Here is a 57,671-nt window from a genome sequence, read left to right as displayed (position 1 = left end):
TCCCACCGTCGCGATCACGAGCAGCAGGGCGAGCAGCGCCAGAGACGGCAGCAGACGGTGTTCGAGCGTGGTCCGCCAGAAGGCCCACGCCGCCAGCCCGCAGACGAGGACCCCCAAAACGCCCGCCGCGATCGTCCAGGCGCCCAGATGGCCGCTCGTGAAGGTCGTCCACAGGAGCAGGCCGAGGGCGAAGAGGCGCGCCGCCCAGGCAAGCGCGCGCCTGGGCTTGGCCACTCCGGCTCGGGACAGCGCCTCGCGGGAGGGCCAGCGCTTCAAAGCGTTCTCCGTCACACGCGCTCCTTCCACGAGCCCTGGGGCACGTCGTCACCGTACGCCGTCGCCTGCACGACGCTCGGGTGCAGAGACTGAGAGCGCCAGGCCAGGATCCCGGAGCGGACCAGCAGAGTGGCCGCGAGGGCGAGCAGCAGGGCGGAGCTGCCCTGATGGACGCCCAACAAGGTGCCGATGCCGAACAGTCCCAGCCGCAGGGCTATGCCCACACCCCAGACGGCCGCACTGGCCTTGGTGCTCTTGCTCCACACCGAGCCGTCCGGCTCCGCCCATGTCCGTGTCGTCCATCCCCACGCGGCTCCGGTGGCCAGCCCGATGAACAGCTCTGCCCCCAGCAGCAGAATCGCCTCGGTCCGGTGGTGGATGTCGATCAGGCCCGGCTCCCGCAGAGCGATCACGGCCAGGACCGCGGGCACGATCCACCACCGCCTGTCCGTGCTGATCCTGCGCGTACGGAACTGGCGCGCGACGACCAGCACAACAACGGCGAGGATCACCAAGGCATTGACGAGCCCGGACATCACGACCTCCGTGGGCGAGGAAGAGCGGGTGCAGACAGCAAGCGCTGTCGACGCCTTCGACGCTACGGAAATCGGCGGCTCAGCAGATCGGAGCCGAGGTGGATCGTGGGTGGATCCGCACCCACCTCACCCCTCCACCCACGGGTGGAGCCCCCCACGACTCGCACCCACCAACCGCGGTTCTCGCCTCCGCCGCCCCTGCCCTCCCCCAAGCTCTCGGCTTCGCTCGACCAGGGGGATCCCCATCATCCCCACTCGAGGGCTCCGCCCCCCAACCTCCGATCGGCCTGAACGGCCTCGTCCTCAAACGCCGGACAGGCTGAAAGATACGCGCCGGCGCCCCTCGAGGGGCGCGGGGAACCGCGCGCCCAGCCCCCGACCCACCCGCAGCCGGCCCTCCCACGGAAAGGGCCGTGATGCTGCGTGCAAGCCCGTCGCTTACGCCCGGATCGAGCAGTGGCTCCCATACCCGGCCCACGCCCGAACCAGCGGCGACGGGCTCGACGCACCGCCACGGCCCCGACCCACCACAAACGCCCGGCACCGGCCCCCCGGCCCCCGGCAGCGCAGCGCCTACGCGTCGATACGCGACCTATCCAGCGTCGCCGCAGAGCTGGAGATGAACTCCTTACGAGGAGCGACATCGTTCCCCATCAGCAGGTCAAACACCTGCTCGGACGCCTCCAGGTCGGAGATGTTGATCCGCCGCAGCGTCCGGTGGCGCGGGTCCATCGTCGTCTCCGCCAGCTGATCGGCGTCCATCTCGCCAAGACCCTTGTAACGCTGGATCGAGTCCTTGTAGCGCACGTTCTTGCGCTGCAGTTCCAGCAGCGTCTCGCGCAGCTCACGGTCCGAGTACGTGTAGACGTACTTGTCCTGGCCCTTCTTGGGCTGGCTCAGCTCGATGCGGTGCAGCGGCGGCACCGCCGCGAACACCCGCCCCGCCTCGACCATCGGCCGCATGTACCGCTGGAACAGCGTCAGCAGCAGAATCCGGATGTGCGCCCCGTCGACATCGGCGTCGACGAGCAGGATGATCTTCCCGTACCGCGCCGCGTCGATGTCGAACGTCCGCCCGGACCCGGCCCCTATGACCTGGATGATCGCGCCGCACTCGGCGTTCTTGAGCATGTCCGTGACAGACGCCTTCTGGACGTTGAGGATCTTGCCGCGAATCGGCAGCAGCGCCTGGAACTCGGAGTTCCTGGCCAGCTTGGCGGTGCCGAGCGCGGAGTCTCCCTCGACGATGAACAGCTCGCTGCGCTCGACGTCGTCGCTGCGGCAGTCAGCGAGCTTGGCGGGCAGCGAGGAGGACTCGAGGGCGGTCTTCCGACGCTGCGCGTCCTTGTGCTGGCGGGCCGCGATCCGCGTACGCGCGGCGGCGACGGCCTTCTCCATCACGACCCGGGCCTGCGCGGCCGCGTCCCGCTTCGTGGTGGTCAGGAAGGCCTTGAGTTCGTTGGAGACCACGTTCGTCACGATCCGGCGGGCCGCCGAGGTGCCGAGGACCTCCTTGGTCTGGCCCTCGAACTGCGGCTCCGCGAGGCGCACGGTGACGACGGCGGTCAGGCCCTCCAGGGCGTCGTCCTTGACGATGTCGTCCTCGGCGACCCGCAGCAGCTTCTTGGCCCGCAGCACCTCGTTCATCGTCTTGGCGACGGCCTGTTCGAAGCCGGCGACGTGGGTGCCGCCCTTGGGCGTGGCGATGATGTTCACGAACGACTTGAGGTTCGTGTCGTAGCCGGTGCCCCAGCGCAGCGCCACATCGACGCCGAGCTCACGGGTGACCTCGGTGGGCGTCATCTGCCCGTGGTCGTCGAGGACCGGGACGGTCTCCTTGAAGGTGCCCTGCCCGGAGAAGCGGAGAACGTCGCAGACGGGCTTGTCGGTGGCCAGGTACTCGCAGAACTCGCTGATGCCGCCGTCGAAGCGGAAGGACTCCTCGCCCTTGCTGCCGCCCTCGCCGAGCCCGTATTCGTCACGGACGACGATGGTCAGGCCGGGCACCAGGAACGCGGTCTGGCGGGCGCGCTGGTGCAGGTTCTCCAGGGAGAGCTTGGCGTCCTTGAGGAAGATCTGGCGGTCGGCCCAGTAGCGCACGCGCGTGCCGGTGCGTGTCTTGGGGATCCGCTTCAGCTTGCGCAGCCCGCTGGTCGCGTCGAACGCGGCCTCGGGACCGTCCGCCTTGAACGCTCCCGGAGTGCCGCGACGGAAACTCACCGCATGGGTGTGGCCACTGCGGTCCACCTCGACGTCCAGACGGGCGGAGAGCGCGTTCACCACGGAGGCGCCCACGCCGTGCAGACCGCCGGAAGCCGCGTACGAGCCGCCTCCGAACTTGCCGCCCGCGTGCAGCTTGGTCATCACGACCTCGACGCCCGACATGCCGGTCTTGGGCTCCACGTCGACCGGGATGCCGCGGCCGTTGTCCCGCACCTCCACCGAGGCGTCGTCGTGCAGGATCACCTCGATGTGGTCACAGTAGCCCCCGAGGGCCTCGTCCACGGAGTTGTCGATGATCTCCCACAGGCAGTGCATAAGACCGCGGCTGTCGGTCGAGCCGATGTACATGCCGGGGCGCTTGCGTACGGCCTCGAGCCCCTCGAGGACGAGCAGGTGCCGCGCGGTGTAGTTGGAACCGTCCCGGTCTGCTCCGGTCAGCAACGCTGTGGACGGCACGGACGTGTCGGCGGTCACGCGGTTCGCTCCTCGCTGAATTTCAGATGGGACCCTTTTGGGTAAGGGGCCGGCTTCGGTCTCCGCTCAGAGGGTACCGAGGCCTGGTAGAGCCGTTGTAACGCCACCCTCGCATGAACTCAGACTAGTCCAGGCTCGCATGAGTGTTCGATCCCTCGATGGAGTGAAGTACATATCACGTTCCCTTCCAGGCATGAACCATTTAGGCTCCGGGCACGTCCTCATGAACAACCGGCAAGCCAGCCGGGGAGGACTGACCCTGACAGACAGCGCGAACCCGTAAGACACAAAGACACGTAATACGGCTCATTCGCCGCCACCCGGCAGCAGACAGCCGCCCCGGAAGAATTTTTCGAGGAAAAGCCACGAGCGGGAACGTTTTCGGCCTGGTTGGATGTTGACCCTGGTACGACAGCTCGTCGAGCTAGAGAAGAGGCGACGTGACTACTGTTCTGACCCCCGCGAGCCCGCTGACGGCCGCTGACCGCTGCGACCGTTGCGGCGCCCAGGCATATCTGCGCGTCGTCCTCCTCAGCGGCGGTGAACTGCTCTTCTGCGCCCACCACGGACGCAAGTTTGAGCCGGAACTCAAGAAGATCGCCGCTGAGATACAGGACGAGACGGAGCGACTGACGTCGGTCCCGGCAACGTCCAACGACGAAGAGCGCTGACACTTCGCGTCAACGACGACGAGCCAGCTCTGGCAATAGGCCGGTGTACGGGCGGTCACCCCTGCTACTCGGGGTGACCGCCCGTATGCGTACCGCCTCCCGGTGGCGCAGTGCGCCACCGCCCGGAGCGGCAGCACGGTCCCGTGCGGCCGCGACGCGGACCGCGCTCACGCACTTCGATGCGCCACTGGTGCGCGCCCTTGCCGGGCACCTCTACGCGCCACCGGCCCGTATCGCTCCGGCGCGCCTCCACACGCCACTGGCCCGAATCGCGCCCGCGCACCTCCACGCGCCAGCGATTCACCCCGCCCCGGCGCCCCGCGCCCCGCGATCGGCTGCGTTCCGTACCGCTTCCGCCCGTGCGGCCTCAGTGGCTCATGTCGAGCGCCCTGACGACGTCTGAGACCCGCGTGTAGACCCCGGGGCTTCCCGCCTGCCCGCAGCCGCTACCCCAGGACACGAGGCCGATCAGCCGCCCCTGGGCGACGAGCGGGCCACCGCTGTCCCCCTGACAGGCATCCCGCCCACCCGCGTCCTTCCCGGCACACACCATGGAAGCGGCTTGATAGGCCCCTTCATCACTTCCCGGATACGCCCGCTCACAGACCGAGTCGGACAGTACGTTCACGCTCGCGGACCGCAGACTGAGCGGGTAATTGCCGATGCCTGTCGTATCGCCCCAGCCGTAGACCGCGGCGACCGTGCCGGGCGCGTACGCGGGATCCCCCGAGGGGGCCATACGGATGACCGAGCTCTGGGGCAGCGGGGAGGCGAGGGTGATCACGGCGAAGTCCCCGGCGTTCGTGGCGGCGTCGTACTGCGGATTGACCCAGGTTTCGCGCACCGGGATCTCCTTGCCCTTGCCGGACAGCAGGTCGGTACGGTCCGCGATGATCTTCAAGTCGTGGATCTGCTGCGGTGGCGCCCCCAGCACGAGCGGACTCAGACAGTGGGCCGCGGTCAGCACGAGCGACGGGCCGATCACCACGCCGCCGCAGAACTGCCCGGCCCGCGTACCCCCGAACCGGTCACGGCTGGACAGTGCCACCGTCCACGGACTCTGAGCGATGTCGACCGGATGGCCCCCGATGACGATGTCGTCGGTCGCGGCCGGGGCGGGGGATGCCAGCGGTATGAGAGCGGCGGCGGCCGCAAGGGCCAGTACTGGGGCGAAAGGACGGCGCATGCGCGTTCCTCACTCTGGGATGGTCATGGAACACCCAGAGTGAGCCAGCGGGCGGCGGCGCGCACTCCATGCATGCGCCGAGGGCCCGGCTCCCCATCGGGAGTCGGGCCCTCGGCGACAGTACGGTCGAGACCTAGTCGAGGTAGTCGCGCAGCACCTGCGAACGCGACGGGTGACGCAGCTTCGACATCGTCTTGGACTCGATCTGACGGATCCGCTCACGCGTGACGCCGTACACCTTGCCGATCTCGTCGAGGGTCTTCGGCTGACCGTCGGTGAGACCGAAACGCATGGAGACGACGCCCGCCTCGCGCTCGGACAGGGTGTCGAGGACGGAGTGCAGCTGCTCCTGCAGGAGCGTGAAGCTGACCGCGTCGGCCGGGACGACAGCCTCGGAGTCCTCGATGAGGTCACCGAACTCGCTGTCGCCGTCCTCGCCCAGCGGGGTGTGCAGCGAGATGGGCTCGCGGCCGTACTTCTGGACCTCGATGACCTTCTCAGGGGTCATGTCGAGTTCCTTCGCCAGCTCCTCCGGGGTGGGCTCGCGTCCCAGGTCCTGGAGCATCTGACGCTGCACGCGCGCGAGCTTGTTGATGACCTCGACCATGTGCACCGGGATACGGATGGTGCGGGCCTGGTCGGCCATGGCACGGGTGATCGCCTGACGGATCCACCAGGTGGCGTACGTGGAGAACTTGTAGCCCTTGGTGTAGTCGAACTTCTCGACCGCGCGGATCAGACCGAGGTTGCCCTCCTGGATGAGGTCCAGGAAGAGCATGCCCCGGCCGGTGTAGCGCTTGGCCAGGGACACCACCAGACGGAGGTTGGCCTCCAGGAGGTGGTTCTTGGCGCGACGGCCGTCCTCGGCGATGATCTCCAGCTCGCGCTTGAGCTTCGGGGCGAGCTTGTCCGCGTTGGCCAGCTTGTCCTCTGCGAACAGGCCCGCCTCGATGCGCTTGGCGAGCTCGACCTCCTGCTCGGCGTTGAGCAGGGGGACCTTGCCGATCTGCTTGAGGTAGTCCTTGACCGGGTCGGCGGTGGCGCCGGCCGCGGCGACCTGCTGCGCGGGCGCGTCGTCCTCGTCCTCGTCGGACAGGACGAAGCCCTGGGCGCCGTCCTCGGCGGGCTCCTCGGCACCGGGCTTGCCCGGGGTCTCCTCGACCGCCTCGTCGTCGATGAGCTCGGCGTCGTCCTTCTTGGCGGTGGTCTTCTTCGCGACGGCCTTCTTGGCGACCGTCTTCTTCGCGACGGCCTTCTTGGCGACCGTCTTCTTGGCGGCGACCTTCTTGGCGGACGCGTCCTCAGCCGGATCGTCGGCCACGGGCACTGCCGGGGCGGCGGTGGCGGCGACCTTCTTGGTGGTCACCGTCTTCGCCGCGACCGTCTTGGTGGCGGTGCGCTTGGCCGGACTCTTCGCTGCGACGCTCTTTCGGGTGCGCTTGGGCTCCGCGGCACTGACCATCAGCGTCACACCCTCTTCCTCGAGGATCTGGTTGAGGCTGCGCAGTACGTTCTTCCACTGAGTGGCCGGAATCTGGTCAGCTTCGAAGGCCCGACGCACGTCATCGCCGGCGATCTGCCCCTCAGCCTTTCCCCGCTCAATGAGCGCCATGACAGAGACGGACTCGGCGATCTCCGGCGGGAGCGTACGGGATGTGCTGGCCGACACGAACAACCTCTCGGAACGTTGGAAAACGGCTTCCGGCCCCGTCCACTGCGGACAGGAGCCGACGACCGCCGACTTGGGGATGGGTCGACGGCGCGGGCGGGAGCCGGGAGGATGCACAGCGCCGTGAACGGCGTCCGTATTCCCTCCTCGGCTGTCACCTCTTAGGTCATCGCGCAGTTCCGAAGAGCGTTACGCCCAATCTGCGTGGCCCGAGTCACACCCCATAAGTGCCCAAAAGTGGCCAGATACGGTCAGAGGAGGTCAGCCGATGGACTCATCACCTCAAACCGATGGGTTCATCACCTCAACCGATGGCTTGATCACCTTCATCACATCGTCGGATCCCGCCGGATCCCGGAAGGATCCGACGGGGTCCGGCGGGGGATGTTCCGCCGACCAAGCGATGCCACGAGAGGGCACACGCCCCCCGACCGCGCCGCTCTCGGGGCGCGATCAGTGCTCGCGCGGCGCGGGCACCACGCGCTCCACCTCGGGGTGAACGGCGAGCAACTGCCGCATGGCCGCCTCGGCCGCCGCACCGTCGGCCTCGGCCAGGGCGTCGACGATCCGGCCGTGGTGCGTCAAGGAGGTCTCGTTCGGTCGGTCGCAGCCGGTGACGGGGCCGCCGGAGACCTGGAGCGCGGCCGAGACGATCCCGGAAAGGTGCTCCAGCATGCGATTGCCCGATACCTGGATGAGCAGCGAATGGAACTCCGCGTCGGCCCGCGAGAAGGTGAGCGAGTCACCCTGCGCCATGGCATGGCCCATGATCTCGACCATGTCTCCGAGACGCTGCTGGACCTCCTCGCGCCCGTGCCCGGCGGCCAGACGCGCGGCGAGCGGCTCGATCGTCCAGCGCAGCTCGCTCAGCTCGCGCCGCTGGTCGTCGCGCTGCGGCCCGAAGGCCCGCCATTCGATGATGTCCGGGTCGAGAAGATTCCAGTCACTGACGGGGCGCACGCGCGTACCGACGTTGGGGCGGGCGCTGACCAGTCCCTTCGCCTCCAGGACGCGAAGCGACTCACGGACGACGGTACGGGAGACCTCGAACCGCTGTCCGATCTCCTCGGGGACGAGCGGGCGGTCCGCGCCCAGGTCGCCGGAGACGATCATCTGACCCAGCTGCTGGACGAGTTGGCCGTGCAGTCCGCGTCCGCGGCTGCCCGCGGCGCGCCGGCCGACGCGGCCCAGTTCCGGGTCCGCGCCCTCCCACGCGGAGGCGCCGACGCGTTCGGCACCAGGGCCCTCGGCGTAGGGGTAGCGGTCTAGCCCGCCCGGGCCGGCCAGGCCGGAGTCCGAGGAGCGGGCGGCGGTCATCATGGTGTGCGCAAGGGTACTCACGGATCATTTGTCGGCGCTGTCTCCAACTCCCTTGAGGTCTTTGGTGAAAAGCACACGAAAGGGTGATCGCTCACCGCGTCGCAATTGACGCCTTATCGGAAAGAAATGGGCGTTCTCCGGGGAGTTGTGCACACGGCGGGAACGGAAGGGTAAGGACGGTCGTCATCGCACCCTGCTTCGCAGGGTCGTGAGCAGATACGCGCAGAGCAGAGCGGTCAGCGACAACATCAGGGCACCGCCCACGGGTTGGGCGACAAGGCGCGCCCCGGCCGCGATATAGCGCTCCCCCCCGAACGGCCATTGCATCAGCAGGAGCTCGCGCAGTCGCTCGGAAAACCCGGCCGCCTTCCGCACGGACGGTCCCGCCAAGGTCTTTTGTACGAGTGGTACGACCACGACCGGGACCGCGAGCACCGCCGCGAGCCCGGCGGTGGTGGACCGGAAGATGCCCGCCGCCAGCACTCCCGCCCAGGCGCAGCCCACCGTCAGGCCGATCCAACTCGCGCTCAGCGAAAGCCAGTCCGCTGGAACTCCGACGAGCTCTCGTCCGTAGACGAGATAGAGCATCTCGAGGTCGCAGCCCACCGTGAGGACAGCCAGCGCCAGCGCGGTGACCGAGGCGACGAGGAGTTTGGCGGCGAGCAGTCCCAGACGGCGGGGGACGGTGCCGCGGTCCGCGGCCAGGGCGGGGTGGCGGAACTCCTCGCCGAAGGCGAGCGCCCCGAGCAGTCCCGCGCCGAGCGCCGCGGGCGGCAGAGGGCATTCCCGCGGCCAGGCGGCCAGGAGCCGTGGTTGGGGTGTGTGACCGATTCTGGCCAGGATTACGGACAGCAGGGCGGAGGTGACCAGCACGGTGATCGCGGTGAGGTAGCCGGTGCCCACTCCGGTGGCGCGCCGCAGTTCGTAGCGCAACGGACGCAATGGGTTCGGGGCCTGGCGTACGGCGATGAGGGGCGGGAGCTGGGGCAGGTCCCGCGCGCCGAGCGAAGCAGCCGGAGGGGTCCGCGACTCGACCGGCCCCGGCTCGTCGGCCGTGGCCGCACCGGTCGCGGCTACGGCGGTGGCGGATTCGTCGGTCGCGGGGGCATCGTCCGTGGAGGTGGAGGCCTCGGAGGCAGAGGTCATGAGGGCAGAGGTCATGGTGCCGACGGTCGCGGGGGCGAGGCCCTCGGCAGGGAGTGTGGCATGTGGCCCCATGTCGCCAATCTCGTCGGCGAGTTGGTGTACGAGGATGCCGTGCCGGAAGGCGGTCTCGCCGATGTCGGCGCAGGTGCTGCCGTACACCGAGAGCCGGTTGCCGTCCTCGCGCACGACCTCGACTGAACGCTGCGCGGCGCGGGCCTCCTTGGTGAGCAGGGCGCCGAGGCGGACGGCGTGCGGACTGCGGACGGCGACCCGGGGGCGGAGCCGGGTGCGGGCGAAGTCCGCGGCTTCCTGGTCGGCGACGAGCCGGCCTCCCTCCAGCGTGATGACCTGGTCGGCCGTCCGAGCGGCTTCCTTGGGGTCGTCCGTGCTGAACAGAACGGTGCCTCCGTGGGCCGCGTGCGCCCGAAGAATCCCGTGCAGCCAGCGGCCTTCGGTGATGGAGAGACCGCCGGCGGGGTCGTCGAGGACGAGGGTGTGCGGATCGGACAGCAGCGCACAGGCCAGGCCCAGGCGGCGGTCCATGCCGTGCGACAAGGTGCCCAGGCGCTCGTCGCGCAGGCTCACGAGCCCGACGGCTTCGATCACTTCGTCGACGCGCCGAATCGGGACACCGACGGCCGCACACACCATGCCGAGCTGCCCGCGGACCGTACGCGCGGGATGGCCCGGCACCTCGCCCAGGAGCACACCGACCTCACGCGAGGGATGGGCGATCCGGTGCAGTGGACGGCCTCTGAAGTAGGTGGTTCCGCGGCCCCGCTGGAGTTCGAGCATGAGCCTCAGCGCCGTCGTCTTGCCCGCGCCCGGGGCTCCGAGGAGCGCTGTGACGCGGCCCGAGCGCGCCTCGAAGGACACGTCGTCGACGGCGGGGGGAAGCTCCTTGCGGGGGTTGCTGGTCAATCCGATGGCCTGGATCACTCACAGCAAGATAGCGTGACATTTCTGGTTTTTCGGGCACCTTGCGGTTCATTCGAGGCAGCTCTCCCCACTATTTCGGGGCGACACGCCCCTGTGAGTCGATCCGCCCTCGTCAGACCTCGGGGCGCAGCATCGGCGGATTGAGCAACGTGGCGCCGCCGGCGCGGAACAGCTGCGCGGGTCGGCCGCCCTGGCGCGTGGTCGTACCGCCCGTGGGCACGAGGAACCCCGGAGTGCCCGTCACCTTGCGGTGGAAATTGCGCGGGTCGAGTGCCACCCCCCACACAGCCTCGTACACGCGGCGCAGCTCTCCGACGGTGAACTCGGACGGGCAGAAGGCGGTGGCCAACGACGAGTACTCGATCTTGGACCGGGCGCGTTCCACCCCGTCCGAGAGGATCTGGGCGTGGTCGAAGGCGAGGGGTGCCGCCTGCTCTCCGTCACGGCCGTAACCGCCCTGCTGCAGCAACTCCTCCACGGGCGCCCAGCGCGCGCTGTTGGCGTCGCCTCCGGCCCTGGGCGCGGGCAGATCGGGGGCCAGCGCGAGATGGGCGACGCTGACCACCCTCATCCGCGGGTCGCGTTTGGGGTCACCGTAGGTCGCCAGCTGTTCCAGGTGCGCGCCGTTGTCCTGTGCCGGGGCTGACGGGTCGTGGGCGCGCAGCCCGGTCTCCTCGACCAGCTCTCGCGCGGCAGCCTGTGCCAGATCCTCGTCGGGCCGTACGAAGCCGCCCGGAAGCGCCCATCGTCCCTGGAAAGGCTGCTCGCCCCTCCGTACCGCCAGCGCACACAGGGCATGGCGACGCACGGTCAGCACGACCAGGTCCACGGTCACGGCAAAGGGCGGAAAGGCCGACGGGTCGTAGGGCATGCCGCGATCATAGTCGTCTGCCTGACGATAAACACGCCCTTCGCCAGTCGCTTCCGCTGATGATCCACTTCCGTCCTGTACGGGTCCCACCGGTCGCTGCCGGTTGCCGTTCGAGGACGCGTGGCGCAAGGTCACACTCCCAACTGCAGTCCACCGGCCGCCTCCTCCACCATCGCGAGACCGAGTCTGCTGACACGCACGGAGAACGGGGCGCCCGCGATCCGCAGTCCCGTCAGTCCGATCTCGCCCAGCGGCGCACTACTGACCGGGCGCAGCGTCACCGTCCTGGCCGGGGCGTCGGGGCGGATGCCCGCGAGGGAGGTGAGGAGCAGCACCCCGGCGGCCGCCGCCGTGGCCGCGGGACGACAGGCGGCGGGGTGCGGGAGCGGGGCGCCGCCTTCCGTGCGTTGCTCTCCCGCGTACATCTCGGGCAGCCGGTGTCCGAAGGTCTCGGCCGCCGCCAGCAGGCCCCGGAACAGAGCGCTCGCCTCCTTCTCGTAGCCCGCGGTGACCAGACCGGTGACGGCGGTCGCGGTCTCCTGGACGCGCACGGCGCCGCCGCGGTGTCCGAAGGGGTTGTACGCCGCCTCCTTGGCGCCCAGGCTGCGCAGACCCCAGCCCGAGTCCATGGCCGGGCCGCCGAGCAGCCGTGCGAGCTGCTCGGTCTGCACCTTGTCGAGCAGGCCCGGGGCGAACATGCCGGAGCCGAGCAGTCCCGTGTCGAGGAGGTGGGCGGTGCTCGCGCCGAGGTGGGGTACGAGCCGCCCGTTCGGGGCCCGGGCGGCCGCCGGTCTGCCGCCTCCGCGGTCCTCGGCCCAGAAGTCCCCGCGGAACGCGGTCCGCATCTCCTGGGCCCACTGCACCAGTCCCTCGCCACCCGGCCGTCCGTGCGCGTCGAGCAGATCGGCCCCCAGCAGCGCCGCGCGGTGGGCATGCGCCTGCGTCTCGCAGCGGAACGGCCCGCCGGGGTGCGGGTCGGGCAGATAGGTGCCGTCACCGACGGTGGTCCGCAGCCAGGCGAGGCACCGCTCGGCCGCGGGCAGCAGTTCCTCGGTCTCCTGCTCCGGAAGTCCCCAGCGCCGGGCCTCCGCAAGCAGTACGGGGAACAGCAGGGTCGCCTCGGTGGCCGTGCAGCTCGGAGGCAGGTGCGGGCCCGCGTCCCGGCGCGGGCCGGGGATCAGGCCGGACTGCGCTCCCGGGCCCGCGATTTGGGTGCGGGCGAGGGTCCGCAGCGTGCCCACGGCGAGCCGGGTGCCGAGTGGCAGTGTCATCCGGGCCGCGACCAGTGCCTCGGCCGGCGCCAGGCCGCATCGCCACGGCGCCCCCGCCGCGAGGTACGTGTCCGACGGGTGGGCGGCATCGCGCAGCAGTAGCGCCTGGAGGTCCTCGACGCAGGCGTCCATAAACGCCTGGACCCTAGGGTCGTCACCGGTGGCCCGGGCGGCGGTGAGCGGGCTCGTGGTGCCGCGGCCGACGGCTCTGGCCGGCCCCGCACCGCCCGGTCGCACCCGCAACTCCACGCTCCGGGTGCCACCGGGTGGCAGTTCGAGCTCCCAGCGGAGCAGTCCCGCGGAGGCCAGGGCGTCGGCGGGCGGTGGGTCGGCGGTGACGATCGAGCTCCCTGTGGCACAGGACCATCGCAGGCCCGAGTCATGGACGCTGGCGGGCAGTTCGAGCCCGGCTCGGCCCGAGGCGACGGAGCCGAGCTCCGCGAGATCCGTACCGAGGGCGACCTCGAGGGGCACGCGCAGGGCGCGGGGGGAGGCGCTGCGCAGGGTGATCCGCTCCGTGCCGTCCGCGTCGCGCGTCCGCTCCACGACCACGTCGGGATCCGGGCCGCCGTCGGCGGAGGCGCGCACCGTCCCGACGAAGCGGGCTCGGTCCGCGGCGACCATCCGGGCCTGTACGGCGAGTGGTTCGCGCCCTGCCACTCGAACCTGGCAGCGGGACAGCGTCCGGCGGCCCGCGCGGTAGAACCCCTCCAGCCCGCGGCCGGTCAGCTGCCCCTGGTCCGTGGAGATCGCCAGTCCCGGCAGGGCGACGCAGATCAGGGCGTTGTGCACGGGCGGCAGGTCCGTGGCCCGGCGCGGCCCAGGAAGCGGGGTGTGACGAGCCGTCGGACCGCCTGGTCCCGCGAAAGGGCTCAAAGCGCTCTCGACTCCCGCGAAGGGCACCTGCGAACCGGCGCGACGTGGGAAGGGCTGAGCGGGCCCGCGCAACGGCGGGAGGGCGCCGCCGGGATCGGAGGGTGGAATGGGCAGGGGCATGCGGCTTCCTCGGTCAGTGCGCCTGGGGCGCGCTCGGCGCCGGGTGGGGGGATCCGGAGGGGCGAGGGCGTTCGGCGGCGCGGCCCGGCCACGGGTACCGCCACACAGGCGAACGGAACGTCCCTGTCCGGGGTCACGCCCTGGGCGGGGCAAGCCGACCGAATGGCGGTGGGCTGGCCGGTGGGGCGTGCCGCGGACGGCGTGCACGGGGACGGCTGGTACGGGGACGGCTGGTACACGGCTGGTACGGGGACGGCTGGTACACGGCAGGTACGGGGACGGTGGGGGCCAGGCCAGAGGTTCGGGCTTGGAGATCGCGGGCGCGCGCCGCCCGCCCCTGCCGCGCGGGCTGGGGCGTGCCGCCGCGTCGAGTGGAGTGTCATCCGGTGCCGGGGGCACCTCATATGTCACCCGAACCGGTAATCGGCGATCCGCCCCGCTCCACACGCTCACGTCTCCTCCCCCACAGCCCGCCGGCCGCCCTTGCGGCGGGCACGTGCCCTTTCGCTCGTCGACTCAGGCGCGCGCCCCGGCCCCTCCCCGCCGGGCACGGCCTCATCAGCGGGCCGACGCCGGCTACCCACCCCGGGGTGACGCCCCCTTCCGCGCGGTGCCCCGATCCCCGTCGCGCGTGCCCTGCGCCGGGGTCGGTTCGGGGCGCCCGGCGGCTCGGCGACGTCGCGCGGTGCCGAGCGATCGGGACCCGCCGGCTGTTGCGCTTCCGCCCCTGTCCGGCCGGTGTGCTCCGCGCGCAGGCAGCGGCGGATCGACTCCGGGTTGAGGCCCTCGTTGCACGCCTGGTGCAGGAGACGGGCGAAGAGATAGTCGGGATCGGCGCCGAGTGCCATGGCCAGGGCCTCACGAGCCTCCAGTTCGTCACCGGTCGACCAGGCGACCCACCCGGCGAGGGTGAGGGGTGCCGCCGCATGCTCGCCGTAGGGGCCGACGCAGCGGCGGGCCAGCGCCCGCCAGAGGCGCAAGGCCGGGCCGGCCTCGTCACCCTCCATCCACTCGGCGGCACGGTCGCGGGTTGCTCGGTCCTGAAGTCCGAGGATCAGGGTGGCGGCCTCGTCGTGCTCCAGGAGGCCGTCGTCGCGGAGGTCCGCCGGGCGCGTGCCGGATGCGGTTGGGGCGTCGGCGAACCGCTTCATGATGTGCCGGGCCAGTCCGAGGGTCTCCTCGGCCACCTCCGCACGGCCCTCGCCGTCGAGGATCCTGGGAACCAGGGCCATGCTCGCCGTGTCGAGCGCGGCCCGCTGCTCACGTGCGGCCGCGCCTTCCCACGGAATGAACCGGACAATGAATTCCCTCAGCGATCCGCGCACTTGGAGGCCGGCGTAGGTCGCGGCGGCGGCAAGGACTGAGGTGCCGGGCAGTCCCATCGGATGCCCCTCGGACGAACAGCACCCCTGGCCTGGGCAGCAGTACGACCAGAAGCGGCCGCCGGAGATGCACAGGGCCTCGACGACGGGGACGTCGAGGCGGCCGCAGGCCGTGCGCAGGAACTGCGCGAGCGGCCGCAGACGTTCCATGACGTCCCGTCCCGACTCTCCGGTCTCCGGCTCCTGACAGAGGTAGGCGACCATGCTCTCGGGCCGGGCCCCTCTGCGCTCGCTTCCCATCACCAGTCCTTGTGCGAGCTGATCGGCGACGGACGGCCAGTCGTCCGCGTGGGCCGGGATGCCGAGCCGTGCCCGCCCGCCGAAGCGGCCGCGCCTCTCTGCGTCGTGCAGGGCGACCAGCACGATGCTGTCCTCGGGCCGGTATCCGAGCAGGTAGGGCAGGGCATCGGCCAGTTCGGCCGGTGTGCGCAGGGTCACCTGGTGCTGCCCGGGCAGGTCGTGCCCATCGTGCTCGCCCCGCCCGCTGCGGCCGCCCGGCACGTGACCCGCGCTGTCTCCCCCGTGCCGACCGCGCCCGCTGATGTCATTGTCACCGGACGTGCCGGCGGCTTCGCTGTGATTCGTCATGCCGTGACCATCCCGCGGATCTTGAAATTCCGCTTTGCCCTGTGGATAACCCTGGCCATGACCACGACATGACTTGTCCACAACCCGGCGGCCTCGTTCGCGCGATGTCCGACCCATCGGGTTGCATGGGGCCATGAGCAACGACGACCCACGCCCTCCGACCAACACGGACCCACCCAACGCCGACCTGCGCGGCGCGGCCGATGCCGTACTCGCCCGCCTCGTCGGCGCCCCGGCGGGCGAGGCCCGGCTGCGCGAGGACCAGTGGCGCGCCATCGAGGCCCTGGTGGCCGACAAGCGCAGAGCCCTCGTCGTGCAGCGCACGGGCTGGGGCAAATCCGCCGTGTACTTCGTCGCCACCGCGCTGCTGCGCGAGCGGGGCGCCGGGCCCACGGTCATCGTCTCGCCGCTCCTCGCCCTCATGCGCAACCAGGTGGAGGCGGCCGCCCGCGCCGGTATCCACGCTCGGAGCATCAACTCGTCGAACACGGAGGAGTGGGAGACGATCCAGGCCGAAGTGGCCGCTAGCGAGGTCGACGTGCTCCTGGTGAGCCCTGAGCGGCTCAACAATCCCGACTTCCGCGATCAGGTACTGCCCAAGCTCGCCGCTGCGACCGGCCTGCTCGTGGTCGACGAGGCACACTGCATCTCCGACTGGGGGCACGACTTCCGGCCGGACTACCGCAGGCTGCGCACGATGCTCGCCGATCTCCCGCCGGGCGTCCCCGTCCTGGCCACCACCGCGACCGCCAACGCCCGCGTGACGGCCGATGTGGCCGAGCAGCTGGGCACCGGCGCCAGCACCGACGCACTCGTCCTGCGCGGTCCGCTGGACCGGGAGAGCCTGAGTCTCGGCGTGCTGCGGCTGCCGGACGCCGCCCACCGCATGGCCTGGCTCGCCGAGCACCTGAGCGACCTGCCGGGCTCGGGCATCATCTACACGCTCACCGTGGCAGCAGCCGAGGAGGTCACCGCGTTCCTGCGCCAGAGCGGGCACACCGTCGTCTCGTACACCGGTAAGACGGAGAACGCGGACCGCCAGCAGGCCGAGGAGGACCTCCTCGCCAACCGCGTCAAGGCCCTGGTCGCCACATCCGCGCTGGGCATGGGCTTCGACAAGCCCGACCTCGGATTCGTGGTGCACCTGGGCTCCCCCTCCTCCCCCATCGCGTACTACCAGCAGGTGGGACGAGCGGGCCGCGGGGTGAAGCATGCCGAGGTGCTTCTCCTGCCGGGCAAGGAGGACCAGGCGATCTGGGAGTACTTCGCGTCGATCGCCTTCCCTCCGGAGGAGCAGGTGCGCCGGACCCTGGATGTCCTGGCCCGCGCCGAAAGGCCGCTCTCGCTGCCCGCCCTCGAACCCCTGGTGGAGCTGCGCAGGTCCCGTCTGGAGACGATGCTGAAGGTGCTCGACGTGGACGGCGCGGTGCGGCGCGTCCAGGGCGGCTGGATCTCCACGGGCGTGCCCTGGACGTACGACACCGAGCGCTACGCCTGGGTCGCCAAGCAGCGGGCCGCCGAGCAGCAGGCGATGCGCGACTACGTGTCGACCACCGGCTGCCGGATGGAGTTTCTGCGGCGCCAGCTCGACGACGAGCTGGCGAAGCCGTGCGGGCGCTGCGACACCTGCGCGGGAGCCCGGTTCGAGGCGTCCGTGTCCCCCACCGCACTCGACGCGGCCAACGGCGAGCTGGGCCGCGCCGGTGTCGACGTCGATCCCCGCAAGATGTGGCCGACGGGCCTGCCGGCCGTCGGCGTCGACCTGAAGGGGCGAATCCCGGCAGGCGAACAGGCCGCACCGGGGCGCGCCTTGGGGCGGCTCTCGGACATCGGCTGGGGCAACCGGCTGCGGCCGATGCTCACCCCCCAGGCACCGGACGGACCCGTGCCGGATGATGTGGCGAAGGCCGTGGTCGGCGTCCTGGCCGACTGGGCGAAGGGGCCCGGCGGCTGGGCCTCCGGGCGGCCCGACGCGCAGCCGCGCCCGGTCGGCGTCGTCACCATGGCCTCGCGCAGGCGTCCACAGTTGATCCAGTCGTTGGGCGCGCGGATCGCGGAGGTCGGCCGACTGCCGCTGCTGGGGTCCGTGGAGTACGTGGGCGAGGCCGTCTCACAGGTCCACCGGAGCAACAGCGCCCAGCGGCTCAAGGCACTCGACGGGGCGCTGGCCGTGCCGCCCGCGCTGGCGGCCGCCCTCAAGGAAGCAGGCGGTCCCGTGCTGCTCGTGGACGACGCCACCGAGACGGGCTGGACGCTCGCGGTCGCCGCGCGCATGCTGCGACGATCCGGGGCGCAGGGGGTGTTGCCGCTGGTCCTGGCCGTACAGGCGTGACCCATGTGTCGCTATCAAGAACAGTGGGCAGGGATATACACGACGTATAGCCGGAAAACGGTCGGTGGCCCCAATTGCTCGTTGCCGCAACCAAGTTCGACAGGAAGAATTGAGGTCCGCTCCCCGTACGGCTCGCCCGTGATCCGGTAGGGCTCTGCTGCGGCGTGCGCTCCCCCAAGTCCGACCCCGCCCGCTGTGTGGGCGCGTAGCCGAAGGGAGGACCGTGACCTTCGGATTCGCTCCGTCCTCGGCGGCATCCATGTCGACGTCTGCCGATCTGTCTGCCGCTTCCGCCAACCCACTGACCCGTATGCTCGAACCCGCCGAATGGGCCGCTGCGGGGATTCCGCTGCTGCGCAATCCCCGGGAGGTCGTCAGCGGATTGCACGCACGGCACCGGCCGAGACCCACGACCGCCATCGTGGCCGTCCTCGACGCGGACGAGCGGCTGCGGGCGAGCGCCTCGTTCACCCGGCGGTCGGCTCCGGCCGACGGCTGGATGTTCCGCAACTCCCTGCTGGCGCAGCTGCGCCGGGTGATCCCGCACGACCTGCGGCGCCGCACCCCGGTACGCACGGCGGTGCTGCTCTACTGCCGCGAGGGCGACGCACGTTGGACCGAGGAGGACGGGGCGTGGATGTGGGGGCTGCGGGACGCCTGTACCCTCCACGGGCTGCGCTGCGGGGCGTACATCACACTGACGCACGACGGCTGGCAGGTACTCGGCGAGGGCCGTGGCGGACGCCGTCCGAGCGCGGACTCCCCGCCTGAGTCCTTCGCCCTGACCGAGGCACCACCGCCCCTCCCACGTACCGGGGGCGTCGCGTCGGAGGTGCTGCGCCGGGCGGCCGCCCGCTGAGTCTGCCGCGGCCGTGCGGCGTCGGCGCCCGCCCAGCCGACCCGCCTTGAGGGCCACTGTGGGGCACTCGTCCCCGCCCGGGCGCGTCCGCCGGCGCCCCGGTGGCCCCCGCGGCGCAGGGACGGAGCGGGGGCAGTGCCGTAGCGCTCGCGCCCGATCCAGCGGTGTACGCGCCCCTCCGGAACGCCCGTAGTGACTGCTTGCTTGCCGAGGCCACGGTGACGGCGGTGGGCGTCTCCGTGGGCGGGGTGTCTCTTCGGTGTACGCCATCGCCGGACGGCCTGGTGGCCGTCCGCAGGACTGCAGGCACACGGACTCCGTGCACACGCACTACATGCGCGCGCGGTCCTCGGGCACACAAGCTCCAGGCACGGCGAAACGACCGCCGTACAGGTGGTGCCGTGGTGGCACCACCATCACGCCCGAGACATCACCCCGACCGTTGCCCGAGCGAATCCCGGACGGTGTCCGGGATTCGTTCAGACTCCGGCGCCCAGCACCGAGTTGATCTGCTGCGGGTCGCCGCAGACGATCAGCAGGGCGCCGGCCCGGCCGAGGGCCAGGGGCAGGGCGGTGGCGGCGGCAGCGTCGGGACCGCCGTTGACGGCGACCACGACCACGGGACGGGACGCGGCCCGGCCCACGACGGAGGCGTCGGCGTAGAAGACGTCGTCGCCCGCGTCGTGCTGCGCCCAGTAGGCGGCTTCGCCGAAGGAGAGTTCGTGCGCGGCCCACGGGTGCGGTTCACCGGTGGTGATCACCAGCACCTCACCGGGGGCTCGGCCCGACTCCAACAGCAGGTCGACCGCTTCTTCGGCGGCGTCCAGCGCGCCCTCGGCCGAGGCCGGGATCAGCTGGATCTGTGGGGTGGCGGCAGCGGGCGCGGCCGCCGGGGCGGATGACCCCGGCGTGGCCACGACCGGCTCACGCGGGGTGCGTTGGGCCGGCATCGGCCGGACAGGTCCCGGACGTCCGGGACGCGGCGGAGCCGCGGGACGGGGACCGGGTACGGGACGGGGGGTCGGCGCGGTGCGGCCACTGGCCGGAGTCGCGCGGGGACCCTGGGCACTCTCGTGAATCTGAGGCTCCTCGGGAATGAGAGGCATGAGCTGATATTTATCAAACGCCGGTGCGACTCGCGTCGGCGGGTGGCACATGAGTGCGAGCGGAACCGTCAGAAATCGAAGCCGAGCTGACCTTCGATCTCCGGACCGCTTCCGTCCGCCCAGCTGCGGACCTTCTTGAGGTGCCGCCACTGGGGCAGCGCATCAAGATACGCCCATGACAGCCGGTGGTACGGAGTGGGGCCCCGTTCCTCCAGTGCGGCCTTGTGCACCGGAGACGGATACCCGGCGTTGGCCGCAAAACCGAAGTCTGCATGGTCGACACCCAGTTCGGCCATCATTTTGTCGCGCTGAACCTTGGCGATCACCGAGGCCGCCGCGACGGCCACGCAGGACTGGTCACCCTTGATCACCGTGCGAACCCGCCACGGCGACCCGAGGTAGTCGTGCTTCCCATCGAGGATGACCGCGTCGGGGCGGACGGGCAAGGCCTCCAGGGCCCGCACTGCGGCCAGGCGCAGCGCGGCCGTCATCCCCAGGTCGTCGATCTCCTCGGGGGAGGCATGCCCCAGGGCGTACGACGTCACCCATTTCTCCAGCTCCGCGGCCATCACGGTACGGCGCTTGACGGTGAGGAGTTTGGAGTCGGTGAGGCCCTCGGGCGGACGGCGCAGTCCCGTGACGGCGGCGCAGACGGTGACCGGGCCGGCCCACGCACCACGGCCCACCTCGTCGACACCGGCAATGATCTTCGCTCCGGTCGTGGCGCGGAGGGAGCGCTCGACGGTGTGAGTAGGTGGTTCGTACGGCATGGCGCCCTCAGCCTACGCCGCCCCGAACCCCTCGCGACACCCAGGTTTCCCTGAGCGACCACAGCCCCGGTACCGACACGAACCAGTCACCCGGCGATCCACGGATTCAGGCCCCGGCCGCCCGCGGATCAGCCCCCGCCCGTCGCAGCAGCGGGACCATCAGCTGATCGATCATCTCCTCCAGATCCCGTTCACTCCATTCGCTCGCGCACACCTTTGAGCGATACATCATCATCGCCGGAATGACGTCGAAGACGTAGGAGTTCGCGGCGTCCGGTCGGACCTCTTCCCGCTCGATTCCTCGGTGAACGATGTCTCGCAGCAGATGCTTGGTCGGCTCGACGACCCCTCCGGTGATCAGACTCTGAAAGCGTTCCGCCTGCGCCACATCACATTCGTGAAGCACTGAGCGCAGTGCGAATCCGGGCTGCGAGTACATCGCCTCACGTACCTGTCGGCACAGTTCCAGCAGATCGTCCCGGACGCTTCCGAGGTCGGGGGCCTCCGTCAGGCTCGGCAGTCCGGCCTTCAGCGCGTCCGCGACGAGGTCCTCCTTGGACGGCCAGCGGCGGTAGACCGCGGCCTTGCCGGTCTGGGCCCGGGCGGCGACGCCCTCCATCGTGAGGCCGTTCCAGCCGACCGTGCTGAGCTGCTCGAGCGCGGCGTCGAGGATCGCGCGTTCGAGCACGGCACCGCGTCGGCGCAGGGAGGCCGCCTGAGCGGGAGCGGCCGTCCAACGCGAAGTAACCATCTGAGTCTCTCCGTTGTGCATGGGGGAGCGGGGAGTTCGGGGAGGGCGAGCGGTCAAGTGGCGACACGCGGCGGCGACTTCAGTGAACGCTTGCGTTCACTGTCGGGGACTCACTACCGTTGACGCAACAGTGAACGCGAGCGTTCACTAACGCACTTATGGGGGACCCATAGTGACAACCTCTCAAACCTCTCAGTTGATCCGGGAATCAAGGCCAGGAGCGGCTCGCCGGGAGGGGCATCCCGGCATCGCACTCGCCGTCATCGCGGCCTGCCAACTCATGGTGGTACTCGACTCGACGATTGTGAACATCGCCCTCCCGCACATTCAAGACGCGCTCAAATTCAGCACGACGGACCTGACCTGGGTGATCAGCGCGTACACCCTCACCTTCGGTGGCCTGCTCCTGCTCGGCGGCCGCGCGGGTGACATCCTCGGCCGCCGCCGGGTCTTCATGACCGGCATCATGCTGTTCACGCTCGCCTCGCTGCTCGGTGGACTCGCCCAGGAACCCTGGCAGTTGCTGGCCGCGCGGGCCCTCCAGGGCGTGGGTGGCGCGATAGCGTCGCCCACCGCGCTGGCACTCATCACCACCACCTTTCCCGAGGGCCCGGCACGGAACCGGGCCTTCGCCGTCTTCGCCGCGGTCTCCGCGGGTGGCGGCGCCATCGGGCTCCTTGCGGGCGGCATGCTCACCGAGTGGCTCGACTGGCGCTGGGTGCTCTTCGTGAACGTGCCCATCGGTGTGCTGATCACCGTGCTCGCCCCGATGTACATCAACGAGTCCGAGCGCCATCCGGGGCGCTTCGACGTCGCGGGCGCGCTCACCTCGACGGCCGGTATGGCCTCCCTGGTGTACGGGTTCATCCGCGCCTCGGAGGAGGGCTGGCGCGACAGCCTCACGATCGGGTCCTTCGCCACGGCGCTCGTCCTGTTGCTGGGCTTCGCGTTCATCGAGACCCGGGCGAAGGAACCGATCACCCCGCTGAAGATGTTCGGCGACCGCAACCGCTCCGGCACATACGTGATCATGCTCAGTCTGGCCGCGGCGATGTTCGGGATGTTCTTCTTCATCGTCCTGTTCGTGCAGAACGTACTGGGCTACAGCCCGATCCAGGCCGGTCTGGCGTTCCTGCCCGTGACGGCGGCGATCGGCATCGGAGCGGGGCTGTCGCAGCGGTTCCTGCCGGTCCTCGGGCCCAAGCCGTTCATGGTCGTCGGCTCCGCCCTCGTCGCGCTCGGGCTCGGCTGGCTGACCTTCATGAGCCCCGACAGCACGTACGTCGGCGGGGTGCTCGGCCCGATGCTGCTCTTCGCCTTCGGTATGGGCCTGAACTTCGTGACACTGACCCTGACCGCGGTCTCCGGCGTCGCCCAGCACGAAGCGGGCGCCGCGTCCGGACTCCTCAACGTCACCCAGCAGGTGGGCGGTTCACTCGGTCTGTCCATCCTGACCACGGTCTTCGGCTCGGCCAGCCGGGACGAGGCGGAGAAGCAGCTGCCGAAGTTCCTGGCGAACGCCTCGCCCGAGCAGAAGGCGGAGTTCGCCAAGACCCACCAGCTGCCCGCTCCCTGGGGCCACGACGTGCTCGCCCAGGGCATCTCGACCGCCTTCGTCCCGGCCGTCGCGATGGCGGTACTGGCCCTGGCCACGGCCGCACTCGTGATCCGGGTCCGCAAGAGCGACCTGGAGGCCCTCGCGGGCACGGCGGGGCCCGCCGGAGGCTGAGGCGGGGGCTGCGGAGGCGCCGGGCCCCGGTCCGGGCAACAGACAGCTCGGACCGCGGTCCGGTCGTGCGCAGCGGGACGGCACGCCTGGGCCAGCCTTGCAGGCAGCTGTACGGCACCGGGGCGGGCCTTGAGGACGTACGGCACCCGGTGTCCGGGCCTCGCGGCCAGCCGTACGGCGGCGAGGAAGGGCCGTCAGGCCGGGGTACGGCATCGCGGGCGGCCCGGCAGGCCACTGCTGTACAGCGCCGACGTCCAACCCTGTGCGGCGCGCTACCCCACGAGCCGCCGGACGCCCGGAGCCGCGTACCCGTGCCGCGCGAGGCCCACCCGGCCCCTGCCGGAGCACCGCGTTCCGCGGGGACTCCCCGGCGTCGCCGAACCGTCCCGGCGGCCTAAGCCCCCGCCCGCACCCAACCCGGCAGGCTCTCCGTCCGCTCCACCCACTCCCCCGGCGGCGCCCCCGCCTTGCCCGCGGCGATCACACCGCCGACGATGGCGCAGGTCGTGTCCATGTCGCCGCCCACCTGGGCGGTCGACCAGAAGCCCTCTTCGTAGTCACCCAGGGCCCGGGCCGCGGACCAGAGTGCGAACGGCACCGTGTCGTGCGCCGTCGTACGCCGCCCACAGCCCAGTACGGCGGCGACCGTCGCGGTGTCCCCGTAGTCGAGCATGTCGCGAGCGCGCCGCAGTCCGGCTCCGACAGCGCTGCGCGGGACGAGCGCGACGACGCCGTCGAGCAGCGCCTCGGCACTCGGCGGGCTCGCCGGGTCGGCCGCCAGGGCGGCGGCCGCGGCGACGGCCATGGCGCCCACGACGGCCTCGCGGTGCTGGTGGGTGGTGTATGCCGAGATCTCCGCCTGGTGGACCGCCTGCTCCGGGTCGTCCGCGTACCAGGCCCCCAGGGGGGCGATCCGCATCGCGGCGCCGTTGCCCCACGAGCCCTGTCCCTTGAAGAGGGCGGATGCCAGCTCCCGCCAGTCGCCCCCCTCCTGGATCTGCCGCAGCAGCCGGTTGACCGCGGGGCCATAACCCCGGTCGACGTCGTGGTGCTCGGCGAAGGAGCCGGCCAGCGCGTCCTGGTCGATGCGGCGGTGCCGGGCCAGAACGGCCACTACGGAGGAGGCCATTTCGGTGTCGTCCGTCCACTGCCAGGGGCCGGACGGCAGCTCGCGTCGCTTGAGCAGCGGATAGTTCACAGGCACGAAGAACCGCGAGCCCAGCGCGTCCCCCACCGCGAGTCCACGCAGGCTGGCCAGGGCGCGGTCCAGGCGTCCGCCGGGAGAGGAATCAGAGGTCATCGCCCTGCCACTCTATCCCTGCGTCCCCGTACGACTCGGGTTCACACCAGCGTTCGAACGGACGGTCAAGCGTGTACCTCCCGTCGTCACCGAGGACGAGCATCCGCATCTCGGCGTTCCCCGGATTCGACAGCGATTCGAACTCCGCGACCGTCCAGTGGAACCAGCGCATGCAGAACAGGCGCATGGCAAGACCGTGGGTCACCAGGAGCACGTTCGTCGGGTGGTCGGGGGCCTCGAAGCTCCGGTAGAGACTCTCCAGGAAGCCGCCGACCCGGTCGTAGACGTCAGCGCCGGACTCGCCCTGCGCGAAGCGGTAGAAGAAGTGCCCGTACGCGTCCCGGTAGGCCTTCTGGAGGCGTACGTCGTCGCGGTCCTGCCAGTTGCCCCAGTCCTGCTCGCGCAGCCGCGGCTCCTCGCGCACCCGTATGAGCCCGGGATCCAGGTGGAAGGCGCGGAGCGTCTCGTGGGTACGGCGATAGGGAGAGACGTAAACGCTTACGCGCTCTCGCCCGAAGACCTCCCGCAACCGTTTTCCCGTCTCCTCCGCCTGCTGCCACCCCTTCTCGGTGAGCGCCAGAGCGTGGTCGGGCTCGCGTTCATAAACGGTGTCATCGGCGTTGCCCGCTGACTCGCCGTGCCGGACAAGGACGATACGCCGTGGTCGAACCATGCCAAGACCCTAAAACGGCTGACGGCCGATCGAGCACTCCTACGGGCTCCATACGGCGTAGGTCACATGTTCTCCGCGCAGATCACACCCGCGGACGGCACTCCGGTCAGACCGTCCACGAGGGCTCCAGCGCCACTATGTCGCCGGTCAGGGCCGCGACATCGGCCTCCGTCTGGGCACGCAGCGCGAGCCGTTCCACGCGCTCGGCCCGGTATTTACCGTGTTCGGCGGCCGACTGCCACATGGACAGGATCAGGAACTCATGGCCCGGGGCCTCACCGAACAGGCCCCGCACCATGCCGGGCGAGCCCGCCATCGCGGGATTCCAGACCTTCTCCTGCATCAGCGCGAAGTGTTCGGCCCGTTCCTCGTGGATGCGGCAGTGGGCCACCCGCAACAGGTCGGTGTCCGTGAAGCGCGGCTCGAAGCCGGTCTTCACATCGAACCGGTGATCGAAGAGTTTGGCCTGCGACTCCTTGAAGGTCCCCGACTGGGCAGCCGCGAGCCGGTCGTGCGATCGGGCCATGAAGGAGTCGTAGAAGGCACGGCTCTCCCAGAAGGCGAAGATGTGCGCCACTCCGGGCCGCCCCCGGCTCCAGCCCCCGCCCTGCCCCCGGAATCCCGGCTCACCCAGCAGCCCCGCCCACTTTCGCTGCCCCCGCTCGAAACCGCGGCGGTCCACCACGGTGCAGCGAATCCACTTGACCAGCACCGCGCCATCGTAAGGCCACGGAGCGTGGCGCCGGTCACGCTCCGGCAGAGTGCACCCGCGCGAGCGCCCCCGCGCGCGTGGCACGATGGACAACAGGCCTTGACAACAGAGCAGTTGGGGGCTGAAGAAGATGGGGACGGGGAGGGGGAGATCCGATGACCGGTCTCAACAAGGGCATCCGCAAGGTCGAGCTCGCTGTGAAATGGGACCCGAGTCCCGTAGGTGAGCCCGCGACCGACCTCGACATCATCGCGGCGACGTACGTGGCCGCCGATCCGTACGGAAGTCCCGCCTATGTGGTGCACTTCGACAGCCGCTCCCCGGACGGCACCATCTACCTGAACCGGGACAGCAAGGACGGCAAGGGCTTCGGCTGGGACGAGGTCATGACGCTGGAACTCGACCGCCTCAACAGCGGCTACACGCGTGTGGTGGTGGGCGTACTCATCCAGCAGCGTTCCGGCCACAAGTCGTTCGTGGGCGTCCTCAACCCGGGCCTGCGCATGCGGGAGGGCTACACCGTGCTGGCGGAGGACAACTTCGGCGGCGTCCTGGGGGCGACTGCCGCGACCGTCGGCGAGTTCGTACGCGACGCCTCCGGAGAGTGGACCTTCCTACCGGGGATCCACGGCTACGACACCGACCCGGCGGAGTTCCCGCGCGTCATGGGCACGCGCCACGACGCCTGAAACAGCCCTCTCCGTAGGACACGTCTGAAACAGCCTTCCCCGTAGGAGCGAGAAAACGCCGAAGGGCGGCACGACCGGTGGTCGTGCCGCCCTTCAGGGCTTCAGGTCAGCTGCAACCGCTGGTCGAGCCGCAGCCCTCGCAGATGTAGCAGGAACCGGCCCGCTGCATCTTCGTACCGCAGGAGAAGCACAGGGGGGCGTCCGCCTGGATGCCCAGTTGCATCTCCACCAGTTCGGCACTGGTGTGGGCCTGCTTCGGGGCGGGCTTCGCCACCTCGACCTCGGCCTTCGGGGTGGCGACGGCCTTCAGCTCCTGCGCGCGGGGCGCGGACTGGGCCAGACCCTCGACGTCGACCTCGTCGTCGGACGGCTCGTACGAACCGGTCTCCAGGTGACGCTGACGCTCCTCGGCGGAGTGGATGCCGAGCGCGGAGCGCGTCTCGAAGGGCAGGAAGTCCAGCGCCAGGCGACGGAAGATGTAGTCGACGATCGACTGCGCCATCCGCACGTCCGGGTCGTCCGTCATGCCGGCCGGCTCGAAGCGCATGTTCGTGAACTTCGAGACGTACGTCTCCAGGGGCACGCCGTACTGCAGACCCACGGAGACCGCGATCGAGAAGGCGTCCATCATGCCCGCGAGGGTGGAGCCCTGCTTCGACATCTTCAGGAAGACCTCGCCGAGACCGTCGTCCGGGTAGGAGTTGGCGGTCATATAGCCCTCGGCGCCGCCCACCGTGAAGGAGGTGGTGATGCCGGGACGGCCCTTGGGAAGGCGCTTGCGGACCGGGCGGTACTCGACGACCTTCTGGACCGTCTCGCGGATGGTCGCCTCGGCCTTGGCGGTGACCTCGGCCTTCTCCTTCTCCTTGGTCTTGGCGGAGAGGGGCTGGCCGACCTTGCAGTTGTCGCGGTAGATCGCGAGCGCCTTGACGCCCATCTTCCACGCCTCGAAGTAGACCTCTTCGACGTCCTCGACGGTCGCCGTCTCCGGCAGGTTGACCGTCTTGGAAAGCGCGCCGGAGATCCAGGGCTGGATCGCGGCCATCATGCGGACGTGGCCCATCGCGGAGATGGAGCGCTCGCCCATGGCGCAGTCGAAGACCTCGTAGTGCTCGTGCTTGAGGCTCGGGGCGTCGACGACATTGCCGTTCTCGGCGATGTGGGCGACGATCGCCTCGATCTGCTCCTCCTGGTAGCCCAGGCGGCGCAGGGCCTGCGGAACGGTGCCGTTGACGATCTGCATCGAGCCGCCGCCGACCAGCTTCTTGAACTTGACCAGCGCGAGGTCGGGCTCGAGGCCGGTGGTGTCGCAGGACATCGCGAGACCGATGGTGCCGGTCGGGGCGATGACCGAGGCCTGCGCGTTTCGGAAGCCGTTCTTCTCACCGAGGTGCAGCACGTCCTGCCAGGCCTCCGTGGCGGCGGCCCAGATCGGCGTGTCGAGGTCGTCCACACGGACGGCCACGGCGTTGGCGTCGGAGTGCTGCTTCATGACGCGCTGGTGCGGCTGCGCGTTGCGGGCGTAGCCGTCGTACGGGCCGACGACCGCGGCGAGCTCGGCGGAACGCCGGTACGAGGTGCCGGTCATCAGCGAGGTGATGGCACCGGCGAGGGCGCGACCGCCGTCGGAGTCGTACGCGTGACCGGTCGCCATCAGGAGGGCGCCCAGGTTGGCGTAGCCGATGCCCAGCTGACGGAAGGCGCGGGTGTTCTCGCCGATCTTCTGGGTCGGGAAGTCCGCGAAGCAGATGGAGATGTCCATCGCGGTGATGACCAGCTCGACGACCTTGGCGAAGCGCTCGACCTCGAAGGACTGGTGGCCCTTGCCGTCGTCCTTGAGGAACTTCATCAGGTTCAGCGAGGCGAGGTTGCAGGACGTGTTGTCCAGGTGCATGTACTCGCTGCACGGGTTCGAGCCGTTGATACGACCGGACTCCGGGCACGTGTGCCAGTGGTTGATCGTGTCGTCGTACTGGATGCCCGGGTCGGCGCAGGCCCAGGCGGCCTCGGCCATCTTGCGGAAGAGCGTCTTGGCGTCGACCTCCTCGATGACCTCGCCGGTCATCCGGGAGGTGAGACCGAACTTGCCGCCCTCCTCGACCGCCTTCATGAACGTGTCGTTCACACGGACCGAGTTGTTGGCGTTCTGGTACTGGACGGACGTGATGTCGTCGCCGCCCAGGTCCATGTCGAAGCCCGCGTCACGGAGGGCGCGGATCTTCTCCTCCTCCTTGACCTTGGTCTCGATGAAGTCCTCGATGTCGGGGTGGTCGACGTCGAGGATGACCATCTTGGCCGCGCGGCGCGTGGCGCCACCCGACTTGATCGTTCCTGCGGAGGCGTCGGCACCACGCATGAAGGAGACGGGACCCGAGGCGTTGCCACCCGAGGAGAGGAGCTCCTTGGAGGAGCGGATACGGGAGAGGTTCAGGCCGGCGCCGGAGCCGCCCTTGAAGATCATGCCCTCTTCCTTGTACCAGTCGAGGATCGACTCCATGGAGTCGTCGACGGAAAGGATGAAGCAGGCCGAGACCTGCTGGGGCTGAGGCGTCCCGACGTTGAACCAGACCGGGCTGTTGAAGCTGAAGATCTGGTGCAGGAGGGCGTACGCCAGTTCGTGCTCGAAGATCTCTGCGTCGGCGGGCGAGGCGAAGTACTTGTAGTCCTCGCCGGCCTTCCGGTACGTCTTCACGATGCGGTCGATGAGCTGCCTGAGGCTCACCTCGCGCTGCGGGGTGCCCACGGCACCCCGGAAGTACTTGCTGGTGACGATGTTGACCGCGTTCACCGACCAGAAGCCGGGGAACTCGACGCCACGCTGCTCGAAATTGATCGAGCCGTCGCGCCAGTTGGTCATGACGACGTCACGGCGCTCCCACTCCACCTCGTCGTACGGGTGCACGCCGGGGGTGGTGTGGATGCGCTCGATGCGCAGTCCCTTGCTGGCCTTGGTGCCCTTGGCGCGGGAACCTCGTGCCGGACCGCTCGCCGTCTCTGTCATGCCGCCTCCCTGTATCGGGCTAAAACGCCCTGAAGTGCCACGTTCTTCCCATGGCACGGTGTGTGTCTGGTGCTGCGCGCGCCGCTACGCGGCTGCCCGCAACAGGTCTTTGGTCGCCACCGATGGGGGCCGATCCGAGTCGGCCCTTCCGTCAGTCGGCGGCGTTGGCGGGCACGGGGACCTGGACGGTCCCTCCGGACCCACGGTCGCTTTCCGGACGCTCCGCGTCCGCGGCTGCCACGTCCGCATCCGCCTCGCCCGCGTCTTCCTCGTCCGCGGCGGGGCGTCGCCTCGTCTCTTCCCTGAGTTCCACGATGGCGGCCTCGAAGTCCTCGAGCGAGTCGAACGCCCGGTACACGGACGCGAATCGCAGATAGGCGACGAGGTCGAGTTCCTGCAACGGGCCGAGTATGGCCAGACCCACGTCATGGGTGGTCAGCTCGGCGCTCCCGGTGGCCCGCACCGCCTCCTCGACCCGCTGGCCGAGCTGGGCGAGCGCGTCCTCGGTGACCGGCCGCCCCTGGCACGCCTTGCGCACGCCGTTGATGACCTTGGTACGACTGAAGGGTTCGGTGACGCCGGACCGCTTGACCACCATCAGCGAGCACGTCTCCACCGTCGTGAAACGACGGGAGCAGTCGGGGCACTGGCGGCGCCTGCGGATCGACGTGCCGTCATCCGTCGTACGACTGTCGACGACACGGCTGTCGGGGTGCCTGCAGAAGGGGCAGTGCATGGCTCCAACCCTCCTTCACAGCACGACTCATAGACCTCGCGAGACCTCTCGGGCCCCTCGAAGCAGCCCCAAGCATAGGCGATGACCGGAGGCTCGAAGACCCGGGGGACCACAACTTCTGGGCTGCTACAGCAATCCAACCACTAGATGTGGGGATCGACCCCTAAATTCACCCAGGACACGCGTGTCGCACACGTAATGGCATGTGCCGCGCGGTCATACCGATCCCGGGCACGCGGGGATACCGTGGTCAGCGCGCGGAAGGGGGCCGGTACCCGACTTACGGGGTGCCGGATGGCAGACTGGGCCGCGGCCCACATCTGTCGGCACGGTCATCGCCCCGGCGGTGAAGAGTACAGCAATGAGCCCTTATGTCCGCCGAATGAAGCGTTGGCTATACACCGAGACACGTGATCACGGTAGGTAATCCGCGATTTTTCACTCGAACGTGTGTTTGGCGCAACCTTTCGAAAGCAACTACCGTTGTCCAGCAGGGAGACCATCGAGAGGGGCCGACGTGACCACCACCGCAGACAGTGCCACCATCACTGCCCAGGACCGCTCCCAGGGCCGACTCGAGCCGGTGCATGCGATGAACGAAGCCACGAATCATGAGGGGCCCAAGCGCTCCCTGCCAGGGCGACCTCCAGGCATCCGCGCCGACAGCTCGGGACTCACCGACAGGCAGCGCCGGGTGATCGAGGTCATCCGGGACTCCGTGCAGCGGCGCGGCTACCCGCCGTCGATGCGGGAGATCGGACAGGCGGTCGGCCTCTCCAGCACCTCGTCGGTCGCCCACCAGCTGATGGCACTGGAGCGCAAGGGCTTCCTGCGCCGCGATCCGCACCGCCCGCGGGCGTACGAAGTCCGGGGCTCCGACCAGTCCTCGGCGCAGCCCACGGACACGGCGGGCAAGCCTGCCGCGTCGTACGTCCCACTCGTCGGCCGTATCGCCGCCGGTGGCCCGATCCTGGCCGAGGAGTCGGTGGAGGACGTCTTCCCCCTCCCCCGGCAGCTGGTCGGTGACGGCGAGCTGTTCGTCCTGAAGGTCGTCGGCGACTCGATGATCGAGGCCGCCATCTGCGACGGGGACTGGGTGACGGTCCGGCGCCAGCCGGTCGCGGAGAACGGCGACATCGTGGCCGCGATGCTGGACGGCGAGGCCACGGTGAAGCGGTTCAAGCGCGAGGACGGCCATGTGTGGCTCCTCCCGCACAACGCCGCGTACCAGCCGATTCCCGGCGACGAGGCGACCATCCTGGGCAAGGTGGTGGCGGTGCTGCGGCGCGTGTGACAGCACATGCCGGGCGGGAGACCCCGCCCCGCCCTTGACCGGGCCCCGGGACCACCTGCGCCGGTTCCGGGGCCCTGTGCGTTGCCCTCCGGGGGTCGGGCGGGGGCAGCGTGCGCGGCGTCCAGAGATGGTCCGCCCCGACGAGTACGCGCCCCTGAAGGGGTTTTGCTCGCCGGGGGGCGGGAGGATCGCCCACAGAACACGAGAGATATACGCGGACGCCGAGCGATATGCGCAGGCGCCGAGCGACATACGCGGGCCCCGGGCAACACGCGCAGACGCGCACGCCTGGCCACATGCGCAGACGCCGGACGGCATACGCGGGCCCCGGACAACACGCGCAGACACGCACGCCTGGCCACATGCGCAGACCCCGGACGGCATACGCGGGCCCCGGACAACACACGCAGACACGCACGCCTGGCCACATGCGCAGACCCCGGACGGCATACGCGGGCCCCGGACAACACACGCAGACACGCACGCCTGGCCACATGCGCAGACCCCGGACGGCATACGCGGGCCCCGGGCAACATGCGCAGACGCCGGTCGACATAACGCCGGCCCTGGGTGACATGCGCGGACACCTGGCGATATGCGGCCCGGGAGGGTCAACGGCGGGACCGGGGCGCAGATCCCGAGTCTGAGAGCACGCACGACACCTGGGGTGCCCACAGGGGGCATCTTCGCGGGGCCCGGGTGTGGCCCTGTGGGTGGTGTTGTCTGGCCGGAGGGGCATCCGAGGCGGAGCGACTCCGCCCGTAGGGGCACCCGGGCAGGCCCTCCTCGGGCCGAATGCGCGGGTCCCCTCAGCCTGCCGCGGGGCGACCTACGCCTCCTCCGTCTCCCCCGCTCCCACCGTCTCCTCGGCCTTCCGGGCCGCCGCGTCGATCGCGGTGAGCGACCTGCGTACCTGGTTACGGTCCGTGGTGTACCAGAAGTCGGGGAGGGATGCCTTGAGGTAGCTGCCGTAGCGCGCCGTCGCGAGGCGCTGGTCCAGTACGGCCACCACCCCTCGGTCACCGGTGGCCCGTACGAGGCGGCCGGCGCCCTGGGCCATCAGCAGCGCCGCGTGGGTCGCTGCGACGGCCATGAAGCCATTGCCGCCGTTCTCCTCGACGGCCTTCTGGCGGGCGCTCATCAGCGGGTCGTCGGGGCGCGGGAAGGGGATCTTGTCCATGACGACTAGCTGGCAGCTGGGCCCCGGGACGTCGACGCCCTGCCAGAGCGAGAGGGTGCCGAAGAGGCAGGTGCTGGGGTCGGCCGCGAAGTTCTTGATCAGCTCGCCGAGCGTCTCCTCGCCCTGCAGCAGGATGGGGTACTCGGGGATGCGCGAGCGCAGTTCCTCCGCCGCGAGCTGGGCGGCCCGCATCGAGGAGAACAACCCCAGCGTGCGGCCGCCCGCGGCCTGGATCAGCTCGGTGAGCTCGTCCAGCATGTCCGCACGGTCACCGTCGCGCGCGGGGCGGGACAGGTGCTTGGCCACGTACAGAATCCCCTGCTTGGGGTAGTCGAAGGGCGAGCCGACGTCGACGCCCTTCCACTGCGGGAGGTCGTCGCCCTCGGTGCCCTCCGGGGCGAGTCCCAGCGACGCCCCCACTCCGTTGAAGTCGCCGCCCAGTTTCAGGGTGGCGGACGTCAGGACGACGGAGCGGTCCGCGAAGAGCTTCTCCCTGAGGAGGCCGGAGACGGACATGGGGGCGACACGGAGCGAGGCGCCGAAGCGGTCGTGGCGCTCGTACCAGACGACGTCCCACTCGGAGCCGTTGGTGATCCGCTCCGCCACGTCGTGCACCGACTCCACCGAGGCGAGAGCCTGCTTGCGGACGGAGTCCTCGTCCTGGACGGACTTGTCACGGGTGGAGCCGATCGCCGAGATCACCGTACGAGCGGCGTCGCGCAGTGCCATCAGCGCGTACCCGAGATCCTCCGGGATCTCCTCCAGGCGGCCCGGAAGCGCGAGCTCCATCAGCCGCTCGAAGCCCTCGGCGGCGGTCTGGAGCTGATCGGCCGCCTTCTCGTTGACGAGCTTCGCGGCGCGGCGCACCGCGCGGTTGACCTGGCCGGGGGTCAGCTCGCCGGTGGCGACACCGGTGACCCGGGAGACCAGCTCATGGGCCTCGTCGACGATCAGCACCTCGTGCTGCGGGAGGACCGGCGCGCCCTCGATGGCGTCGATCGCGAGCAGCGCGTGGTTGGTGACGACGACCTCGGCGAGCTTGGCACGCTCGCGGGCCATCTCGGCGAAGCACTCCGCTCCGTAGGCGCATTTGGTGGCGCCCAGGCACTCACGGGACGAAACGGACACCTGAGCCCACGCGCGGTCGGAGACGCCGGGCGTGAGGTCGTCGCGGTCGCCGGTCTCGGTCTCGTCCGACCAGTCCCGCAGTCGCAGCAGGTCCTGGCCCAGCTTGCTGGTGGGCGCGGCCGCCTCGAACTGGTCGAAGAGGCCGTCCTCCTCGTCCTGCGGCACGCCCTCGTGCAGCCGGTGCAGACACAGGTAGTTCGACCGGCCCTTGAGCATCGCGAACTCCGGGCGGCGGCGCAGCAGCGGGTGTAGCGCGTCGACGGTCCGCGGGAGGTCGCGCTCCACGAGCTGCCGCTGGAGCGCCAGGGTGGCGGTCGCCACGACGACCCGCTCCCCGTGGGCGAGCGCGGGCACGAGGTAGCCGAGCGACTTTCCGGTGCCGGTGCCCGCCTGGACCAGCAGGTGGGAGCTGTCGTCGATGGCACCCGCAACAGCTTCGGCCATGGTCACCTGGCCAGGGCGCTCCGTACCGCCGACGGCGGTGACGGCAGCATGCAGGAGTTCGGGGAGTGAGGGCTCTGTCATAGCGTTGCCAGCCTACGGGGCGCCACTGACAATCGGGCGATCAAGGCCCGGCCGACGGACGCGATCAAGACGAGAACGAGTACGGGCCGGATGATCAAGGCCGGTGGAGGGGGTTCGGGACCGTGCCGTGCACCGCGGCGTGCGGGCGCTCGGGGCGGTCGCGGTAGCCGTCGAGGTGCAGTCGGTTGCGGTTGAGGCACAGGCGCTCGATACGCGGAGTGAGCAGGTCGAACATCTCGTAACGCTCCTTGAGCTCGGGAAAGCGCGCCTGGTGGCGGACGATCTCCGCCCGGACGAGCGACCAGAACTCGGCCTCCGGAACGCCCAGTTGTTCCTCGCAGAGCGGTGCGAGGTAGCGGAAGACCCCCACGAAGAGCCCGGAGTGGATGAACTGGGTCAGGAACGCCGGCGGCTCGGTCAGCAGTACGTTCCGTACGTCGTCCGGCATGGTCGCGTGCTCGGGCAGCGGGTCCGCGCTCACGTTGACGTCGTCCACGAAGTCCTTCACGGCGAGTCGGACGGGGACGTCGTGGTCGTCGAAGACGACGATCGCGTTCTCCCCATGGGGGCTGAACACGGTGCCGTACCGATAGAGGAAGTGCAGCAGCGGCGGCAGGAGCGCGGCGAAGAGACGGCGCAGCCAGACGTTGGGGGCGAGGCCCGAGCGGGCGACGAGCTCCGCCGTGAAGGCGCGGCCGTCCGGGTCGGTGTGCAGGAGCGCGGCCAGGGTGCGCGCGCGTTCACCGGGGGCCAGATGGCTGGAGACCGGCTCGCGCCAGATCGCGCCGAGCAACTCCTTGTACTGATAGGGCACTTCGGGGAGGGCGTCGTACACGGGGTGGTTCACCGTCACCGAGGCGACCTCGCCGAGCAGGATCACTCCACAGGTGTCCCGCAGAAACGGGTCGGCGTCTCTCAGTGCGTGCATCCAGGCGGTGACGGCAGGCGCCGCGAGCGTGCGTTCCGTCGGCAGGCCGCGCCAGACCAGGGTGTTGAGCACGGACAGCGGCAGTTTCACCGTGTGCCGGTCCGGGTGCGAGACGTTGAGGAACGTACGGATCGACTGCTGTGGGAGCCGCAGGTCGCCGTCGGAGGGCAGCGGCACGATCGCTCCCGCGGCTACGGAGGGCGCGAACAGCGGCAGCACGACGTCGTCCCACTGCCAGGGATGCACGGGCAGGTAGAGGTACGACTCCGGAGTGAGCCCACGCGCGCGTAGTACCCCGTCGAAGGACTCCCTGGTGGCGGGGGCGAGTTCGCGCGCGTAGAGCTGTTCGGCGGAGTGGAGGCTCGGGACGCCTCGGTAGGTGGCGAGCGTGGTGTGCACCGCGATCCAGGGAATCTGCGTCGCCCTGCGGGCCTCCGGCGCCCAGTCGGCGGCGTCCGTCGCGGAGAAGCCGAGGCGGCCCTTGTTCAGCACGATCCAGGGGTGGCCGGTCTGGTGGCCCTCCAGTTCGGCGTAGCCGAGGTCGGCCAGTTCGGCCGCCGTATGGGCGTCGCGGTCGAGGCGGGCGTCCGCGGCGAGCGTCGTGCTCAGTTCACGTACCACGTGGCCGAGCGTCGCGCCGTCGATCTCCAGTGTGCCGCGGGCTCGGGTGAGGAAGCCGAGCGGGTCGGTGAAGGGGCACGGTTCCGCTCCTTCCTCGGTGAGGGTGAGCGAGGCGGGGTCGACGCGCCAGCTGTCGTACGAGGCCCGGCGGGCGCGGAAGGAGAGGCTGCCGCCGGCGTCGAGGCGGAGGGCGTAGGGGCGGAGGGTGCCGGTGTGCCCGGTGTTCTCGTGCGAGGTGTTTCGGTGCAGGGTGTTCTGGTGCGGGATGCTCTGGTGGGTAATGTCCTGATGGGGAATGTCATGGTGTGGGATGTCCTGGTGGGCGGAGGCGGGGTTCGGTGAGGGTCGCGAGGAGGCCGCTCCGGCGGAGGAGTCGAGGCCGGTCGCCGGATCGTGCTCACTGCGGAGGGTGGCCACTTTTCCCTCCGCGCCCCGCTGAGCCTCCGAACCCGGCTCCGGCTCCGGTTCCGGTTCCGGTTCCGGTTCCGGTTCCGGTTCCGGTCTGACGATCTCCTCGTGGGCGAACTCGCCGATCATCTTCGCGAGCAGTCGGCGGCCGACCTGGTCCCATCGGTCTTTGCGCAGCTCGGGCGGGTCGTACAAGGCGGGCAGCGCTCCGGAGGCCGGGGTGGCGGATGGATGCGGCACGGGGACTCCTTGACAGGGAACCGGATCGGAACGAGCGGTGCGGTGAGGGCAGGGCGCTACAACAGATCGCGCAGGCTCCGGTCCCGGACCATGAGGGCTGCCCGTTTGCCGGGCAGATCGACCTCGGCGGAGAACCTGAAGCCCGCGCTCAGGAAGGCGGAGACGGAGGGGGTGTTGCGGAGGTCGGGTTCCGCGACGACGCGGGCGCAGGCCGGGCGCTTGTCCAGTACGAGGTCGGCGACGGCTCGGAGCAGGGCGGATCCGAGGCCTCGTCCTCGGTTGGCGACACCGCCGACGAGGAGGTGAAGGCCGGTGTCGTGCGGGCGGGCGGGATAGTGGCGGGCCAGGAGGTCGAGGTCCGCGCGGTAGATCTCCCAGTAGCTCATCGGGGTGCCGTCCAGCACGCCGAGGCAGGGCACACTGCGGCCGTCGCCGTCGAGCTGGCGGCACAGATGTTCTTCGGCGACCGACTCGGGTCCTGCCAGCTCCCAGAACTCCGCCACGGCGGGGTCGTTCATCCAGCGGGAGACGAGCGGGAGATCACGCTCCACGCGGACGGGGACCAGGTGGAAGGCGCCCACGGGAGTGGCGATCGGGCCCCAGCCACCGATGCGGTCGAGCAGATCGTCTCCCCCGGCCGACTCGACCTCGGAGCCGAGGAGCGCGAGGAGCTCGTCGGGCAGGCGCAGGTCGAGGGTGTCCTCGTTGTCCGTGCCCGGCCCGGGGCCCGGGTCGGCGCCGAGGTCGGTGACGGGGGCGGTACCGGCGTCGGTGCTCGCATCGGTGGGAGGCACGGCGACGCTCCTCTCAGGAGACGGGGTGGGGCATGTTCCTCAGGAATGGAGGGGGTTGGCGAGGGTGACGTAGACGGACTGGGTGTCGACCGGGCCGACCAGTTCGTCGAGGCCGTGCAGCCGGGTCAGCAGGTTGGCCTTGCAGCGCAGGACGGGCGAGTCGAGGAGGTGGGCGGGCAGGGGCGTACGCAGTCGGGCCGGGCCGCAGGCCACATCGGTGAGGAAGCGGCGGAAGGCGGCGAGCAGCAGTTGTTCGTCGGCGAGGTGCTGGGAGCCGAACGCGCCGATGAGGCCCAGCACGTTGTTGATCGCCAGGTAGTAGGCGAAGCGTTCGTCGGTGACCTCGTCGGAGACGAAGGTGTCGCTGTGTTCGCCGATGCCGGGCAGCCGGGCGTCCAGTTCGGCGCGCCGGGACGCGCGGAAGTAGAAGCCCTGGTTGTCGCGGTAACGGCCGCCCGTGGGCCAGCCATCGGGGTCCAGCAGGAGCAGGGTGTTCTGCTGGTGTGCTTCCAGCGCGATCCCCGCCTCGCTGTCGAGCCAGAGCACAGGGCGTACGACGTGCTCCAGGTAGCGCAGGAACCACTCGGCGGCGACGGCGCCACGGGGCCTGCTGGTGCGTCCGGCGAGGCGGGTGACGATCTCGGCGAGCCGGGACCGCATCACGGGCCGGTCCTCGGATCCGCCGCGTGCGCCGGGTCGGGCGTGGGGCCGGGGAGAGACGAGCCCCGCGACACAGCCGGCGTCGTCGGTCGGCCCGAACGGGTTGTGGCGGATCATCACGTCGAGCCCGGTCAGGGGGGTGCCGTCCGGGGCGTTGACGGCGAGCCAGGCCGGGTCGCGGACGATGTCGAAGCCCGGGTGGGCGGACTGCCACTGCTTGGACAGGCCGCTGCGCAGCAGACGGTGGACCTCCACGCCGCGGTGGAGCTCCTTGCGGAGGTTCTCACGGCGGGAGTTGGTGATGCGCAGACCCAGCGACAGCTTGAGCATGGCGGGGGCGCCGGAGCGGTAGAGGGTGCGGACGGAGGAGGTCGGGTGCCAGGCGGAGCCGTGCGGGCCGAGGTCCAGGAGCAGTCCGGCGTCGAGCAGGGCCGCGGTCTCGGGTCGGTGCCGGACGTCGGCCAGCTGCCATGGGTGCAGCGGCAGGGCTGCGTAACCGTCGGGCAGGGGCAGCCCGGCTCCGGCCAACCGCGCGGTGAGCTGTTGCGCGGGGACGGGGCGGCCGCGCTCCGTCCATGCCGAGTCGGCGGCCAGGACCGAGGGGGCGACCGCCATCCAGTGCAGGGGGAAGGAGCCGCGCAACTCGGGTGAGTACAGCCGCGCTTCGGTCTCGGAGAGCCCTTCCCGGCTCTTCGGGGTGGGGTGCCACGGGTGTCCCAGCACCAGTGCTTGTTCGGCGGCGAGGAAGAAGTCGGGGGTGTCGGCGGGCCGTTGTCTGCGATCGTTGATGAACACGACGGTCCGCCGCACCGAGTCGGCGACACGGCCGACCAGGTCGGCGCCGTCCCCGGCGGGGCCGGATTCCGAAACGGGCGTCGACGTCCCCTCGGCCGTGCTCGTCGTCCCGTCGCCCGTCGCCGCCTGGCGCGCGAGCAGCGCCGCCACGGTGACGGCGTCGGCCGGCGGTGCCCCCTCGGCGAGGTGCGGAAGGCCGAAGCGGTGCCAGCCGGTCGGGGACCAGTGGTGGACCGGCGTCAGGAGGGAGGTGCCGCTGGCCGGGAGGGGGATACGGAGGGTGCCGTCGGTGGGGGCGGGCAGGTTGTTCTCCCGTACCCAGCAGCGCAACAGGTTCTCGACCGCCGCCGCCTGGGCCGCGGTGTGGGCGGCGGGGTGCTCCAGCAGATCGGCGGTGGCGCCGTGCAGCCGCTCGGTCTCCCGGGCCCCTCCCTTCTGCCGGGGGACCGAGTCGGCCCCCGAAACCGGCGGGGTCTGCGTGCCGCAGGCCGCTCGCTCGTGGGTGTCGGGACGGCCGTCGGGGGCGGGGGTGGCGTTCAAGAGAGTTCCTCGGGGTCGTTCAGGCTCGTGCGGCGACGAACCGGGGCGGTACTGGCGTGCGTGGGGCGTGGGGGGTGGGGCCTGGGGCGTTCCTGGTCGGTCCGGGCGGGCGGTGGTTCGGCGCGAGGGGGTGGTTCGAGTGGGGTGGTCCGAGTGAGGTCCGCGTCCCGTCCGGGGTGGAGGACCGTCGAGGGGGCGCCGTGCGGGCGGGCCCGCGGCGGTTGCAGGTCCTATCCGGCGTGCTCACCGGACACGGAACCCCGACCGTGCCCGGCCGGCCCGTCCAGTCCCGCTCGCGCCACCGTCGCCACCGCGTCCGCCAGTCGGTCGAGCACCGCGGTCGCCTGTTCGTCGCTGATCGTCAAGGGCGGCAGGAGTCGCACCACGCTGGCGCGGCGCCCGCCCAGCTCCACGATCAGACCGCGGCGCAGGCACTCGCGCTGCACGGCGGCGGCGAGTTCGGGGGCGGCGGGCCGGGGGCCGTCGGTGGTGGTGTCCGGGGGTGTCTCGGGATCCACCAGCTCGACGCCGATCATCAGCCCGCGGCCCCGTACGTCACCGATGCAGGGGAACTCCTCGGCGAGTCGGCGGAGTTGAGTGAGCATGCGGGAGCCCAGGGTCGCCGCGCGCTCGGCCAGTCCGTTCTCGCGGACGTACGCGAGGGTCGCCGTGCCCGCGGCCATGGCCAGCTGGTTGCCGCGGAACGTGCCGGCGTGGGCGCCCGGTTGCCAGACGTCGAGGTCGTCGCGGTAGACGACGACGGCCAGCGGCAGACTGCCGCCGATGGCCTTGGACAAAACCATCACGTCCGGGGTGATCCCGCTGTGTTCCACGGCCCAGAAGGCGCCGGTGCGCCCGACGCCGGTCTGGACCTCGTCCGCGATCAGGGGAATGGAGCGCGCCGCGGTGATCTCGCGCATCCGGCGCATCCAGTCGTCGGGCGCGGGAATCACCCCGCCCTCGCCCTGGACGGGTTCGAGGATCATCCCGGCGGGGTGCGGCACGCCGGACTTGGTGTCGTCGAGCAGGGACTCGGTCCAGCGCGCGGCGAGTTCGGCACCGCGCTCACCGCCGATGCCGAACGGGCAGCGGTAGTCCTGGGGGTAGGGCAGGCGCGCGACCCGTACCTCGGTCGCGCCTCCGGATGCTTCGAGCGCCCCCGCGGTCATCCCGTGATAGGCACCGGTGAACGCGAGCATCCCGGTGCGTCCGGTCGCCGCGCGCACCAGTTTGAACGCGGCCTCGACGGCGTCCGTCCCGGCGGGTCCGCAGAACTGCACCCGCGCGCGGGCGGCGAACTCCGGGGGCAGCGTGCGGAACAGCTCGGTGGTGAAGGCGTCCTTGACGGGTGTGGCCAGGTCGAGGACGTGCAGTGGCGCCCCGGAGTCGAGGACTTTTCTGATCGCTTCCAGCACCACCGGGTGGTTGTGCCCCAGGGCCAGTGTGCCCGCGCCGGAGAGGCAGTCGAGGTAACGGCGCCCGTCCGCGCCCTCGATGGTCAGCCCCCGCGCCCGCACGGGGACGATCGGCAGGGCGCGCGCGTAGGTGCGGGCCGCCGACTCGCGCGCCGACTGGCGCCGCAGAATCCCCTCGTGCGCCGCGCGGGCCCCCTCAGACACTCCGGGCACCGTCTCTCGCGCCCCCTCGGCCGCCCCGGGCACCCTTTCCCGCGCCCGCTCGGACGCCACGGGCACACCGTCCGGCCCCTCTCGCCCCGTCCCGGACACGCCCTCCCGCGTCTCCTCGGGCTCGCGCCCCACCGGTACCACCGCAGACTCGGTCACGGCCACGACTTCAGGTCCTCCCGCTGTCCAGAGGCGAGTTGGCAGGGGGCTCTGAGCGCAGGTGGCAAGTCCCCCGTACGTACCAACGACGCGACTCGCTCGGGGAAGCGGGTGAGTCGAAGATCCTTGGGCGTGCCCGGCCCGTCGTCGTCACTCACGAGGGGCGCGCGGTCGCCCGGCGACACGAAGACCGATGCGGAACGGGCCCGGTCCAGGGATGCGGTGCTGCTCCACGTACTCCAGGCATGCGGCGCGTGTGTCCTCGCCGTGCACCGCCTTCCACCCGGCCGGGATCTCCGCGAACGCCGGCCACAGCGAGTGCTGACTCTCGTCATGCACGAGGACGAAGTGGGACGCGCCGTCGTTCTCGAACGGATTCGGCACGGTGTACACCTCACAAACGCGTACGGAACCGCTGTCCCGACGATCCTGGCGAGCCGCTCTACAGGGTTTCCCACGGCGGCTGCCGCCCAGCCCCCGCGCAGGCCCCTCGCGAAAGTAGATTCGGCCGTGGGTGATCACATCCCTGGATGCCGGCCGGATCAGGCAGCCCGTAGCGAAACCGTTGCCGTTCCGGGGGATGTCCCCCACAGCGAGCGCATAGTGTGTGGTGCCGTTCAGAGACACCGAACGATGCACCGGTGTCCCGTAACCGAGGGACTCCGGATCGGCGGATCCTGACAGGTTCTCTTACGTCCAGGGGGAGTTACACCATGCGATCCATACGCCCGTCCTTCGCCGCTCGTCGAGGGAGGAGCGCGCGCCGCAGAACCTCCCCCGTACTGGCCGCCGTCGGCCTGACGGCGGCGCTGGCGCTGACCGCCACCGGCTGCAACTCGGGCGACAGCAACGCGAGCGGCCAGGCCGGCGCGTCGGCGTCCCAGAGCAGCGACGACAAGATCAAGATCCCGGACGACATCAAGAACAAGCTCAAAGAGCACGGGATCGACATCGACAAGTGGAAGAACGGCGCCTGGAAGAACTGGAACAAGGACGACTGGCTGCGCGAGGCCAACGACTTCGTCAACCCCATCATCAAGGGGCTGTGGAACCCGGACCGGATGCGCGGCGCCGACGACCCGGACAAGAACAAGGGCGTCGACGAGAACGACCTCTCCGGTGACCAGGGCGTCACCGACGCCACTCCGGCGCCCGTGGCGGCGAAGGCCATGAGCGCCGCCTACCACGACAGCGTGCCCGAGGCGGGCAAGGTGTTCTTCGACTCTCCCGAGGGCACGATGGTCTGCTCGGCGACCGTGGTCGAGGACCCCGCGCACCCGGGCAAGTCGAACCTCGTGTGGACCGCGGGCCACTGTGTGCACGCCGGCAAGAAGGGCGGCTGGTACCGCAACATCGCCTTCGTGCCGTCGTACAACAACGCCGGCAGGACGTCCGCACAGTTGCAGAACGCCGCCAGGACGGAGGTCGCTCCTTACGGCGTCTGGTGGAGCGACTGGGCGCAGACCTCGGACCAGTGGATCGCGCAGGGCGGCTCCACCGGCGGCCAGGGCGCGTCGTACGACTACGCGGTCCTGCATGTGACGCCGGAGAAGGGCAGCAACGGCAAGTCCCTTGAGGAGACGGTCGGTTCGGCGCTCCCGGTGAACTTCAACGCCCCGGCCGTGCCCAAGGTCGCGAGCATCACGGCGACCGGATATCCGGCGGCGGCGCCGTTCGACGGGCAGAAGCTCTACCAGTGCACCGACAGGCCCGGCCGGCTGTCGATCGCCAAGGCGGACCCGACGATGTACCGCATCGGGTGCACCATGACCGGTGGTTCGTCCGGCGGCGGCTGGGTGGCGACCGGGTCGGACGGCAAGCCCGCCCTGGTGTCCAACACCTCGATCGGCCCGGTCAGCGCGGGCTGGCTGGCGGGTCCGCACCTGGGTTCGGTCGCCAAGGGTGTGTACGACTCGGTGAGCAAGAAGTTCGCGGGCCAGTGAGACGACGATGCGCGGGCCGGTGACCCGACGGGCCTGACAGGGCTCGCGCACGGGTGGCACGGGCGGCGGTGGGGTGGCGCACAGAAACCTTCACCACTCCACCGGCGTTCGTCCTCAAATGCCCGGGCATAGTGAGGTGTCAGCACTTCAACGGGGGTTACACCAGCATGCGTTCCGGGGCGCGGCCGACGCCGCGTTCTCGCCGCCACCGGCCTCGCCGCCGCCCTGGCACTCACCGCCACCGCCTGCAACTCGGGCGACGACAAGGCGAGCGGTCAGTCCACTGCCTCTTCGTCGCAGAACGGGTCCCAGAACGGATCCGGGAGCGGCGACGACAAGATCAAGATCCCGGACGCCGTCAAGGGCAAGCTCGAAGAGCAGGGCATCGACGTCGACCAGTGGAAGAACGGCGGCTGGAAGAACTGGGACAAGGGCAAGTGGCTCAGCGAGGCCAAGGACTTCGTCAACCCGGTGATCGCGGGGCTGTGGAAGCCCGAGCGCATGAAGTCCGCCAAGGACCCTGACAAGACGATCTCGGCGAGGGACGCGGCGGCCGACCAGGGCGTCAGCGACCCGGATCCGGCACCGGTCGAGGCCACGGCGGAGAAAACCCCGTACCACGACCACGCCGCCCCGGTCGGGAAGGTCTTCTTCGACTCCCCCGAGGGCTCGATGGTCTGCTCCGGGACCGTCGTCAAGGACGTCAACCACCCGGGCAAGTCCAGCCTGGTGTGGACGGCGGGCCACTGTGTGCACGCCGGCGGCAAGGGCGGCTGGTACCGCAACATCGCCTTCGTGCCCGCGTACAACGACCGGGGCAGGTCCGAGTCCGAGCTGAGGAACGCCTCCGCCGCGCAGATCGCCCCGTAGGGCCAGTGGTGGGCCGACTGGGCCTCCACCTCGAACCAGTGGATCGCGGGCGGCGACGAGACGGGCGGCGCGGGCGCCCCGTACGACTACGCGCTCCTGCACGTGAAGCCGGAGCAGGGCTCGAAGTCCCTGGAGGAGACGGTCGGCAACGCGCTGGACGTGGACTTCTCGGCACCCTCCGCCCGGGACGTCAGCACGATGGGTGCCTGGGGCTACCCGGCCGCGCCGCCGTACAACGGTCTGAAGATGTTCAAGTGCGTCGACCGGCCGGGCCGGCTGTCGCTGAGCCCGGGCCTGCCGACGATGTACCGCATCGGCTGCACCATGACCGGCGGTTCCTCCGGCGGCGGCTGGTTCCGGGTCGTCGACGGCAAGGCCGAGCTGGTCTCGAACACCTCGATCGGCCCGGCCGACAACACCTGGCTCGCCGGGCCGCAGCTCGGCAAGGGCGCGCAGGCGCTCCACGAGAACATGAGCAAGCGGTGCGGCGGACAGTAGGCGCCGCGCTCACCCGGCCACGACGAGGGCCCGCCCCCTGCGAGAGGGGGCGGGCCCTCGTGCGTCGCTGCGGAAGCGAGGGGCTACAGCGCGATCGGCGCCGGAACGTACGGCGCAAGGTCCGCCGCGAGTTCCTCGTGCACCCGCACCTTGAGCAGGGTGCCCTCCGGGGTGTGCTCCTCGGAGATCACCTCGCCCTCGGAGTGGGCGCGCGCGACCAGCCTGCCGTGCGTGTACGGCACGAGCGCCTCGATCTCGACCGAGGGGCGGGGCAGCTCGTTGTCGATGAGCGCGAGCAGCTGGTCGATGTTCATCCCGGTGCGGGCCGAGACCGCGATGGAACGCTTCTCGATCCGCATCAGCCGCTGGAGGACCAGCGGGTCGGCCGCGTCCGCCTTGTTGATCACCACGATCTCGGGCACGTCGGTCGCACCGACGTCGCGGATGACCTCGCGCACGGCGGCCAGCTGCTCCTCCGGCGCCGGGTGCGAGCCGTCCACCACGTGCAGGATCAGGTCGGAGTCGCCGACCTCCTCCATCGTGGAGCGGAACGCCTCGACGAGGTGGTGCGGCAGGTGGCGTACGAACCCGACCGTGTCGGCCAGGGTGTACAGCCGCCCGCTCGGGGTCTCAGCCCGGCGCACGGTCGGGTCGAGGGTCGCGAACAGCGCGTTCTCGACCAGCACGCCCGCGCCGGTGAGGCGGTTGAGCAGCGAGGACTTGCCCGCGTTGGTGTACCCGGCGATGGCGACCGAGGGCACCTTGTTCCTGCGGCGCTCCTGGCGCTTGATCTCGCGGCCGGTCTTCATGTCCGCGATCTCCCGGCGCATCTTCGCCATCTTCTCGCGGATACGACGCCGGTCCGTCTCGATCTTGGTCTCACCGGGACCACGGGTGGCGAGGCCGCCGCCCTTGCCGCCGCCCATCTGACGGGACAGCGACTGACCCCAGCCGCGCAGCCTCGGCAGCATGTACTGCATCTGCGCGAGCGCGACCTGCGCCTTGCCCTCTCGGGACTTGGCGTGCTGGGCGAAGATGTCGAGGATCAGGGCCGTACGGTCGATGACCTTGACCTTGACGACGTCTTCGAGGTGGATCAGCTGTCCGGGGCTCAGCTCACCGTCGCAGATCACGGTGTCGGCGCCGGACTCCAGGACGATGTCCCGCAGCTCGTTGGCCTTGCCGGATCCGATGTACGTGGCCGCGTCGGGCTTGTCACGGCGCTGGACGACGCCGTCGAGCACGAGCGCGCCCGCGGTCTCCGCGAGGGCCGCCAGCTCGGCGAGCGAGTTGTCCGCGTCCTGAATGGTGCCCGTGGTCCACACACCGACGAGGACGACGCGCTCCAGACGGAGCTGTCGGTACTCGACCTCGGTGACGTCCTCGAGTTCGGTGGAGAGGCCCGCCACACGGCGCAGGGCCGCACGCTCGGAGCGGTCGAACTGCTCGCCGTCCCGCTCTCCGTCGATCTCGTGGCTCCAGGCGACGTCCTCTTCCATCAGGGCATCGGCCCGAAGACCTTCGGGGTAGTTCTGCGCGAGGCTCTGCGCGTCCTGGGAAGGGGAAGAAGAGGAGGTCATTGGATCCTTACGTCGATGGGGACACCGATACGTCACTGGAGGTATCGGTGGCGTCACTGGTGAAACCTGTTCGGCGACGGACACCGCCCGTCACGAGGAACAACGTCCGGGACCACCGGGAGATTCCCGGATTCCGCCGGGCCAACCCTCCGCGGGGCCGCGCCGCCGACCTGATGATGGTCGCACGGCACGTCCCGTCTCGTCACCCGAGTTCTCAGGCGCCCCTGCGCGCCTTCGGGGCGTCGCTCTTCCAGTCCGGGTGCCCGGGCATCGGCGGCGTCTTCGTGCCGTAGAGCCAGGTCCGGAAGAACCCGCTCAGGTCACGGTTCGCGAGAGCGGACGCGAGCCGCTCGAAGTCCGCGGTCGTGGCCGTGCCGTCCCGGTGAAGGGCGACCCAGGCGCGCTCCAGGCGCTCGAAGGCGGGGTGTCCGATCTCCTCACGCAGCGCGTACAGGGCGAGCGCGGCCCCGTCGTAGACGCTCGGCCGGAAGATGCTGATCTTCTGCCCCGGGGAGGGTGCCTTGGGCGCCGCGGGCGGCCCTCCGGCGGCCCGCCAGGAGTCGGAGGCACGGTAGGCCGCCTTCATGCGGGTCTCCATGGGCTTGTCCGCCTTCTCCTCGGCGTACAAGGCCTCGTACCAGGTCGCGTGTCCCTCGTTGAGCCACAGGTCGGACCAGGCGCGGGGGCTGACACTGTCGCCGAACCACTGGTGCGACAGCTCGTGCACCATGACCGACTCGACGTACCACTTGGGCAGCGCGGGCTCCGTGAAGAGGCCTCTCTCGAAGAGAGAGAGCGTCTGCGTCTCCAGCTCGAATCCGGTCTGCGCCTCGGCCATCAGCAGCCCGTAGGTCTCGAAGGGGTACGGGCCGACCTTGCTCTCCATCCAGGCGATCTGGTCGGGCGTCTTCTTGAGCCACGGTTCGAGCAGCTTGCGGTCCTTGGTGGGCACGACGTCGCGGAGCGGCAGGCCGTGCGGACCCTCGCGGTGCAGCACGCTGGAGCGGCCGATGGACACCTGGGTGAGTTCGGTGGCCATGGGGTGCGTGGTGCGGTACGTCCACGTGGTGGACTTGCCGGCACGGTCGACCCCGGTGGGCAGTCCGTTGGCCACGGCCGTGTACCCGTCGGGCGCGGTGACGTGGATGGTGAACATCGCCTTGTCCGAGGGGTGGTCGTTGCACGGGAAGACCATGTGCCCGGCGTCGGCCTGGTTGGCCATGGCGAGGCCGTCCCTCGTCCGCACCCAGCCGCCGTCCCCGCTCCCGGTGGCGACCGGATCGCTCGAGTGCCGGACGGTGATCCGCATCCAGCCGCCCGCGGGCACCGGATCCCTGGGCGTCACCACCAGGTCCTCCCCGGCGTTCGTGAACGTCGCGGGCGCACCGTTGACCTCGACCGACTCCACCTTGCCGTGGGTGTAGTCCAGATTGACGCGCTCAAGCCGCTCGGACGTCACGGCGTCGATCGTCGTGACGGCCGCCAGCGGCTTGTCGTTGACGCCGGGGTAGGTGAAGGAGAGGTCGTACGACTTGACGTCGTACCCGGGATTGCCCAGGTACGGGAAGAGGCGGTCACCGACGCCGAGGGGCGTGGCCGGGGACGGGGCGCTTGCGGCGACGAGACAGACCGAGACGGCGGAGGCGAGGAGCGCCCCCTGGATACGACGGTTCCTGGTGCGGGGGGTGAGCAGCATGGACCACGGCTACCAGCGCGCACCCGCCCCACGGGGACGACTCGCGCCGGACCCACCCGATCGGGTGCTACGGCGTGGCAGCCGCCGCGTGCTGCGCCCGGCTCACGTCGTACACGCCCGGCACGTTCCGCATCGCGCGCATCAGCCCGGGAAGGTGTGCCGCGTCCGGGAGTTGGAGCGTGTACGTGTGGCGTACGCGCTGCTGGCTGGGGGGTTCGACGGTCGCCGAGACGATCGCGACGCCCTCCAGGGCGATGGCTTCGGTGAGGTCGGCGAGCAGATGCGGGCGTCCGAAGGACTCGGCGACCAGCGTGACCCGGCACTCGGTGGTGCCGCCCCAGCGCACTTCCACCTCCGCGCGCCCCGAGCTCTTCATGCGCGCCACTCCGGCGCACTCCACGCGGTGGACGGTCACCACTCCCCCGCGTACGGCGAAGCCGGTCACCTCGTCGGGCGGTACGGGCGTACAGCAGCCCGCGAGGCGTACGGAGGCGCCTGGCAGGTCGACGACGGCGTTCGCGGCGGCGGGGCGGGCGGCAGGGGCGTCGGTGCGGCGGGCGGCGGATGCGTCCGTGGGGCGGGCCGTGGGCGCGTCGGCGGACGGCCTGAGGGCCGCGGCCGGGGTCTCGGGGGTTTCCGGGGCTTCCCTGGCCGCCAGGTCTTCCGTGTCGACGGGCGAGGGGTGTGCGGCCAGCCAGCGTTGGATGGCGATCCGCGCGGCGGGCGTGTGCGCGTGCTCCAGCCACTCTCTGGAGGGCTCCGAGGCGGGGTCCTGGCCCATGAGGAGCTGCACGGTGTCGCCGTCCTTCAGGACCGTACTGAGCGTCGCCAGGCGGCCGTTGACACGGGCGCCGATGCAGGCGTGCGCGTCCTCGCCGTACTGCGCGTAAGCGGCGTCCACGCAACTGGCGCCCTCCGGAAGGCCCAACGAGCCGCCGTCGGCGCGGAAGACGGTGATCTCGCGGTCCTGGGCGAGATCTTCGCGCAGCGTGGACCAGAACGTGTCCGGGTCCGGGGCGCCCTCCTGCCAGTCGAGGAGCCGGGAGAGCCAGCCGGGGCGGGTGGGGTCCACCCGCTCGCCGTCCACAGGGCGTGCGCCGCCGCCCGGCCGGCCCTCGGACTGCTCGTCCGACTGCTCCTCCGAAGGAGGAGCGTAGGGATTGCCGAGTGCGATGACCCCGGCCTCGGCGACCTTGTGCATCTGGTGGGTGCGGATGAGGACTTCGGCGATCTCGCCGTCACCGCTCGCGACGGCCGTGTGCAGCGACTGGTACAGGTTGAACTTGGGGACCGCGATGAAGTCCTTGAACTCCGAGACGACCGGGGTGAGACAGGTGTGCAGTTCGCCGAGGACGCCGTAGCAGTCGGCGTCCTCGTTCACGAGCACGAGGAGACGTCCGAAGTCGGCGCCGCGCATGGGGCCGCGTTTGCGTGACACGCGGTGCACCGAGACGAAGTGTCGTGGCCTTATGAGGACTTCGGCCTGGATCCCGGCCTCGCGCAGGACCGTCCGCACCTCCTCGGCGATCTCGGCGAGCGGGTCGCTCGCGCGCGACGCGTTGTCGACGATCAGTTCCCTGGTGTGCTCGTACTCCTCGGGATGCAGGATCGCGAAGACGAGGTCCTCGAGCTCGGTCTTGAGCGCCTGGACTCCGAGCCGTTCGGCGAGCGGGATCAGCACGTCCCTGGTGACCTTGGCGATGCGCGCCTGTTTTTCGGCGCGCATGACGCCGAGCGTGCGCATGTTGTGCAGCCGGTCGGCGAGTTTGATCGACATCACGCGGACGTCGTTGCCGGTGGCGACGAGCATCTTGCGGAAGGTCTCGGGCTCGGCGGCCGCCCCGTAGTCCACCTTTTCCAGCTTGGTGACGCCGTCGACGAGATAGCAGACCTCGTCGCCGAACTCATCACGTACCTGATCGAGCGTCACTTCCGTGTCCTCGACGGTGTCGTGGAGCAGGGAGGCGGTCAACGTCGTGGTCTCCGCGCCGAGTTCGGCGAGAATCAGGGTCACGGCGAGCGGATGGGTGATGTACGGCTCACCGCTTTTGCGCATCTGGCCGCGGTGCGAGGACTCCGCCAGTACGTAGGCCCGGCGCAGCGGTTCCAGGTTCGCGTCGGGGTGGTGGGCGCGGTGTGCCTCGGCCACGTGGCCGATCGCGTCGGGCAGCCGGTCGCGGGACGTAGTGCCGAGCAGCGCGGCACGACCGAGGCGGCGCAGATCGATCCGAGGTCGGCTCTTCCTGCGGTGCGATGGGGGTTCCCCCTGCTCATGAGGGTCCCCCCGCTCGAGCGAAGTCGAGAGTGGGGGAGAAGCCGAGAGCCCGGGGGAGGGCGTTGCAGGGGCTGGCGTCGCGGGGTTCGTCGCCTCCGCACTCATGGGCACCTCCGGCTGCGTAGACCGGCGGACGGGGTGCCCCATGGCGTACACGGCTCAGGGGTTGGTCCCGATTCCCCCGTCCGGGCCGGTGCTTGATGCTACCGAGCCCACCACGCCCGGCTGACCGCCTCTCGCCGAGCGTGAAACGGATCACCCATTCGAGCGAAGGTTCAGGGGGTTTACGGACGTGAGGATTTGGAAGGAACGGGGGTTACGACATCGTCCGGGACGTCCGTTCAGAACCGGACGGTGTCCAGCCACTCCGCTTCGAGCTCGCCCTCGGCGACGATCACCGCGGGGCCCGTCATCTCGATCTCGCCGTCCGGGCGCTCGGTGATCACCAGGCGGCCACCGGGCACGTCGACGGTGTACGTCGACGGAGTCCCCGTCACGGCCGGGTCGGCTCCGTCGCGGCGGGCCGCCGCGACGGCCACGGCGCACGCGCCCGTCCCGCACGAGCGGGTCTCCCCGGAGCCGCGCTCGTGGACGCGCACGGCGACGTGGTGCGGCCCCCGGTCGACAACGAATTCGACGTTCACCCCGTCCGGGTAGGCCGTGGCCGGAGCGAACGGCGGCGGCGTGAACAGGTTGCCGGCGTGCGCGAGGTCGTCCACGAAGGCGACGGCGTGCGGGTTGCCCATGTTGACGTTGCGCGCGGGCCAGCTGCGCTCGCCGACGCTCACGGTGACGTCCCCCTCGGGGAGGACCGCCTTGCCCATGCCGACGGTGATGCCGCCGTCCTTGGCGAGGTGCACGCTCTTCACGCCCCCGCGCGTGGCGACCGCGATGTCTCCCTCGGCCACATGTCCGGCGCGCTGGAGGTAGCGCGCGAACACCCGCACTCCGTTGCCGCACATCTCCGCGACGGAGCCGTCGCCGTTGCGGTAGTCCATGAACCACTCCGCTTCGGCCGCCATCTCCTTGGCCTCGGGGTGCGCGGCGGACCGAACTACATGCAGCAGACCGTCGCCGCCGATGCCCGCGCGGCGGTCGCACAGGGCGGCCACGGCGGTCGGGGGCAGGTCGATGGCGTTCTCCGGGTCCGGGAGGATCACGAAGTCGTTCTCGGTCCCGTGACCCTTGAGGAAGGCGATCCGCGTGCTCATTCCTCGATCCTACGGGGTCGGTCCGACACCCCGGTCCCGGCAGGGGACCCAGGTGACGGCGGACCTCAGCGGAGGCGGGCGACGCGCCAGACGGCCAGTACCGCCACCGCCGCGACCACCACGACGTACGCGAGCACGACACGCCAGTCCAGACGGCGGCCGGAGCCCCGCGGCGGCAGACCCGGCCAGACGTAGCCGACCCGGCGGGCCGCCATCATGCCCCAGCCCGCGGCGCACGAGCAGATCAGCAGGCCGAGCATGGCGACCACCGCGCCGCCGTCACCGAACTCGAAGGCCAGCGGGAAGGCGAACATCAGGGAGCCCGTCGCGGCCAGGATCACGATCGGCGCGAGCTGCCAGATCCGCAGTCGACGCTGCGGGCGCAGCTCGACCTCGACCTCGGGCGGCACCATCTCGTCCGGTGCCGGCCCGTCGGCACTGACGCCGCCGGAAGGCTCGTCGGGCCCGTCGGAGCTCAGCGGAGCGCCGTCGGCACTCGGCCGCTCGCCGTCGCCGCCCAGCCGGTCCCCGTCAGGGCCCGGCCGATCTCCGACGAAGTCCTGACGATCCAGCGGTTCCTGCGGCTTCTGCTGCGCCTGCGCGGTGTCGTGCTCCGCGTCCTGTGCGGTGTCGCGAGGGCCGGCCTCCATCGCCACGCGCCCTCCCAACTCGGACTCCACTTGGTCGATCGAAGCTCGATGATGGCACGGCGCCGAAGGCCCGGACGGCGGCCGGAGCGTCCCGATGCCATGACGTGATCAGGCTGTGACCGGTCGTTCGACCAACGCCAGGGCGAGCTGCGGGAGTTCTGTGAGATCCGCCGCAGCGCCGCTCAGCCAGTGCACCCGGGGATCGCGCCGGAACCAGGAGTCCTGACGCCGCGCGAAGCGTTTGGTGGCGCGTACGGTCTCGGCGCGCGCCTCGGCGTCGGTGCACTCCCCGGCGAGCGCCGCGAGCACCTGCTGGTATCCGAGCGCACGCGATGCCGTACGCCCCTCACGCAGTCCGTGCGCCTCCAGTGCACGTACTTCGTCGACGAGCCCCGCCTCCCACATACGGTCGACGCGGCGCGCGATGCGGTCGTCGAGTTCGGGGCGCGTGACGTCGACGCCGATCTGCAGGGTGTCGTAGACGGAGTCGTGACCGGGAAGGTTGGCGGTGAAGGGCTTTCCGGTGATCTCGATGACCTCGAGGGCGCGGACGATACGGCGGCCGTTGCTGGGCAGGATCGCGTGCGCGGCCTCCGGATCGGCCGTGGCCAGACGCGCGTGCAGCGCTCCGGAGCCACGCAGTGTGAGCTCCTCCTCCAGCCGGGCCCGCACCTCGGGGTCGGTGCCGGGGAACTCCAGATTGTCGACGGCCCCACGGACGTACAGCCCGGAGCCGCCCACCAGGATCGGCCAGCGGCCCTCGGCGAGCAGCGCGTCGATGTGGGCGCGGGCGAGCCGCTGGTACTCGGCGACGCTGGCCGTGACGGTCACGTCCCAGATGTCCAGGAGATGGTGCGGGATCCCGCCGCGCTCCTGCGTCGTCAGCTTGGCGGTCCCGATGTCCATCCCTCGGTACAACTGCATGGAGTCGGCGTTGACGACCTCACCGCCGAGCCGTTGGGCGAGGTAAACGCCCAGATCGGACTTTCCTGCGGCGGTCGGTCCTACGACGGCGATGACCCGGGGGGCGGGGGGTGCGCTACTCACCGCCTCAGTCTCGCAAACCTCGGGACCTCTCCTCGAACGAGGTACGTGACGCCACGGGCCCGGGGTCGTTGCCTGTTGCGAGGTTCCAGCCGCCGGTTTTCGAGAACCGGTGACCCGTGCGACGCAATGGGACGCACCGGGTGACGCGGGATTTCGCCCTCACGAGTAACGTATGGAGTGGATATGGGCGTTTTTGCACGACTTCTTGGAAGGTCGAAGGCTACGGAAGAGGCGTCAACCGCCGCGGTGGAGGCCGACACACAAACGGCCGAGACCGAGGCGGAGGTGACGGAGGAGGCGAAGGGTTCGCCCGAGAAGTCCGAAGGCTCCGCGAGCCCGGCCGGCTCCGCGGGCGAAGACGGGGCCGCCGCGACCGAGCCCACGGGGTCCGCCGCGTCGGACGATGTCGAGATCCCTCAGCAGCAGACCGCAGAGAAGGCCGCGGACAACGAGGCCGGCGAAGGCGCCCGCACGTAACTGTCCCGCGAGGGAAGGTGGACCATGAGTCTCCTGGACAATTTGAAAGCCAAGCTGGCACCCGCCAAGGACAAGGTCTCGGACCTCGCGCAACAGCACGGGGACAAGGTCACTCACGGTCTCGACAAGGCCGCGAAGGTGGTCGACGAGAAGACCAAGGGCAAGTACAGCGACAAGATCCAGACGGGCACGGGCAAGGCGAAGGGCGCCATGGACCGACTCGCGCACAAGGAAACCGACGGCGCCACGCCGCCGCCGGACATGCCTCCACCGCCTCCGGCGTCCTGACGGGCACATATCGGCACGCATCACGCATCGGCGGACGGCCGCGGAGCACACCGGGCTCCCGGCCGTCCGCCGTGTCCGGGTCACCGTATCGGGGCTCGACTCTGTCGGCCGGCGGCTTTCCCGGGCGGAGTCCTGAGAGCTCCAAGAGCCCTAGGACCAGGCCGCCACCACGTACCCCACCCCGTACGGCGCGTCCTCGTACAGCAGGGCGCCGCCCAGGTCCGCACCCTCGGCCGCGCCCGCGAGGACTTGCCAAGGGGCCCGCCCGGAGACCTTCAGTTCGTAGGCCAGCTCGGCGTCCAGCGCCTTGAGGGCCGCCACGTCCGCCGCGCCCAGCGCCCGCGCGACCTCCGCGTCGAAGCCCGCCGCGCGTTCGTCGAGATAGCCGGGTGCCTTGAGCGTCCGGCACGCGCTGGCGTCGCCCATCACCAACAGGGCCACCCGGTCGGCCCGTGCGAGGATCCCCGCCCCGGCCCGGACACAGCGCTCGGCCTCGAGAGGTTCGCCCACGCCGAGGCCTTCGACGGGGGCGTCGGACCAGCCCGTGCGCTCCAGCAGCCAGGCGGCGACGGCGAGCGAGGGCGGAAGCGGGCGCTCCGGCGCCCCGGCAAGCGACACCCCTCCCCCGAGGCGTACGTCGAGGTCCACACCGAACCCGCGGAACGAGCCCGGCGCCCCCTCCGGAAACGGCCCGCGCGCGCTCTGTTCGGCGGGCCCGACGACGACCAGCAGGTCGGGGCGCGAGGCGGCCAGCACCCCCAGAGCGTCCGTGCAGGCCGCGCGCGCGGCGGTCAGTTCCGGTGCCGCACCGGCGGCGACCTCGGGGACGAGCAGCGGCGGACAGGGGCAGACTGCGGCGGCTACAAGCATGATCGGCAGCGTAACCCCGCCCGGCCGCTCCCGGAGCCCCCGCCCGGGGTCAGTCGCAGCCGCACCCGCTGCCGGTGGCGACCGGCAGCGGCTCCGGGGCACCGATCCTCGGCAGCCCCAGCATCACACCGGCGGGCTTCGGTGCCTCGGCCGCGTTGCGCCTCTCCCAGGCGTCCCCCGCGCGCGTGCGGCGCACATCCAGGACAGCGCCCTCGGCGAGCAGGTGGTGCGGGGCGGCGTAGGTGATCTCGACGGTGACCACATCACCGGGGCGTACTTCCTGGTCGGGCTTGGTGAAGTGGACCAGGCGGTTGTCGGGGGCACGGCCGGAGAGGCGGTGGGTGGCGCCGTCCTTGCGGCCCTCGCCCTCGGCGACCATCAGCTCCAGGGTGCGGCCGACCTGCTTCTTGTTCTCGTCCCAGGAGATCTCCTCCTGGAGGGCGACGAGCCGCTCGTAGCGCGCCTGGACGACCTCCTTGGGGATCTGGTTCTCCATGGTGGCGGCCGGGGTGCCGGGGCGCTTGGAGTACTGGAACGTGAACGCCGCCGAGAAGCGCGCCTCCCGCGCCACGTGCATGGTCTGCTCGAAGTCCTCCTCGGTCTCTCCGGGGAAGCCCACGATGATGTCGGTGGTGATGGCGGCGTGCGGAATGGCTGCGCGCACCTTCTCGATGATCCCGAGGTAGCGGTCCTGTCGGTAGGACCGGCGCATCGCCTTCAGGACCGGGTCCGAACCGGACTGCAGCGGCATGTGCAGCTGCGGCATCACGTTCGGTGTCTCGGCCATGGCGGCGATGACGTCGTCGGTGAAGTCACGGGGGTGCGGGGAGGTGAACCGGACCCGCTCCAGGCCCTCGATCTGCCCGCAGGCCCGCAGCAGCTTGCTGAACGCCTCGCGGTCGCCGATGTCGCTGCCGTACGCGTTGACGTTCTGTCCGAGCAGTGTGATCTCGGAGACGCCCTCGCCGACCAGTGCCTCGATCTCGGCGAGGATGTCGCCGGTCCTGCGGTCCTTCTCCTTGCCGCGCAGCGCCGGGACGATGCAGAAGGTGCAGGTGTTGTTGCAGCCCACGGAGATGGAGACCCAGGCCGCGTACGCGCTCTCTCGGCGGGTCGGCAGCGTGGACGGGAACGCCTCCAGCGACTCGGCGATCTCGACCTGCGCCTCTTCCTGTACGCGGGCGCGCTCCAGGAGGACCGGCAGCTTGCCGATGTTGTGCGTACCGAAGACGACGTCCACCCAGGGCGCCTTCTTCACGATGGTGTCGCGGTCCTTCTGGGCCAGGCAGCCGCCGACGGCGATCTGCATCCCGGGGCGCTTCGTCTTCATCGGCGCGAGGCGGCCGAGGTTGCCGTACAGCCTGTTGTCGGCATTCTCCCGGACGGCGCAGGTGTTGAAGACGACGACGTCCGCGTCACCGTCGGACCCCTCGGGCGCGCGCACGTAACCGGCGCCTTCGAGGAGCCCTGAGAGCCGTTCGGAGTCGTGGACGTTCATCTGGCACCCGTAGGTGCGCACCTCATAGGTCTTGGGTTCCTGGACGTCCACTGCCTGACTCCGGTCGCTGCTGCTGGTCATGGCTCAAGGGTAGGCGGTTTCGGGAGAGCCCCCGCCCGAGGGTTTCGAGGAGCGGGCCGCGCCCGACCACGAGGTCGGCAGCCGTCCCCACCGGGCCGAGGGGGCCCGTGATGCAATGGGGCACCACAGAACGGATCTCGGGGTGGAGTGGGGCGTGTTGAGCGACGGTGGGGCCGATGCGGGGAGTTTCCAGCCTCTGGAGGACGGCGATCCTCGGGTCGTCGGCGGCTACCGGCTGGTGGCACGGCTCGGGGCCGGGGGCATGGGACGGGTCTATCTCTCGCACACGCCGGGCGGGCGGGCCGTCGCGGTCAAGGTGATCCGGCCGGAGCTGGCCGAGAACGCCGAGTTCCGCAAGCGGTTCCAGGCCGAGGTGGCCGCCGCGAGCCGGGTGCACGGGCTCTACACGGCTCCGGTCGTGGACAGCGACACCGGTGGATCGATGCCGTGGTGTGCGACCGCCTATGTGCCGGGGCCTTCCCTCGCCGACGCGGTACGCGATCACGGTCCGCTGCCCGTCGACACCGTGCTGCGGCTGATCGCCGGTGTCGCGGAGGCTCTGCAGGCGGTGCACCGCGAGGGCATCGTGCACCGGGACCTCAAGCCGTCGAACGTGCTGCTCGCCGCGGACGGGCCGCGGGTCATCGACTTCGGTGTCGCGCGGGCCGCGGATGCCACGTCGGTGACGATGAGCGGCACCGCCCTCGGAACCGTCGCCTACATGGCTCCGGAGCAGGTCCTCGGCGGGGATGCCATGCCGTCGGCCGACGTGTTCGCGCTCGGGCAGACCGCGGTGTTCGCGGCGACGGGCGGCGGCGCCTTCGGGGACGGGGATCCGCACGCGGTGCTCTACCGGGTGGTGCACGAGGAGCCTGATCTCAGCCGCGTGCCGGTGGAGATACGGGAGCTGGTGGCACGGTGTCTGCGCAAGCCCGCCGCCGAGCGGCCTTCCGTCGAGGAGGTCATACGCTCCGTCCAGACGATCCAGGCGGATCTCGGTGCCGAAGCGCGGTCCGCGTCCGGGGCGTGGCTGTCGGGCGAACTGGCGGCGGGTATCGCGGCCCGGGCCGAAGACGCGGATCGAGCGCGGGCGGAGGCGGTTCCGGACACTCACGCTTCCGGAGCTGCGGGGACTTCGGGGGCTTCGGGGGCCTCCGGAGTGTCTGGGGCTTTCGGACCCGCTGGATCCGGCGCCTTCGGACCCGCCGGTCCAGCCGGCCCCGGCGCCTTCGGGCCGCCGATGGCCTACTCCCCCACCGCGCCGTCCCATGCCACGCCGTCCCACGCCGCGCTGCCCGGACCCTTCGTGATGGGGCCAGGGGCCGCGCCGGGTCCGTACGCTCCGCATCCCTGGCCGCAGCCGCAGGAGCCGGACGCCGCCCGGACCTCCGCGGTGGGCACGGGCGGCAAGGGCCGCAAGGCCCGGGGCTGGGTGTTGTCGGCAGCCGCGGTCGTACTCGTCGCCGGTGGCGCGGCCGCCGCGCTGCTGCCCCTTCTCTCGGTGGCGGACCACGTGCTGCGCAGCCGCGACTACGTGAACGTCGTCGTCGCCGGCAAGCAGCCGTGCTTCGACTGGCTCTCCAT

42 protein-coding genes and 1 pseudogene (1 of these 43 running past the window's edge) are annotated in these 57,671 nt (G+C 70.6%); 11 read left to right on the top strand and 32 right to left on the bottom strand.

Annotated elements, in window-relative coordinates:
• The 3 genes from ABZ656_RS17470 to ABZ656_RS17460 form a co-directional block, all read right to left on the bottom strand.
• Nucleotides 1-291, bottom strand: partial view of a histidine kinase gene (locus ABZ656_RS17470; RefSeq protein WP_101401081.1) — the beginning only. The gene continues 861 nt to the left of window position 1, outside the view; 291 of the gene's 1,152 nt are visible here — the first part of the coding sequence; it begins with the start codon at nt 289-291; the stop codon falls past the left edge of the window.
• A complete protein-coding gene (locus tag ABZ656_RS17465) occupies nt 288-812 on the bottom strand; it encodes a DUF1453 domain-containing protein (protein ID WP_360268861.1) in 525 nt (174 codons plus the stop codon). Before ABZ656_RS17465 ends, ABZ656_RS17470 begins: the two co-directional genes overlap by 4 nt.
• Before the next feature lie 573 nt (nt 813-1,385).
• Nucleotides 1,386-3,509: a DNA topoisomerase IV subunit B gene (locus ABZ656_RS17460; RefSeq protein ID WP_101401079.1), complete on the bottom strand. Its 2,124-nt coding sequence runs from the start codon at nt 3,507-3,509 to the stop codon at nt 1,386-1,388.
• A 440-nt stretch (nt 3,510-3,949) separates the two neighbouring features.
• Between ABZ656_RS17460 and ABZ656_RS17455 the strand changes: the two genes are divergently transcribed.
• Entirely contained in the window at nt 3,950-4,180 is a 231-nt protein-coding gene (locus tag ABZ656_RS17455; protein WP_075030622.1) for a hypothetical protein, read from the top strand.
• 367 nt (nt 4,181-4,547) lie between these two features.
• On the opposite strand, the gene ABZ656_RS17450 is transcribed toward ABZ656_RS17455, so the two are convergent.
• The 7 genes from ABZ656_RS17450 to ABZ656_RS17420 all read right to left on the bottom strand — a co-directional run bounded on the left by ABZ656_RS17450 (nt 4,548) and on the right by ABZ656_RS17420 (nt 15,548).
• Complete coding sequence (locus tag ABZ656_RS17450) at nt 4,548-5,366, bottom strand: serine protease (protein ID WP_101401078.1); 819 nt, start codon at nt 5,364-5,366, stop codon at nt 4,548-4,550.
• 133 nt (nt 5,367-5,499) lie between these two features.
• Nucleotides 5,500-7,035 (bottom strand): RNA polymerase sigma factor, encoded by a 1,536-nt coding sequence (locus ABZ656_RS17445; RefSeq protein WP_101403801.1) that lies wholly within the window; start codon nt 7,033-7,035, stop codon nt 5,500-5,502.
• Between the two features lie 453 nt (nt 7,036-7,488).
• Nucleotides 7,489-8,376: an FCD domain-containing protein gene (locus ABZ656_RS17440; RefSeq protein WP_159064415.1), complete on the bottom strand. Its 888-nt coding sequence runs from the start codon at nt 8,374-8,376 to the stop codon at nt 7,489-7,491.
• A 162-nt stretch (nt 8,377-8,538) separates the two neighbouring features.
• Nucleotides 8,539-10,440, bottom strand: coding sequence for an ABC transporter ATP-binding protein (locus ABZ656_RS17435; RefSeq protein ID WP_101401077.1), 1,902 nt, complete (start codon nt 10,438-10,440; stop codon nt 8,539-8,541).
• A gap of 112 nt (nt 10,441-10,552) precedes the next feature.
• On the bottom strand, nt 10,553-11,311 hold the full coding sequence (locus ABZ656_RS17430) for an NUDIX hydrolase (RefSeq protein ID WP_054229890.1): 759 nt from the start codon (nt 11,309-11,311) through the stop codon (nt 10,553-10,555).
• 131 nt (nt 11,312-11,442) lie between these two features.
• Nucleotides 11,443-13,383, bottom strand: coding sequence for a glycogen debranching N-terminal domain-containing protein (locus ABZ656_RS17425; RefSeq protein ID WP_101403800.1), 1,941 nt, complete (start codon nt 13,381-13,383; stop codon nt 11,443-11,445).
• 644 nt (nt 13,384-14,027) lie between these two features.
• Nucleotides 14,028-15,548, bottom strand: a complete 1,521-nt coding sequence (locus ABZ656_RS17420; protein WP_360268850.1) for a DUF4192 domain-containing protein — start codon at nt 15,546-15,548, stop codon at nt 14,028-14,030.
• A 133-nt stretch (nt 15,549-15,681) separates the two neighbouring features.
• Between ABZ656_RS17420 and ABZ656_RS17415 the strand changes: the two genes are divergently transcribed.
• Complete coding sequence (locus tag ABZ656_RS17415) at nt 15,682-17,880, top strand: RecQ family ATP-dependent DNA helicase (RefSeq protein WP_360268847.1); 2,199 nt, start codon at nt 15,682-15,684, stop codon at nt 17,878-17,880.
• Nucleotides 17,881-18,103: 223 nt separating this feature from the next.
• Nucleotides 18,104-18,739, top strand: a complete 636-nt coding sequence (locus ABZ656_RS17410; protein ID WP_101401074.1) for a hypothetical protein — start codon at nt 18,104-18,106, stop codon at nt 18,737-18,739.
• 479 nt (nt 18,740-19,218) lie between these two features.
• On the opposite strand, the gene ABZ656_RS17405 is transcribed toward ABZ656_RS17410, so the two are convergent.
• The 3 genes from ABZ656_RS17405 to ABZ656_RS17395 form a co-directional block, all read right to left on the bottom strand.
• Complete coding sequence (locus tag ABZ656_RS17405; protein WP_101401073.1) at nt 19,219-19,845, bottom strand: hypothetical protein; 627 nt, start codon at nt 19,843-19,845, stop codon at nt 19,219-19,221.
• A 68-nt stretch (nt 19,846-19,913) separates the two neighbouring features.
• Nucleotides 19,914-20,615 (bottom strand): ribonuclease HII, encoded by a 702-nt coding sequence (locus tag ABZ656_RS17400; RefSeq protein WP_054229885.1) that lies wholly within the window; start codon nt 20,613-20,615, stop codon nt 19,914-19,916.
• Between the two features lie 106 nt (nt 20,616-20,721).
• The gene (locus ABZ656_RS17395; protein ID WP_360268842.1) at nt 20,722-21,366 is read right to left on the bottom strand and encodes a TetR/AcrR family transcriptional regulator; all 645 of its coding nucleotides are present in this window, start codon (nt 21,364-21,366) and stop codon (nt 20,722-20,724) included.
• A gap of 196 nt (nt 21,367-21,562) precedes the next feature.
• Here ABZ656_RS17395 and ABZ656_RS17390 point away from each other — a divergent pair, with 196 nt between their 5' ends.
• Nucleotides 21,563-23,095, top strand: a complete 1,533-nt coding sequence (locus tag ABZ656_RS17390) for an MFS transporter (RefSeq protein ID WP_180362366.1) — start codon at nt 21,563-21,565, stop codon at nt 23,093-23,095.
• Nucleotides 23,096-23,489: 394 nt separating this feature from the next.
• On the opposite strand, the gene ABZ656_RS17385 is transcribed toward ABZ656_RS17390, so the two are convergent.
• From ABZ656_RS17385 to ABZ656_RS17375, 3 genes are all read right to left on the bottom strand, one after another.
• Nucleotides 23,490-24,395 carry an ADP-ribosylglycohydrolase family protein gene (locus ABZ656_RS17385; RefSeq protein ID WP_101401070.1) on the bottom strand — a complete coding sequence of 302 codons (906 nt, stop codon included), beginning with the start codon at nt 24,393-24,395 and terminating at the stop codon, nt 23,490-23,492.
• The gene (locus ABZ656_RS17380; RefSeq protein ID WP_101401069.1) at nt 24,385-25,068 is read right to left on the bottom strand and encodes a histidine phosphatase family protein; all 684 of its coding nucleotides are present in this window, start codon (nt 25,066-25,068) and stop codon (nt 24,385-24,387) included. Before ABZ656_RS17380 ends, ABZ656_RS17385 begins: the two co-directional genes overlap by 11 nt.
• Before the next feature lie 106 nt (nt 25,069-25,174).
• Entirely contained in the window at nt 25,175-25,780 is a 606-nt protein-coding gene (locus ABZ656_RS17375; RefSeq protein WP_101401068.1) for a YdbC family protein, read from the bottom strand.
• 155 nt (nt 25,781-25,935) lie between these two features.
• Here ABZ656_RS17375 and ABZ656_RS17370 point away from each other — a divergent pair, with 155 nt between their 5' ends.
• Nucleotides 25,936-26,469 carry a TerD family protein gene (locus tag ABZ656_RS17370; protein WP_101401067.1) on the top strand — a complete coding sequence of 178 codons (534 nt, stop codon included), beginning with the start codon at nt 25,936-25,938 and terminating at the stop codon, nt 26,467-26,469.
• A gap of 106 nt (nt 26,470-26,575) precedes the next feature.
• Here ABZ656_RS17370 and ABZ656_RS17365 read toward each other — a convergent pair whose 3' ends face one another.
• Both ABZ656_RS17365 and nrdR read right to left on the bottom strand, forming a co-directional pair.
• Nucleotides 26,576-29,470 (bottom strand): vitamin B12-dependent ribonucleotide reductase, encoded by a 2,895-nt coding sequence (locus ABZ656_RS17365; protein WP_101401066.1) that lies wholly within the window; start codon nt 29,468-29,470, stop codon nt 26,576-26,578.
• 151 nt (nt 29,471-29,621) lie between these two features.
• Nucleotides 29,622-30,206, bottom strand: a complete 585-nt coding sequence (nrdR, locus tag ABZ656_RS17360; RefSeq protein WP_360268835.1) for a transcriptional regulator NrdR — start codon at nt 30,204-30,206, stop codon at nt 29,622-29,624.
• Between the two features lie 517 nt (nt 30,207-30,723).
• On the opposite strand from nrdR, the gene lexA reads away from it, so the two are divergent.
• Nucleotides 30,724-31,500 (top strand): transcriptional repressor LexA, encoded by a 777-nt coding sequence (gene lexA / locus ABZ656_RS17355; protein ID WP_054229877.1) that lies wholly within the window; start codon nt 30,724-30,726, stop codon nt 31,498-31,500.
• An 829-nt stretch (nt 31,501-32,329) separates the two neighbouring features.
• Here the strand turns inward: lexA and ABZ656_RS17350 are convergent.
• The 6 genes from ABZ656_RS17350 to ABZ656_RS17325 all read right to left on the bottom strand — a co-directional run bounded on the left by ABZ656_RS17350 (nt 32,330) and on the right by ABZ656_RS17325 (nt 41,487).
• The gene (locus tag ABZ656_RS17350) at nt 32,330-34,333 is read right to left on the bottom strand and encodes an ATP-dependent DNA helicase (protein ID WP_360268831.1); all 2,004 of its coding nucleotides are present in this window, start codon (nt 34,331-34,333) and stop codon (nt 32,330-32,332) included.
• 94 nt (nt 34,334-34,427) lie between these two features.
• A complete protein-coding gene (locus tag ABZ656_RS17345) occupies nt 34,428-36,530 on the bottom strand; it encodes an IucA/IucC family siderophore biosynthesis protein (RefSeq protein WP_360268828.1) in 2,103 nt (700 codons plus the stop codon).
• Nucleotides 36,531-36,586: 56 nt separating this feature from the next.
• Nucleotides 36,587-37,324, bottom strand: coding sequence for a GNAT family N-acetyltransferase (locus ABZ656_RS17340; RefSeq protein WP_101401063.1), 738 nt, complete (start codon nt 37,322-37,324; stop codon nt 36,587-36,589).
• A gap of 39 nt (nt 37,325-37,363) precedes the next feature.
• The gene (locus tag ABZ656_RS17335; RefSeq protein WP_360268867.1) at nt 37,364-39,187 is read right to left on the bottom strand and encodes an IucA/IucC family protein; all 1,824 of its coding nucleotides are present in this window, start codon (nt 39,185-39,187) and stop codon (nt 37,364-37,366) included.
• 362 nt (nt 39,188-39,549) lie between these two features.
• The gene (locus ABZ656_RS17330; RefSeq protein ID WP_101403798.1) at nt 39,550-40,947 is read right to left on the bottom strand and encodes a diaminobutyrate--2-oxoglutarate transaminase family protein; all 1,398 of its coding nucleotides are present in this window, start codon (nt 40,945-40,947) and stop codon (nt 39,550-39,552) included.
• A 306-nt stretch (nt 40,948-41,253) separates the two neighbouring features.
• Nucleotides 41,254-41,487, bottom strand: coding sequence for an MbtH family protein (locus ABZ656_RS17325; protein WP_101403797.1), 234 nt, complete (start codon nt 41,485-41,487; stop codon nt 41,254-41,256).
• A gap of 329 nt (nt 41,488-41,816) precedes the next feature.
• Between ABZ656_RS17325 and ABZ656_RS17320 the strand changes: the two genes are divergently transcribed.
• Both ABZ656_RS17320 and ABZ656_RS17315 read left to right on the top strand, forming a co-directional pair.
• The gene (locus ABZ656_RS17320; RefSeq protein ID WP_360268824.1) at nt 41,817-43,046 is read left to right on the top strand and encodes a hypothetical protein; all 1,230 of its coding nucleotides are present in this window, start codon (nt 41,817-41,819) and stop codon (nt 43,044-43,046) included.
• A gap of 225 nt (nt 43,047-43,271) precedes the next feature.
• Nucleotides 43,272-44,414 (top strand): annotated as a pseudogene (locus tag ABZ656_RS17315) (hypothetical protein).
• An 83-nt stretch (nt 44,415-44,497) separates the two neighbouring features.
• Here the strand turns inward: ABZ656_RS17315 and hflX are convergent.
• From hflX to miaA, 6 genes are all read right to left on the bottom strand, one after another.
• On the bottom strand, nt 44,498-45,994 hold the full coding sequence (hflX, locus tag ABZ656_RS17310) for a GTPase HflX (RefSeq protein ID WP_101401059.1): 1,497 nt from the start codon (nt 45,992-45,994) through the stop codon (nt 44,498-44,500).
• 214 nt (nt 45,995-46,208) lie between these two features.
• Nucleotides 46,209-47,690: a M1 family metallopeptidase gene (locus tag ABZ656_RS17305; protein ID WP_101401058.1), complete on the bottom strand. Its 1,482-nt coding sequence runs from the start codon at nt 47,688-47,690 to the stop codon at nt 46,209-46,211.
• A 67-nt stretch (nt 47,691-47,757) separates the two neighbouring features.
• Nucleotides 47,758-50,070, bottom strand: coding sequence for an HD domain-containing protein (locus ABZ656_RS17300; RefSeq protein ID WP_101401057.1), 2,313 nt, complete (start codon nt 50,068-50,070; stop codon nt 47,758-47,760).
• A 236-nt stretch (nt 50,071-50,306) separates the two neighbouring features.
• Complete coding sequence (gene dapF, locus ABZ656_RS17295) at nt 50,307-51,176, bottom strand: diaminopimelate epimerase (RefSeq protein ID WP_360268819.1); 870 nt, start codon at nt 51,174-51,176, stop codon at nt 50,307-50,309.
• A gap of 65 nt (nt 51,177-51,241) precedes the next feature.
• Nucleotides 51,242-51,832: a hypothetical protein gene (locus ABZ656_RS17290; RefSeq protein WP_101401055.1), complete on the bottom strand. Its 591-nt coding sequence runs from the start codon at nt 51,830-51,832 to the stop codon at nt 51,242-51,244.
• 102 nt (nt 51,833-51,934) lie between these two features.
• Nucleotides 51,935-52,873 carry a tRNA (adenosine(37)-N6)-dimethylallyltransferase MiaA gene (gene miaA / locus ABZ656_RS17285; RefSeq protein ID WP_101401054.1) on the bottom strand — a complete coding sequence of 313 codons (939 nt, stop codon included), beginning with the start codon at nt 52,871-52,873 and terminating at the stop codon, nt 51,935-51,937.
• 246 nt (nt 52,874-53,119) lie between these two features.
• Between miaA and ABZ656_RS17280 the strand changes: the two genes are divergently transcribed.
• Together ABZ656_RS17280 and ABZ656_RS17275 are read left to right on the top strand one after the other, a co-directional pair.
• Nucleotides 53,120-53,350 (top strand): hypothetical protein, encoded by a 231-nt coding sequence (locus tag ABZ656_RS17280; protein WP_360268815.1) that lies wholly within the window; start codon nt 53,120-53,122, stop codon nt 53,348-53,350.
• Nucleotides 53,351-53,374: 24 nt separating this feature from the next.
• Nucleotides 53,375-53,638, top strand: coding sequence for an antitoxin (locus ABZ656_RS17275; RefSeq protein ID WP_101401052.1), 264 nt, complete (start codon nt 53,375-53,377; stop codon nt 53,636-53,638).
• A gap of 150 nt (nt 53,639-53,788) precedes the next feature.
• Here the strand turns inward: ABZ656_RS17275 and ABZ656_RS17270 are convergent, their stop codons facing one another.
• Together ABZ656_RS17270 and miaB are read right to left on the bottom strand one after the other, a co-directional pair.
• On the bottom strand, nt 53,789-54,508 hold the full coding sequence (locus tag ABZ656_RS17270) for a class III extradiol dioxygenase subunit B-like domain-containing protein (protein WP_101401051.1): 720 nt from the start codon (nt 54,506-54,508) through the stop codon (nt 53,789-53,791).
• Nucleotides 54,509-54,557: 49 nt separating this feature from the next.
• Nucleotides 54,558-56,087 (bottom strand): tRNA (N6-isopentenyl adenosine(37)-C2)-methylthiotransferase MiaB, encoded by a 1,530-nt coding sequence (miaB, locus tag ABZ656_RS17265; protein WP_101401050.1) that lies wholly within the window; start codon nt 56,085-56,087, stop codon nt 54,558-54,560.
• Nucleotides 56,088-56,244: 157 nt separating this feature from the next.
• Between miaB and ABZ656_RS17260 the strand changes: the two genes are divergently transcribed.
• Nucleotides 56,245-57,671, top strand: a 1,427-nt coding sequence (locus ABZ656_RS17260; protein ID WP_360268810.1) for a protein kinase, incomplete at its 3' end; no start/stop codon positions are given.

The sequence above is a fragment of the Streptomyces sp. NPDC007095 genome, from assembly GCF_040634475.1.
Lineage (GTDB): Bacteria > Actinomycetota > Actinomycetes > Streptomycetales > Streptomycetaceae > Streptomyces.
This window is presented reverse-complemented; position numbering and strand designations above follow the sequence as displayed.

Bases quoted from the DNA above. Each gene is read 5' to 3' on its own strand.
- ABZ656_RS17415 (WP_360268847.1), top strand. From the start codon at position 15,682: ATGAGCAACGACGACCCACGCCCTCCGACCAACACGGACCCACCCAAC.
- hflX (WP_101401059.1), bottom strand. From the start codon at position 45,994: ATGACCTCCTCTTCTTCCCCTTCCCAGGACGCGCAGAGCCTCGCGCAG.
- ABZ656_RS17430 (WP_054229890.1), bottom strand. From the start codon at position 11,311: ATGCCCTACGACCCGTCGGCCTTTCCGCCCTTTGCCGTGACCGTGGAC.
- ABZ656_RS17380 (WP_101401069.1), bottom strand. From the start codon at position 25,068: ATGGTTCGACCACGGCGTATCGTCCTTGTCCGGCACGGCGAGTCAGCG.
- dapF (WP_360268819.1), bottom strand. From the start codon at position 51,176: ATGAGCACGCGGATCGCCTTCCTCAAGGGTCACGGGACCGAGAACGAC.
- ABZ656_RS17275 (WP_101401052.1), top strand. From the start codon at position 53,375: ATGAGTCTCCTGGACAATTTGAAAGCCAAGCTGGCACCCGCCAAGGAC.
- ABZ656_RS17400 (WP_054229885.1), bottom strand. From the start codon at position 20,615: ATGCCGTACGAACCACCTACTCACACCGTCGAGCGCTCCCTCCGCGCC.
- nrdR (WP_360268835.1), bottom strand. From the start codon at position 30,206: ATGCACTGCCCCTTCTGCAGGCACCCCGACAGCCGTGTCGTCGACAGT.
- ABZ656_RS17365 (WP_101401066.1), bottom strand. From the start codon at position 29,470: ATGACAGAGACGGCGAGCGGTCCGGCACGAGGTTCCCGCGCCAAGGGC.
- ABZ656_RS17320 (WP_360268824.1), top strand. From the start codon at position 41,817: ATGCGATCCATACGCCCGTCCTTCGCCGCTCGTCGAGGGAGGAGCGCG.
- ABZ656_RS17370 (WP_101401067.1), top strand. From the start codon at position 25,936: ATGACCGGTCTCAACAAGGGCATCCGCAAGGTCGAGCTCGCTGTGAAA.
- ABZ656_RS17450 (WP_101401078.1), bottom strand. From the start codon at position 5,366: ATGCGCCGTCCTTTCGCCCCAGTACTGGCCCTTGCGGCCGCCGCCGCT.
- miaB (WP_101401050.1), bottom strand. From the start codon at position 56,087: ATGACCAGCAGCAGCGACCGGAGTCAGGCAGTGGACGTCCAGGAACCC.
- ABZ656_RS17300 (WP_101401057.1), bottom strand. From the start codon at position 50,070: ATGAGTGCGGAGGCGACGAACCCCGCGACGCCAGCCCCTGCAACGCCC.
- ABZ656_RS17405 (WP_101401073.1), bottom strand. From the start codon at position 19,845: ATGCCTCTCATTCCCGAGGAGCCTCAGATTCACGAGAGTGCCCAGGGT.
- ABZ656_RS17465 (WP_360268861.1), bottom strand. From the start codon at position 812: ATGTCCGGGCTCGTCAATGCCTTGGTGATCCTCGCCGTTGTTGTGCTG.
- ABZ656_RS17270 (WP_101401051.1), bottom strand. From the start codon at position 54,508: ATGCTTGTAGCCGCCGCAGTCTGCCCCTGTCCGCCGCTGCTCGTCCCC.
- ABZ656_RS17420 (WP_360268850.1), bottom strand. From the start codon at position 15,548: ATGACGAATCACAGCGAAGCCGCCGGCACGTCCGGTGACAATGACATC.
- ABZ656_RS17395 (WP_360268842.1), bottom strand. From the start codon at position 21,366: ATGGTTACTTCGCGTTGGACGGCCGCTCCCGCTCAGGCGGCCTCCCTG.
- ABZ656_RS17305 (WP_101401058.1), bottom strand. From the start codon at position 47,690: ATGCTGCTCACCCCCCGCACCAGGAACCGTCGTATCCAGGGGGCGCTC.
- ABZ656_RS17385 (WP_101401070.1), bottom strand. From the start codon at position 24,395: ATGACCTCTGATTCCTCTCCCGGCGGACGCCTGGACCGCGCCCTGGCC.
- ABZ656_RS17350 (WP_360268831.1), bottom strand. From the start codon at position 34,333: ATGACAGAGCCCTCACTCCCCGAACTCCTGCATGCTGCCGTCACCGCC.